General features: G+C 49.7%; 73 protein-coding genes and 1 tRNA gene (2 of these 74 only partly in view). 58 read left to right on the top strand and 16 right to left on the bottom strand.

Features of this window, described 5'->3' with window-relative positions; genetic code table 11:
• The 5 genes from D7M11_RS02085 to D7M11_RS02060 form a co-directional block, all read left to right on the top strand.
• Positions 1–85 carry the end of a hypothetical protein gene (locus D7M11_RS02085; RefSeq protein WP_120745477.1) on the top strand. The gene continues 200 nt to the left of window position 1, outside the view, so the window shows 85 of its 285 coding nt (coding positions 201–285); its start codon lies beyond the left edge, outside the window; its stop codon occupies positions 83–85.
• Between the two features lie 268 nt (positions 86–353).
• Positions 354–572, top strand: coding sequence for a hypothetical protein (locus tag D7M11_RS02075; protein ID WP_120745475.1), 219 nt, complete (start codon positions 354–356; stop codon positions 570–572).
• The gene (locus D7M11_RS02070) at positions 556–999 is read left to right on the top strand and encodes a hypothetical protein (protein WP_120745474.1); all 444 of its coding nucleotides are present in this window, start codon (positions 556–558) and stop codon (positions 997–999) included. Before D7M11_RS02075 ends, D7M11_RS02070 begins: the two co-directional genes overlap by 17 nt.
• Positions 996–1,247 (top strand): hypothetical protein, encoded by a 252-nt coding sequence (locus D7M11_RS02065; RefSeq protein WP_120745473.1) that lies wholly within the window; start codon positions 996–998, stop codon positions 1,245–1,247. The genes D7M11_RS02070 and D7M11_RS02065 overlap by 4 nt, the downstream gene beginning before the upstream one ends.
• Positions 1,244–1,588: a hypothetical protein gene (locus D7M11_RS02060; protein WP_120745472.1), complete on the top strand. Its 345-nt coding sequence runs from the start codon at positions 1,244–1,246 to the stop codon at positions 1,586–1,588. The genes D7M11_RS02065 and D7M11_RS02060 overlap by 4 nt, the downstream gene beginning before the upstream one ends.
• Positions 1,589–1,788: 200 nt before the next feature.
• Here D7M11_RS02060 and D7M11_RS02055 read toward each other — a convergent pair whose 3' ends face one another.
• Positions 1,789–2,007, bottom strand: coding sequence for a hypothetical protein (locus D7M11_RS02055; protein WP_120745471.1), 219 nt, complete (start codon positions 2,005–2,007; stop codon positions 1,789–1,791).
• A 330-nt stretch (positions 2,008–2,337) separates the two neighbouring features.
• Between D7M11_RS02055 and D7M11_RS02045 the strand changes: the two genes are divergently transcribed.
• The 6 genes from D7M11_RS02045 to D7M11_RS02020 all read left to right on the top strand — a co-directional run bounded on the left by D7M11_RS02045 (position 2,338) and on the right by D7M11_RS02020 (position 4,443).
• Positions 2,338–2,550, top strand: a complete 213-nt coding sequence (locus D7M11_RS02045) for a hypothetical protein (protein ID WP_120745469.1) — start codon at positions 2,338–2,340, stop codon at positions 2,548–2,550.
• 189 nt (positions 2,551–2,739) lie between these two features.
• Positions 2,740–3,117 (top strand): hypothetical protein, encoded by a 378-nt coding sequence (locus tag D7M11_RS02040; RefSeq protein WP_120745468.1) that lies wholly within the window; start codon positions 2,740–2,742, stop codon positions 3,115–3,117.
• Positions 3,110–3,337: a hypothetical protein gene (locus tag D7M11_RS02035; protein WP_120745467.1), complete on the top strand. Its 228-nt coding sequence runs from the start codon at positions 3,110–3,112 to the stop codon at positions 3,335–3,337. Before D7M11_RS02040 ends, D7M11_RS02035 begins: the two co-directional genes overlap by 8 nt.
• A 15-nt stretch (positions 3,338–3,352) precedes the next feature.
• Positions 3,353–3,694, top strand: coding sequence for a hypothetical protein (locus tag D7M11_RS02030; protein ID WP_120745466.1), 342 nt, complete (start codon positions 3,353–3,355; stop codon positions 3,692–3,694).
• A 170-nt stretch (positions 3,695–3,864) separates the two neighbouring features.
• Entirely contained in the window at positions 3,865–4,227 is a 363-nt protein-coding gene (locus D7M11_RS02025; protein WP_120745465.1) for a hypothetical protein, read from the top strand.
• Positions 4,228–4,239: 12 nt separating this feature from the next.
• The gene (locus D7M11_RS02020) at positions 4,240–4,443 is read left to right on the top strand and encodes a hypothetical protein (protein ID WP_120745464.1); all 204 of its coding nucleotides are present in this window, start codon (positions 4,240–4,242) and stop codon (positions 4,441–4,443) included.
• 668 nt (positions 4,444–5,111) lie between these two features.
• Here D7M11_RS02020 and D7M11_RS02015 read toward each other — a convergent pair.
• On the bottom strand, positions 5,112–5,306 hold the full coding sequence (locus tag D7M11_RS02015) for a hypothetical protein (RefSeq protein WP_120745463.1): 195 nt from the start codon (positions 5,304–5,306) through the stop codon (positions 5,112–5,114).
• Positions 5,307–5,333: 27 nt separating this feature from the next.
• Positions 5,334–5,786 carry a hypothetical protein gene (locus tag D7M11_RS02010; protein ID WP_120745462.1) on the bottom strand — a complete coding sequence of 151 codons (453 nt, stop codon included), beginning with the start codon at positions 5,784–5,786 and terminating at the stop codon, positions 5,334–5,336.
• Positions 5,787–5,840: 54 nt separating this feature from the next.
• Between D7M11_RS02010 and D7M11_RS02005 the strand changes: the two genes are divergently transcribed.
• The 26 genes from D7M11_RS02005 to D7M11_RS01885 all read left to right on the top strand — a co-directional run bounded on the left by D7M11_RS02005 (position 5,841) and on the right by D7M11_RS01885 (position 27,457).
• Entirely contained in the window at positions 5,841–6,281 is a 441-nt protein-coding gene (locus D7M11_RS02005; RefSeq protein WP_420817444.1) for an HNH endonuclease signature motif containing protein, read from the top strand.
• Complete coding sequence (locus D7M11_RS02000; RefSeq protein WP_120745460.1) at positions 6,271–6,837, top strand: hypothetical protein; 567 nt, start codon at positions 6,271–6,273, stop codon at positions 6,835–6,837. Before D7M11_RS02005 ends, D7M11_RS02000 begins: the two co-directional genes overlap by 11 nt.
• 108 nt (positions 6,838–6,945) lie before the next feature.
• Entirely contained in the window at positions 6,946–7,551 is a 606-nt protein-coding gene (locus tag D7M11_RS01995) for a terminase (protein WP_120745459.1), read from the top strand.
• Positions 7,535–9,295 carry a terminase large subunit gene (locus tag D7M11_RS01990; RefSeq protein WP_240040935.1) on the top strand — a complete coding sequence of 587 codons (1,761 nt, stop codon included), beginning with the start codon at positions 7,535–7,537 and terminating at the stop codon, positions 9,293–9,295. The genes D7M11_RS01995 and D7M11_RS01990 overlap by 17 nt, the downstream gene beginning before the upstream one ends.
• A gap of 101 nt (positions 9,296–9,396) precedes the next feature.
• On the top strand, positions 9,397–10,572 hold the full coding sequence (locus D7M11_RS01985; RefSeq protein WP_120745458.1) for a phage portal protein: 1,176 nt from the start codon (positions 9,397–9,399) through the stop codon (positions 10,570–10,572).
• Positions 10,553–11,293, top strand: coding sequence for a head maturation protease, ClpP-related (locus D7M11_RS01980; protein ID WP_120745457.1), 741 nt, complete (start codon positions 10,553–10,555; stop codon positions 11,291–11,293). Before D7M11_RS01985 ends, D7M11_RS01980 begins: the two co-directional genes overlap by 20 nt.
• Positions 11,294–11,295: 2 nt before the next feature.
• Positions 11,296–12,522: a phage major capsid protein gene (locus D7M11_RS01975; RefSeq protein WP_120745456.1), complete on the top strand. Its 1,227-nt coding sequence runs from the start codon at positions 11,296–11,298 to the stop codon at positions 12,520–12,522.
• Between the two features lie 75 nt (positions 12,523–12,597).
• Positions 12,598–13,029: a hypothetical protein gene (locus D7M11_RS01970; protein ID WP_120745455.1), complete on the top strand. Its 432-nt coding sequence runs from the start codon at positions 12,598–12,600 to the stop codon at positions 13,027–13,029.
• 19 nt (positions 13,030–13,048) lie between these two features.
• Positions 13,049–13,615, top strand: coding sequence for a head-tail connector protein (locus tag D7M11_RS01965; RefSeq protein WP_120745454.1), 567 nt, complete (start codon positions 13,049–13,051; stop codon positions 13,613–13,615).
• Positions 13,612–13,983 (top strand): phage head closure protein, encoded by a 372-nt coding sequence (locus D7M11_RS01960; protein WP_120745453.1) that lies wholly within the window; start codon positions 13,612–13,614, stop codon positions 13,981–13,983. Before D7M11_RS01965 ends, D7M11_RS01960 begins: the two co-directional genes overlap by 4 nt.
• Positions 13,983–14,429: an HK97-gp10 family putative phage morphogenesis protein gene (locus D7M11_RS01955; RefSeq protein WP_120745452.1), complete on the top strand. Its 447-nt coding sequence runs from the start codon at positions 13,983–13,985 to the stop codon at positions 14,427–14,429. Before D7M11_RS01960 ends, D7M11_RS01955 begins: the two co-directional genes overlap by 1 nt.
• A gap of 2 nt (positions 14,430–14,431) precedes the next feature.
• The gene (gene gp17, locus D7M11_RS01950) at positions 14,432–14,833 is read left to right on the top strand and encodes a tail completion protein gp17 (protein ID WP_120745451.1); all 402 of its coding nucleotides are present in this window, start codon (positions 14,432–14,434) and stop codon (positions 14,831–14,833) included.
• A 6-nt stretch (positions 14,834–14,839) separates the two neighbouring features.
• A complete protein-coding gene (locus D7M11_RS01945; RefSeq protein ID WP_120745450.1) occupies positions 14,840–15,556 on the top strand; it encodes a phage tail tube protein in 717 nt (238 codons plus the stop codon).
• A gap of 71 nt (positions 15,557–15,627) precedes the next feature.
• The gene (locus D7M11_RS01940; RefSeq protein WP_120745449.1) at positions 15,628–16,008 is read left to right on the top strand and encodes a hypothetical protein; all 381 of its coding nucleotides are present in this window, start codon (positions 15,628–15,630) and stop codon (positions 16,006–16,008) included.
• Between the two features lie 38 nt (positions 16,009–16,046).
• The gene (locus tag D7M11_RS36115; protein WP_147433380.1) at positions 16,047–16,289 is read left to right on the top strand and encodes a hypothetical protein; all 243 of its coding nucleotides are present in this window, start codon (positions 16,047–16,049) and stop codon (positions 16,287–16,289) included.
• A 15-nt stretch (positions 16,290–16,304) separates the two neighbouring features.
• Positions 16,305–18,956 (top strand): hypothetical protein, encoded by a 2,652-nt coding sequence (locus D7M11_RS01935; protein WP_120745448.1) that lies wholly within the window; start codon positions 16,305–16,307, stop codon positions 18,954–18,956.
• Between the two features lie 10 nt (positions 18,957–18,966).
• A complete protein-coding gene (locus D7M11_RS01930; protein WP_120745447.1) occupies positions 18,967–19,323 on the top strand; it encodes a DUF6711 family protein in 357 nt (118 codons plus the stop codon).
• A 4-nt stretch (positions 19,324–19,327) separates the two neighbouring features.
• On the top strand, positions 19,328–21,133 hold the full coding sequence (locus D7M11_RS01925) for a hypothetical protein (protein ID WP_120745446.1): 1,806 nt from the start codon (positions 19,328–19,330) through the stop codon (positions 21,131–21,133).
• Positions 21,134–21,173: 40 nt separating this feature from the next.
• Entirely contained in the window at positions 21,174–21,767 is a 594-nt protein-coding gene (locus D7M11_RS01920; RefSeq protein ID WP_158606385.1) for a stalk domain-containing protein, read from the top strand.
• A gap of 52 nt (positions 21,768–21,819) precedes the next feature.
• Positions 21,820–22,020, top strand: coding sequence for a hypothetical protein (locus D7M11_RS01915; RefSeq protein ID WP_120745444.1), 201 nt, complete (start codon positions 21,820–21,822; stop codon positions 22,018–22,020).
• Complete coding sequence (locus D7M11_RS01910) at positions 22,010–24,058, top strand: SGNH/GDSL hydrolase family protein (protein ID WP_120745443.1); 2,049 nt, start codon at positions 22,010–22,012, stop codon at positions 24,056–24,058. Before D7M11_RS01915 ends, D7M11_RS01910 begins: the two co-directional genes overlap by 11 nt.
• A gap of 16 nt (positions 24,059–24,074) precedes the next feature.
• Positions 24,075–24,356 carry a hypothetical protein gene (locus D7M11_RS01905; RefSeq protein WP_120745442.1) on the top strand — a complete coding sequence of 94 codons (282 nt, stop codon included), beginning with the start codon at positions 24,075–24,077 and terminating at the stop codon, positions 24,354–24,356.
• Positions 24,357–24,438: 82 nt separating this feature from the next.
• The gene (locus D7M11_RS01900; RefSeq protein ID WP_158606384.1) at positions 24,439–26,211 is read left to right on the top strand and encodes a right-handed parallel beta-helix repeat-containing protein; all 1,773 of its coding nucleotides are present in this window, start codon (positions 24,439–24,441) and stop codon (positions 26,209–26,211) included.
• A 49-nt stretch (positions 26,212–26,260) separates the two neighbouring features.
• Positions 26,261–26,497, top strand: a complete 237-nt coding sequence (locus D7M11_RS01895) for a hemolysin XhlA family protein (protein ID WP_120745440.1) — start codon at positions 26,261–26,263, stop codon at positions 26,495–26,497.
• A gap of 17 nt (positions 26,498–26,514) precedes the next feature.
• The gene (locus D7M11_RS01890) at positions 26,515–26,715 is read left to right on the top strand and encodes a hypothetical protein (protein WP_240040921.1); all 201 of its coding nucleotides are present in this window, start codon (positions 26,515–26,517) and stop codon (positions 26,713–26,715) included.
• Positions 26,699–27,457 (top strand): peptidoglycan recognition protein family protein, encoded by a 759-nt coding sequence (locus D7M11_RS01885; protein ID WP_158606383.1) that lies wholly within the window; start codon positions 26,699–26,701, stop codon positions 27,455–27,457. The genes D7M11_RS01890 and D7M11_RS01885 overlap by 17 nt, the downstream gene beginning before the upstream one ends.
• Positions 27,458–27,508: 51 nt before the next feature.
• On the opposite strand, the gene D7M11_RS01880 is transcribed toward D7M11_RS01885, so the two are convergent.
• Positions 27,509–27,718 (bottom strand): hypothetical protein, encoded by a 210-nt coding sequence (locus D7M11_RS01880; RefSeq protein WP_205127015.1) that lies wholly within the window; start codon positions 27,716–27,718, stop codon positions 27,509–27,511.
• A 191-nt stretch (positions 27,719–27,909) separates the two neighbouring features.
• On the opposite strand from D7M11_RS01880, the gene D7M11_RS01875 reads away from it, so the two are divergent.
• Together D7M11_RS01875 and D7M11_RS37995 are read left to right on the top strand one after the other, a co-directional pair.
• On the top strand, positions 27,910–28,527 hold the full coding sequence (locus D7M11_RS01875; RefSeq protein WP_120745436.1) for a zinc ribbon domain-containing protein: 618 nt from the start codon (positions 27,910–27,912) through the stop codon (positions 28,525–28,527).
• 211 nt (positions 28,528–28,738) lie between these two features.
• Entirely contained in the window at positions 28,739–28,996 is a 258-nt protein-coding gene (locus tag D7M11_RS37995; RefSeq protein WP_240040934.1) for a YolD-like family protein, read from the top strand.
• 262 nt (positions 28,997–29,258) lie between these two features.
• Here D7M11_RS37995 and D7M11_RS01865 read toward each other — a convergent pair whose 3' ends face one another.
• Both D7M11_RS01865 and D7M11_RS01860 read right to left on the bottom strand, forming a co-directional pair.
• On the bottom strand, positions 29,259–29,432 hold the full coding sequence (locus D7M11_RS01865) for a helix-turn-helix domain-containing protein (RefSeq protein ID WP_240040920.1): 174 nt from the start codon (positions 29,430–29,432) through the stop codon (positions 29,259–29,261).
• Positions 29,433–29,883: 451 nt separating this feature from the next.
• Positions 29,884–29,956: transfer RNA gene (locus D7M11_RS01860), tRNA-Val, on the bottom strand.
• A 364-nt stretch (positions 29,957–30,320) separates the two neighbouring features.
• On the opposite strand from D7M11_RS01860, the gene D7M11_RS01855 reads away from it, so the two are divergent.
• The 3 genes from D7M11_RS01855 to D7M11_RS01845 all read left to right on the top strand — a co-directional run bounded on the left by D7M11_RS01855 (position 30,321) and on the right by D7M11_RS01845 (position 33,364).
• Positions 30,321–30,614 (top strand): DUF1811 family protein, encoded by a 294-nt coding sequence (locus tag D7M11_RS01855; RefSeq protein ID WP_120745433.1) that lies wholly within the window; start codon positions 30,321–30,323, stop codon positions 30,612–30,614.
• Positions 30,615–30,760: 146 nt separating this feature from the next.
• On the top strand, positions 30,761–31,960 hold the full coding sequence (locus tag D7M11_RS01850) for an HD-GYP domain-containing protein (protein ID WP_120745432.1): 1,200 nt from the start codon (positions 30,761–30,763) through the stop codon (positions 31,958–31,960).
• A gap of 189 nt (positions 31,961–32,149) precedes the next feature.
• On the top strand, positions 32,150–33,364 hold the full coding sequence (locus D7M11_RS01845) for a hypothetical protein (RefSeq protein WP_120745431.1): 1,215 nt from the start codon (positions 32,150–32,152) through the stop codon (positions 33,362–33,364).
• On the opposite strand, the gene D7M11_RS01840 is transcribed toward D7M11_RS01845, so the two are convergent.
• Positions 33,357–33,659 carry a 4a-hydroxytetrahydrobiopterin dehydratase gene (locus tag D7M11_RS01840; protein WP_120745430.1) on the bottom strand — a complete coding sequence of 101 codons (303 nt, stop codon included), beginning with the start codon at positions 33,657–33,659 and terminating at the stop codon, positions 33,357–33,359. The genes D7M11_RS01845 and D7M11_RS01840 overlap by 8 nt on opposite strands.
• Positions 33,660–33,774: 115 nt before the next feature.
• Between D7M11_RS01840 and D7M11_RS01835 the strand changes: the two genes are divergently transcribed.
• Positions 33,775–34,074: a hypothetical protein gene (locus tag D7M11_RS01835; RefSeq protein ID WP_120745429.1), complete on the top strand. Its 300-nt coding sequence runs from the start codon at positions 33,775–33,777 to the stop codon at positions 34,072–34,074.
• A 50-nt stretch (positions 34,075–34,124) separates the two neighbouring features.
• Here D7M11_RS01835 and D7M11_RS01830 read toward each other — a convergent pair whose 3' ends face one another.
• Positions 34,125–34,505 (bottom strand): cupredoxin domain-containing protein, encoded by a 381-nt coding sequence (locus D7M11_RS01830; RefSeq protein ID WP_120745428.1) that lies wholly within the window; start codon positions 34,503–34,505, stop codon positions 34,125–34,127.
• A gap of 294 nt (positions 34,506–34,799) precedes the next feature.
• On the opposite strand from D7M11_RS01830, the gene D7M11_RS01825 reads away from it, so the two are divergent.
• The 7 genes from D7M11_RS01825 to D7M11_RS01795 all read left to right on the top strand — a co-directional run bounded on the left by D7M11_RS01825 (position 34,800) and on the right by D7M11_RS01795 (position 40,148).
• The gene (locus D7M11_RS01825) at positions 34,800–35,078 is read left to right on the top strand and encodes a hypothetical protein (RefSeq protein WP_120745427.1); all 279 of its coding nucleotides are present in this window, start codon (positions 34,800–34,802) and stop codon (positions 35,076–35,078) included.
• 110 nt (positions 35,079–35,188) lie between these two features.
• Positions 35,189–36,487, top strand: a complete 1,299-nt coding sequence (locus D7M11_RS01820; protein ID WP_158606382.1) for a S8 family peptidase — start codon at positions 35,189–35,191, stop codon at positions 36,485–36,487.
• 232 nt (positions 36,488–36,719) lie between these two features.
• A complete protein-coding gene (locus D7M11_RS01815) occupies positions 36,720–37,718 on the top strand; it encodes an ABC transporter ATP-binding protein (RefSeq protein WP_120745425.1) in 999 nt (332 codons plus the stop codon).
• Positions 37,715–38,518: an ABC transporter permease gene (locus D7M11_RS01810; protein ID WP_120745424.1), complete on the top strand. Its 804-nt coding sequence runs from the start codon at positions 37,715–37,717 to the stop codon at positions 38,516–38,518. The genes D7M11_RS01815 and D7M11_RS01810 overlap by 4 nt, the downstream gene beginning before the upstream one ends.
• A complete protein-coding gene (locus D7M11_RS01805) occupies positions 38,502–39,296 on the top strand; it encodes an ABC transporter permease (protein WP_120745423.1) in 795 nt (264 codons plus the stop codon). Before D7M11_RS01810 ends, D7M11_RS01805 begins: the two co-directional genes overlap by 17 nt.
• 81 nt (positions 39,297–39,377) lie before the next feature.
• On the top strand, positions 39,378–39,824 hold the full coding sequence (locus D7M11_RS01800; protein WP_120745422.1) for a GNAT family N-acetyltransferase: 447 nt from the start codon (positions 39,378–39,380) through the stop codon (positions 39,822–39,824).
• 78 nt (positions 39,825–39,902) lie between these two features.
• On the top strand, positions 39,903–40,148 hold the full coding sequence (locus D7M11_RS01795; protein ID WP_120745421.1) for a DUF3892 domain-containing protein: 246 nt from the start codon (positions 39,903–39,905) through the stop codon (positions 40,146–40,148).
• 66 nt (positions 40,149–40,214) lie between these two features.
• Here D7M11_RS01795 and D7M11_RS01790 read toward each other — a convergent pair whose 3' ends face one another.
• Positions 40,215–40,958, bottom strand: coding sequence for an MBL fold metallo-hydrolase (locus tag D7M11_RS01790; protein ID WP_120745420.1), 744 nt, complete (start codon positions 40,956–40,958; stop codon positions 40,215–40,217).
• A gap of 245 nt (positions 40,959–41,203) precedes the next feature.
• On the opposite strand from D7M11_RS01790, the gene D7M11_RS01785 reads away from it, so the two are divergent.
• Positions 41,204–41,392, top strand: coding sequence for a hypothetical protein (locus D7M11_RS01785; RefSeq protein ID WP_120745419.1), 189 nt, complete (start codon positions 41,204–41,206; stop codon positions 41,390–41,392).
• Positions 41,393–41,496: 104 nt separating this feature from the next.
• Here D7M11_RS01785 and D7M11_RS01780 read toward each other — a convergent pair whose 3' ends face one another.
• The gene (locus D7M11_RS01780) at positions 41,497–41,694 is read right to left on the bottom strand and encodes an aspartyl-phosphate phosphatase Spo0E family protein (protein ID WP_240040919.1); all 198 of its coding nucleotides are present in this window, start codon (positions 41,692–41,694) and stop codon (positions 41,497–41,499) included.
• 213 nt (positions 41,695–41,907) lie between these two features.
• Here D7M11_RS01780 and D7M11_RS01775 point away from each other — a divergent pair, with 213 nt between their 5' ends.
• Complete coding sequence (locus tag D7M11_RS01775; protein ID WP_120745417.1) at positions 41,908–42,522, top strand: stalk domain-containing protein; 615 nt, start codon at positions 41,908–41,910, stop codon at positions 42,520–42,522.
• Positions 42,523–42,608: 86 nt separating this feature from the next.
• A complete protein-coding gene (locus D7M11_RS01770; RefSeq protein ID WP_120745416.1) occupies positions 42,609–42,908 on the top strand; it encodes a DUF1292 domain-containing protein in 300 nt (99 codons plus the stop codon).
• A gap of 91 nt (positions 42,909–42,999) precedes the next feature.
• On the opposite strand, the gene D7M11_RS01765 is transcribed toward D7M11_RS01770, so the two are convergent.
• A complete protein-coding gene (locus D7M11_RS01765; RefSeq protein WP_120745415.1) occupies positions 43,000–43,419 on the bottom strand; it encodes a DUF1885 family protein in 420 nt (139 codons plus the stop codon).
• A 203-nt stretch (positions 43,420–43,622) separates the two neighbouring features.
• Here D7M11_RS01765 and D7M11_RS01760 point away from each other — a divergent pair, with 203 nt between their 5' ends.
• Positions 43,623–43,910: a DUF3055 domain-containing protein gene (locus D7M11_RS01760; protein ID WP_120745414.1), complete on the top strand. Its 288-nt coding sequence runs from the start codon at positions 43,623–43,625 to the stop codon at positions 43,908–43,910.
• 71 nt (positions 43,911–43,981) lie between these two features.
• Here D7M11_RS01760 and D7M11_RS01755 read toward each other — a convergent pair whose 3' ends face one another.
• Complete coding sequence (locus D7M11_RS01755) at positions 43,982–45,448, bottom strand: aminotransferase class I/II-fold pyridoxal phosphate-dependent enzyme (protein ID WP_120745413.1); 1,467 nt, start codon at positions 45,446–45,448, stop codon at positions 43,982–43,984.
• Positions 45,449–45,729: 281 nt separating this feature from the next.
• Here D7M11_RS01755 and D7M11_RS01750 point away from each other — a divergent pair, with 281 nt between their 5' ends.
• From D7M11_RS01750 to D7M11_RS01740, 3 genes are all read left to right on the top strand, one after another.
• Entirely contained in the window at positions 45,730–47,013 is a 1,284-nt protein-coding gene (locus tag D7M11_RS01750) for an MFS transporter (protein ID WP_240040918.1), read from the top strand.
• A 67-nt stretch (positions 47,014–47,080) separates the two neighbouring features.
• Positions 47,081–48,241 carry an MFS transporter gene (locus D7M11_RS01745; RefSeq protein ID WP_120745725.1) on the top strand — a complete coding sequence of 387 codons (1,161 nt, stop codon included), beginning with the start codon at positions 47,081–47,083 and terminating at the stop codon, positions 48,239–48,241.
• A gap of 133 nt (positions 48,242–48,374) precedes the next feature.
• On the top strand, positions 48,375–50,342 hold the full coding sequence (locus tag D7M11_RS01740) for a DUF2334 domain-containing protein (RefSeq protein ID WP_120745412.1): 1,968 nt from the start codon (positions 48,375–48,377) through the stop codon (positions 50,340–50,342).
• A gap of 110 nt (positions 50,343–50,452) precedes the next feature.
• On the opposite strand, the gene D7M11_RS01735 is transcribed toward D7M11_RS01740, so the two are convergent.
• Positions 50,453–51,397 (bottom strand): aldo/keto reductase, encoded by a 945-nt coding sequence (locus D7M11_RS01735; RefSeq protein ID WP_120745411.1) that lies wholly within the window; start codon positions 51,395–51,397, stop codon positions 50,453–50,455.
• Between the two features lie 26 nt (positions 51,398–51,423).
• Entirely contained in the window at positions 51,424–52,428 is a 1,005-nt protein-coding gene (locus D7M11_RS01730) for a Gfo/Idh/MocA family protein (RefSeq protein ID WP_120745410.1), read from the bottom strand.
• A gap of 122 nt (positions 52,429–52,550) precedes the next feature.
• On the opposite strand from D7M11_RS01730, the gene D7M11_RS01725 reads away from it, so the two are divergent.
• On the top strand, positions 52,551–53,396 hold the full coding sequence (locus tag D7M11_RS01725) for an AraC family transcriptional regulator (protein WP_120745409.1): 846 nt from the start codon (positions 52,551–52,553) through the stop codon (positions 53,394–53,396).
• A gap of 45 nt (positions 53,397–53,441) precedes the next feature.
• Here the strand turns inward: D7M11_RS01725 and D7M11_RS01720 are convergent, their stop codons facing one another.
• Positions 53,442–54,227 (bottom strand): aldo/keto reductase, encoded by a 786-nt coding sequence (locus tag D7M11_RS01720; RefSeq protein WP_120745724.1) that lies wholly within the window; start codon positions 54,225–54,227, stop codon positions 53,442–53,444.
• A 312-nt stretch (positions 54,228–54,539) separates the two neighbouring features.
• On the bottom strand, positions 54,540–54,656 hold the 3' portion of the coding sequence (locus D7M11_RS01715) for an S-layer homology domain-containing protein (RefSeq protein ID WP_120745408.1). 786 nt of this gene lie beyond the right edge of the window; the window shows 117 of its 903 coding nt (coding positions 787–903); its start codon lies beyond the right edge, outside the window — the gene reads right to left on this strand; the stop codon is at positions 54,540–54,542.

Raw genomic sequence — 54,656 nt, 5'->3', positions numbered from 1 at the left:
ATGCCAGTTGTGCAATGGTGCAGGAAAAATAATGGTTAACAGAGACTTTGCGGAGGCTCTACAAGGGGAGGATACCACCTCATGAAATACACTGAAATAACGAAGTGGGAACAGATAAATAGACTTAAAAAGGGAGATATTCTCTTGATTTGCTGGTCAAAAACGAGCCCGATTTTTCGTAATACCAAAAAACAGATTCACATGCACAAGTTCATCAAGATCACACCAGGACGAGAAGTAATATTGTCCGGGTCTTATAATCCGTATTTTGGAATCAAGCATTATCTGTTAGGAAACTCAGCAGCAACTAAAGTTGCCTTAGTGGAAACAGTTTGAGGGGAGGATACCCAACCATGATAGATTGGATCAAATACGACCCCTATAGCCGAGAAATCGAATCTCACGTTAATCACCTCGCCACGGATGGACAACAAGTATGGGTAGCTGCACACACCAAAAATCCACATCGCTCGGGATATAACTGGTATGACGGGCGCTACATGATTAATTCGGAAATTACCCATTGGGCGAAAATCAATTTGCCGGAGGATACAGATGGAACCAGTAAATGAACCATTCGGAAATACCGCAAATTTGGACAGTCAACAAATTGAGGATATCTGGCATAAGGCCGATTGTTCGCGCGGAGACGAGGCGCATCTGCGAAACGACATATTCGATGTCATCAATTCGCATAATGAGCTGCTTGAGGAATTGAATCGTATCCAATCCATACAGCAGGAAAGGGAACCTGTAAGATGGTTTGCAGGTCTGATGGAATCTCGATTGTTGGAAAATGACTACAAGGGCGGATGGGGCCCGGAGAATTGCTCCATGGACTTTTTATCTGAACAGATGGACAGGAAATGCAGACGATATGTCGGTTTAAATGGCAGCGGAGACACGCCGGAAGGATTCATCAATACGCTTGCTGACATCGCCAATTATGCCATGATGCTGGCTGATCGGATGCGCAGAGTAGGGGAGGAAAGGACATGACCGGAACCAACTTGACGGAAGAAAAGCTCATCTCTTGGTGTGAGCACGGGAAAATGCTGGTGTGCGAGATATGTGCGCTAAAAACGGAAGTAAAAACCCTTAAACAACAGGTAAACACGCTGACGAAAGCGCTGAAGAAAATCGCCACAATGGAATTAGTAGACGGATCGGCGACGGATGAAATGTTGATAGCTCGTAAAGCCCTACAGTCCATAAAGGAATCCCCGAGGGAGGAACAAGGGAAATGATTAAATTGACCGATAGCGTAGGGAAAGCATTGTACATTTCTCCAGAGAACTTAACGTCTGTAACCCAATCCGAATATAATACGCCTTCAGTTGATCCATATAAAGTTGGCGAAAAGGTTACGGTGACTGTAGTTGCAAGCGGAGATGATACGAATGTCGTCAAGGAATCTCCAGAGGAAGTAGTACGCAAGATCATGGATTACAAATGGTCGATGGAGCGATATAAGGCAAGCTGCCATCTTGCATTTGCTCATCGTGCAGAAACAGATAATCCATTTACGCCTCCACTTGATGAATGGTTGATCATGAAACGTCTCGCCGGATTGGAGCAGACCCCATGAAGGATAAGCCGATACACCTTTGCGATAATTGTCAGCACTCATTCGTGGATTCGGATTCGATCAACGGAATGGAATATTACCGGGAGCAAATTTGCCGGATACATAAATGTTCCGTTTCTTGCTGGACACCGGCTATGAGTATTTCGGATTGTGAGCAGTATAAGGCCCAATAGGAGATAAAGGAGAAGAGGATATACCCTCTAATCCATCAGATCACAAACCTGATTCATCCAGTATGCTGTTTCTTCTAGAGCTTCCCGCTCATCCATCCCGAGAAGATCAGTCAAAAATGAGTAAAAGCGATCGTAAATATCACCTGGTTTGTCGTTTTCCTCAGGGTGAGACTTACAGTAGTTCAAATATTGCTGGACTAACGGGCTATAAACATTTGTTTTCTTGTCATATCGGATAAAGTCCAAGAAAAAGCACCTCCTCAGGTTATAGTAAACGTATTTTTCATTTTGGTAAAGGAGAAGAGGATATATGCCCTACCGAATGTATGATACAAAAAACAATCTCATAATGAGCCTATCTTATAAGCCAAATCTTTTTGATCTAATTCGAAATGATGATACCGGCATGTTTTACAATGTGGTCGACATTAACACAGAAAGAAAATTTTGCATTGCTCGACGAAACTACGAGATGGAACAGATACAGGGGTAAAAGAGTAACAGCCCCCTTATCGGCCTGGGTGGTTCGGTCGGATCGATGACGGCGTTGCCGCAAAATACGAAGGAGGAACAACTATGAACGAACACGAAGTGATGCAAATAATGGGAAGACTTCCGGACAATATCATTCTACACAGCAGTGGCGGCATGAAGTCAAAGACATGGAAATGCTCCACTTGCAAAACGATTCATGAAAGTGAGCAAGAAGTACGCCCACCATCTCCATGTGGTTGTGGAAGTAGATTTTTTGAAAAGATTTTGCCAAAGGCCATCGTTGCGACCGAATAGACTCAGCGTAAGCGGTGGCCGGATCAATCCATTATGGAGGTATGTAAGGAATGGATAAATGTAGTTCATGCTTCTACGGCAGCTTTTTTGAAAACAAATGTCCTGTGAAGTCAATTAAGGATGTAGTAGTCGTTCAAGGGATTGGGATTACAGAGTGCTCGAAGCATAAATCCGAGGGGAGGTAACCCCATGAAACCCAATATAGCGGAGATAAAGAAGATGCTTGCGGCGGCAACGCCGGGACCGTGGGAATACTCGTATGAGTATGACGAAATTGGTCCAAGACATGACACACACGGCGATTTCGCAATATGCAAAAACATACAGTGGTACGACAATGGGATACTTATCTCAAGGGCTCCTGAAACAATAGAATCTCTGATCGGGGAAGTAGAGAGACAGACCGAAGAAAACGAGAACCTCGGCAACGAAAACATCAGATACACGAAAGCATTGGAATTTATAATCGCGGCTTATGAGGAAGAAGGAACGGATATCCAAGTCGCTCGGAAAATGGTGAAACTGGCTAGGGAGGCACTAAGGAAAGGGGAACAGACGAATGGGTGAATATTTCGAATGTGAGCTAAGGATCAATAACACTGATGAAACGCTGGTAACGAACGTTTGGTTACGCATCTTGCCGCGAATCGGCGAGCACATTTCTACCAAAAGCGACGGGAAAACGCATCGGCTGAAGGTAACAGACATTTGGCACTTTGCCGGGGATCGCAAAACGGGTCATCGGATCATCATTTATGTGAATTATGCGCCACTTTCTGGGCACTAAGGAGGGATACCCAAGATGCCTGAAGCTTCGTTCGGTGAAAACGGCATATGTGCTGTATGCCGGCGTAACCCGGTAACTCGCTGGTGTGACTTCATCATTGCATATAACAACGAATTCATATGGGTAAAAGGCAGTTACAAAGCATTCAAAGAGGCTAATTCTGGCGACAAATATGAAACATGTGATCTGCCGATGTGCGAAAAATGTGCGAACAAGGTATCAAGAGACCGGCACCTTTGCCCGCATCACATGAAGCTCCACAATCAACGAGAATTACCGGATGCGTACCAGAAAAAGCGGCAGCATGAAGAAAAGCGGAAGATCAACACGGAGATTTGGGAGCAGTCAAGGCGTTAGCGTCATCGATCGACCGAATAATCCCAGGCAAAGCCGGGGGCCGAATCAAGGAATCAAGGGGTAGGAGGGATACCGATGAAACGTAACAAGTTTCCGACCCAAATGCTTCCAATATCGACCGATTCTGCTGCATAATCTGTACTTGACAAACAACAGAGGATGGTGAGAGCATGTTTTTGATGGAGCTTTTTCCAAAGGCGACTGATGAGGAGATAGGCGAGACAAAAGACAGCCTCACTGAGTATCAAAGGTTTCGGGGTATCGTTCAGGAACTTGGGTCGCGTCCAAATCGCACGGAGAAGCAGGAAATTAAGTATGCCGAGGCTAAAGCCTTTATAGATGTCGTGGAACGGGCTATACGCCTTATACAGGACCAAGAGACACGTAAGATGATGGAAATGCTATATCTTCGTGGAGAACGACATAAGGTGGTTGTACTGCACTTTGGGAGCATAATGCATCCTGCGACTGTAGACCGTAAAATAAAGAAGGGCATACGGACAGTGGCAAATACGATCAAAGATATCGGTTAGGGGTGGAAATAAATGATCGACTGGAAGCGCGTTGACAAAAATAACTGGCCAGATGGAAAGTATTTGTTTATATTCGATGGAAGAGTATACGAAGGATGGGCGTTTGATGCTGTAGACGATGAAGGATATCCGATGTGGCAAGCAAACGAAGGTCCGGAATGTTATGATGTAAGATGGTACGCTGAAATAAATTTACCACACCCATTGGAACCATAAATAAATGCGTGTAAAGTGCGAGTAGTGTGCGTCAAATATGCAAGTTAAACAGGGGTACAGTTGGATCATAGAGCGAAATCGCTCGGGTGATGCCGATTGTACCCTTATCATATTCGGCTCTCGACCGTGCTGTGGGCTTGTGAGCCTTAGACGTGGATCGTCAAGGGTGCGGTGAGGGTACGGGGTTTGAATCCCCTTACTATTTTGTTCTTTGTTCAGAGTAGCGAGAACAGGCGCTCGTGACTCTGTAGAAAGAGCAAAACATCATGCAAGCTTCCACATATGGTTGAGAATGTATCGTAGGAGGCGAACGAATCGAAGGTATGATTGTGAGGGCTGCCAATTGGCGGCCTTTTTGCAATAGGGAAATGCTCCGATAAATGGCGAGGGTGGGGCCGGGAGTATGAAACGAGGTGTGCGAATGAAGAAGAAGCGATTGCCGGATAACTTCGCCGGTTGGATCAGTAAAAAGCATGGCATCATCTGGTCCGTCAGTCCATGGCGAAAAGACCAGCGTAGCGGAGTAATCCGGCGAGGCTGAAAGTAAAGGGTAAACAACCCCGCAACTGGCCGGTAATACCGTAATACAAAAAGGCGGTGAAACGCCCTTTGTAAAAGTACACCTTTTCCTTTGTGGGGGTTTCATTAACAAAAAGAAAAGAGCCGTATTAGCGAACTTTGAATTCGCATACGGCCTTCAAGAAGTACCCGTCATTAATGACAACTGATTCGTTATTATGCTTCTGGATCGATCCGCCATAATCAATAATACCTCCGTTCTGCCAAACGGAGATTTTCAGATTGAAATACATGGCGTTATCGAAATCCGCAGAGGTACGCAGCGCATATCCGCTTGAGTACATGGGATTCGATCCTCCTTACCCTCATGGCTAAATCTTAATGGTATCGACTTTAACGTTATAGAGTTTTGATGTATTGATCCTGTTATTGAGCGCATTGAACTTTGTCAGTCCATTATTGGCACCAAGTATTGTGTGTATCACCTCAGGGATTACAACAATAACCGGAATGCCTACACGATTAAATGCTCTCAATTGCGAAATTGCATGTGATTCGAGACAACTATCGAATGTTTCAACTTCAACAATTACTCTGCCATTCTGGCCTTGGATTGTGAGATCTGGGCGATGACCATTAAATAAAGGCGGCCTCCCCATAGACCATTTTATATGGTCGGCATAAACTATGAAACCTTGCCTTGCGAAATCGTCAGCAATCTTTTGAATAATGCGGTCGTGCTTACTTTGATTTAATTCATTTCGTTTGTAAGGCAAGCTGTTCAAAAAAACAGGTGTGTGTGGCTGTGGAGAATTAAATAACATTCTTCTAGCACCTCCTTTCTTTTCCATATAAACATATTGTACAAGCTACAAGATGTGCCATCAACCAATATTTTACGTCATTATACGACACAAGATATTGTGTCAAATCATAAATTTCGACAATGGGTGGTATCTGTGGCAATTAAAAAGTTTTGTAGAAAACAAGGCTGTAACGCGTTGGTCGAAAACGCATATTGCGAAGCGCATAAGCCTGAAGAACATCAGCGATATGACCAGTACAGGGAATCGGCAGCAAAACGCGGCTATGACAGTAAATGGCGTAAGGCACGCGTCGGCTGGTTACTGAAGCATCCCCTTTGTGTCGAGTGCGAGAAACAAGGTAATGTCCGAGAAGCAACGATAGTTGACCATATAAGGCCACATAAAGGAGACAAAGCACTGTTCTGGGATAAGACAAACTGGCAGTCGCTTTGTGCTACCTGTCATAGTCAGAAGACAGTTAGAGAGGATGGGGGGTTTGGTAATGGAAGATAAGGGAAGGAAGACGATCTGCGAATGCGTTGAATGTAAACATCGTCAAGCCGGATGGTCTGGAAGAGACGGTGCCTGCTGTGAGCTTTGCGGAGGTCACTCTATTCCTGTTGGATGGTGGGATGACATCAAGAGTGACAATACCACAAATCAAACGGGGATAAGCAACTTCACATTGAGGTATGAAGAAGCTCCGGCACTGGTGTTTGTCCAAAAGAATGTCAACGGTGGCATAGAAGTATATCAGGATGGCGTCAGACTCGAAGGTGTGTGCTCTATTGAAATCAAGTCTGAAATGAACAGTGCCACGACACATAAAGTAGAGTACATGACGGGCATGACTCGAAGCAAAAGGAACAATGGCTTTGCCACAGGCGGATTTGTTAGTTCCCTGGGAGTATTGCGTGTTGGTGATGGTGAAACGGAGGAGACTATAATTCCTCTTTCGGACCAAATGCAAGAGTTTTCGAACGAATATAACGACACAAGCGCGAGGATAGAAGAAGGTCGTAAACTAATGAAGGAGAAGAAGAGGACCCTCATTCCAAAAGTAGATTAAGGGGGAGGGGGGGTAAAATCCTCCGAAGGTGGGCCGTGTGAGACCGCGTTCCCTCTTTTTTCGCGTAAACTTTCGTTTTTTGAATTTTTCAGACATTGGAGGTGCCTTATGGGGGGCCGAAATGCAAAATCGATCGGCCTACACTTGGCCGAAGGCAATCCGAATCGACTGACGAAAGAAGAAATCCAAGCACGCAAAGATGCGGAAATTAAGCTCGGAAAAACTGAATTGGATAAACTCAAGCCACCGGCGTTTGTTAAAAATGATACGGTGGCTTTTGCATATTGGAAGCAACATCTGAAGGAGTACAAGGCAGCGGCCGCGCAAGGCATTGATATATTGACCAGTTCGGATGTTGGTACGCTGGCATTGTATTGTAAAACATACAGCGAGTATGAACGACTGCTTGTACAATACCAACGGATCGAGAGGATCGCGATTGATGAAAACCTACTCCATGAGTACATTGAACAAGCGGAGAAAGCAGACGAAATCAATTTAAAGGCGCTCCGGTATCTGTCCCAACTGGCAAGCGTTGAGGGCATCCTTAAGATAGAAACGGCCATCAATAAAAAGATGGACATGCTGCTCAAATTGCAGGACCGGTTATTCCTGAACCCATTGGCTAAAGTAAAGAACGTACCGAAGCCAAAGAAGGAAGATAAGCCGGTGAGCAAATTCGCCAAGTTTGGCGGTGGTGCTCGTGGAAGTTAATTATCCGATCAATGTTTTGGCTGAGGATGACCGAGTTACACGGTACGCGCTAGAGGTTGTTGAAGGGAAACTTCCTCGTCGGGTAGGTAAGTCGGAACGGCAAGCTTGTGAGAGGCACCTGCGGGACTTGGGGCGGCAAGGGACGGAAGAATTCCCTTATGTTTGGAGCCCGGAAAAAGCGCGGGAATTGATAGAGTTTTCCGAATCGCTAACGCTTGCCGAAGGAGAAGAACCACGGCCGCTTGTGTTATGGGGCTTCCAAGATTTCATTTTCGGTAGTTGGCATGGCTGGCGCACCTTAGACGGTTACCGTAGATTCCGAACCTCATATGTGCAAGTAGCCCGGCAAAATGGGAAGTCGCTCGGTAATGCCGTCCCTACGATGTATTACGGTAATTTCGATGGATACCAGTATCCGCAGGTTTACTGCACGGCGACAAAAGAGATGCAGGCCCGCATCGTACTGAAGGAATGCTTCAAGTTCATCAATGCTGATGAAGAACTTGCGGGAACCGAATACGAAGATGGGCTATTCACGATCAAAGACTACGCCAGCAAGATCCTTTGCAATTTGTCAAATGGCGAAATTCGGGCCCTAGGGCGCGATACTAAGTCCATTGATGGATTCCGGCCATATTTCGCTAGCGTGGACGAGTATCATCTCCATAAAGACAATCAGATGTACAAGCTTTTGGCGGATGGAACGAAGAAACTCAAGCAGTGCTTAATATCAGTAATCACCACAGCCGGATTTGATCTGAACTCGCCGTGCTATGAGCTATACAACTACTGCAAGATGATCCTTGACGGCACGCATGAAGACGAAACGCAATTCGTCTTTATCTGTGAATTGGACAAGGATGACGACATTTGGGATGAGTTGAACTGGCCGAAGGCGAATCCTCTATGGACCGACCAGACGCTAGAGAGCTTGCGGGCCGATGCAGTAAAAGCGAAGGCAATGCAAGGCGAGGAACTTCGCAACTTCCTTACGAAGTCGCTTAATCAATGGGTTCAGTTTGCGGACAATCAGTACATGAACATGGAGCACTGGAAAGCATGTGCCAGTGATACGACGATTGAGGACATGACTGGGAGTGAATGTTGGCTTGGTCTTGACTTATCTAAAGGCGGCGACCTTACAAGCGGCGCTCTGGAGTTTACCATCCAGGCTGGCAACCACCGAAAATATTATATTCACTCGCACAGCTTTATACCGGCTGCGAGGGTGGCCGAACATATCAAAACAGACAAAGCGCCATATGACATGTGGATTAAGGACAAATTGCTCACGGTTACCGAGACACTTGGGGGCGTCAAAACGGATTACAAGTACATCATCAGCTACTACCGCGATTTGATCGCTAAATATAACCTCAAGCTTCGAGGCATCGCTTATGACCCACATAATGCGGATGCCTTTTTGCATGACCTTGAAGAGTTTGGTGTGGATTGCGTCGAGATCGTCCAGAGCGCAAAGAGTCTGAACGACGCGACAGTCGATTTCCGGCTTGAAGTCGAAGCCGGGAACGTTATCTATGACCGGAAGAACAAACTGCTTACGTGGTCAATGGCGAACGCTAAGACAGCCTCAAATAGCTTTGGCGAGATCAAGCTCGAAAAAGATGCAGCCACAAAGAGGATTGACCCTATTGATGCGGTTGTAGACGTGCACAAGCTCGTTTTAGCAGCCGGAAAGCCCAAGGAATCAGTATATGAGAGGCGCGGCATAGCTGCCTTCTAAAGGGGGTGAGGAAAACGAAGCTGAGAATACCATTTACGAACCGGTCTATCGAAATTAAGTCATCCACACTTTCCAATCCGGAAAGATGGGTAGCGGATTGGTTGCGTGGCGGCAAGTCAACACTCTCAGGTGTGCATGTTAACGACGAAACGGCAATGCGTGTAACGGCTTACTGGGCGGCTGTGAAAATCATAGCGGAAACTATCGCCTCACTCCCCCTAAATGTCTATCAAGCAAAGGGTGACGAGCGGGTGAGGGCGCCAAATCATCCGTTATATGAGGTCCTGCATTTTCAAGCAAATCCAGAAATGCCAGCCTATACGTTTAGGGAAACATTCCAGGGTCATATATGCAACTGGGGCAATGGTTATTCCTTTATTGACCGTAATGGAGCTGGTCAAGTTTCTGCGCTATGGCCGCTGCTTCCAGACCGAACGCGCCCAGATCGGGATGAACAAGGAAACCTTATTTACTGGACGTTGCTGCCGAAAACGAACGAACCTCGGAGGCTAGATGCATTTGATGTCTTGCATATACCAGGATTCGGATTTGATGGCGTTGTTGGCTACAACCCGATAAAACTGGCCCAGGAAGCAATTGGGCTATCAATAGCTTCAGAGGAATTTGGAGCTGCTTTCTTCGGTAATGGCGCAACACCTAGTGGCGTCATCGAATATCCAGCTGCGCTATCTGATAAAGCGCTTGAAAATTACAAGAAGGAAGCTCGGTCGGCCTACCAAGGGTTGAGCAATGCTCACAAACTGATGATCCTTGAAGAAGGATTGAAGTACCACCAAGTTACTATTCCACCTGATGCAGCACAGTTTCTTGAAACTCGGAAATTCCAGATAGCGGAGATTGCTCGTATTTTTCGAGTGCCTTTGCACATGCTTCAAGAGCTTGATCGAGCCACAAACAATAATATCGAACATCAGTCGATCGAATTTGTTGTGCATACGATTAGGCCGTGGCTAGTGCGCTGGGAGCAATATTTACGAATGAAACTCTTATCGCAACGAGAGAGACGGCTTGGATTCTATGCGGAATTTAATGTCGAAGGTCTACTCCGTGGAGATACAAAGAGCCGGTTTGAGGCTTACGGTGTAGCGCTCGATAAAGGTTGGATGTCACCCAACGAAGTCCGAAGGAAAGAAAACGAGAATCCGTATCCAGGCGGAGATGCTTACCGGGTACCATTGAATACAGCCAAGGTAAATCCGGATGGCAGCACATCGACTGAGGAGGTGAAGCAGGGCAATGAGCAAACAACGGAATAGCTTTTGGCAAGTGGTTAAGGCAAAAGCAAACAAAGCGGAACTGCTCATCTATGGTGAGATCAGTTCCTTTTCTTTTTGGGGCGATGAAGTCACTCCTAAAGAAGTAAACGAAATGCTGAATGCCATAGGCGACAATGTTGCAGATATTTCGGTTCGCATCAACAGTCCGGGTGGGGATGTTTTCGCAGGAATGGCAATTCATTCCATGCTCAAACGACATCCGGCAAAAATCACGGCGTATGTCGATGGTTTGGCGGCATCGATAGCTAGTGTTATACCTCTTGCCGCGGACAAAATTGTCATGCCTAAAGGTTCGATGTACATGATACATCGTCCAATGGGATCGGCAAGGTTAATGCGTTCCGAAGGGCTGCGGCAACGTGCAGACCTGTTGGATAAGATCGAGACCGAGATGACCGACCTATATAGCGGGAAATCGGGCATGTCTGCTGAAGCGATCAAACCTTTGCTTGAGGCGGAAACATGGTATACGGCGGATGAGGCTAAGGCAGCAGGCTTCATTGACGAAATCGAGGGCGAATTGGAAATGGCTGCTTGTCTTCGGGATGATACAGCCATTATCAATGGTCTTGAAATGAACTGGAAGCAATTCCGAAATGCGCCTAGCCTGCCAAAGGTCGAAAGTCCTGCGGCAGTTGATTATACATTCAAGGCAGCGGCGCGGGAGCGTCAATTGCAACTAATATCTCGGGAGGTATAAGGATGAAGGCAAAAATTAACGAAATGCGGCAGGAGCGCGCCGGTATCTGGGAACAGGCTAAGGCGCTCAATGAAAAAGCACTCAACGAAAACCGGGACTTCACGGCCGAGGAGCAGGCGCAGTACGACAAAATGATGTCCGATATGGAGAGCAAGAAAAATCAAATTGACCGTATGGAGGCAGCCCTGAGGACCGATGAAGAAATGAGCGCTTCGGGTGGTTCTCAATTCCGTCAGCCTCCATCGACTGGGACGGAGCGCGTAAATGCACGGGCCACACCGGAATACCGGGCTGCATTCGAACGGTTCCTTGTAGATGGGATTTCGGCCCTTTCACCGGAAACCATTAAGGGAATGGCTTCTGATCCGGATTCGCAAGGCGGGTATCTGGTAACCCCGCAACAATTCGTCACGGAACTGCTCAAAGAAGTCGATAATATGGTCTTTATTCGCCAATTTGCTCGCGGATTCCAACTGAAAACTGCCAAATCCCTCGGTGTTCCAACGCTTGACGGCGACGTTGACGATGCCGATTGGACTACGGAACTCCGTACAGGCAATGAAACCGATATTACACTCGGAAAACGAGAGCTTCGGCCGCATCCGCTGGCTAAACGTGCGAAAGTGTCAAATACACTTCTCCGTCAAACGGCAGGCGGCGCGGAAGCGCTTGTGCGTGAGCGACTTTCCTACAAATTCGGCGTAACGTTGGAAAAGGCGTACATGTATGGGGATGGTAATTCTAAACCGCTTGGCCTCTTTGTTCCTTCCAATGACGGCATTCCAACATCTCGGGACGTAGTTGGAGCTAACACGGCGACAGCAATCAAAGCGGATACGCTTATTGATGCGCTCTACGGATTAAAACAGAACTACCAAGGAAATGCTCGCTGGGGTTTCCATCGTGATGTGTTGAAGGAAATCCGCAAACTCAAGGACGCCAACGGCCAATATCTGTGGGCTCCCGGAATTGCAGGTGGACAGCCCGACACGATCCTGTCGAAGCCATTTTTCCAGTCGGAGTATGCACCGAACGATATTTCGGCCGGGAAATACATTGGCATCATCGGCGACTTCCGCTATTACTGGTATGTTGATGCTCTTGATTTTGCGATCCAACGCCTTGTAGAACTGTATGCTGAAACAAACCAAACCGGATTTATTGGTCGTTATGAAGGCGACGGACAGCCGGTATTGGGCGAAGCATTTGTTCGAATCAAGATGGGATAAATATAAAGGTTTAAGCAGAGCCGCTGCCCGCACGGCTTTTTTTGTGGGCAAATTCTTATTCAGGGGTGATTATGGGTGAACTTGAGCAATGGAATCAAGATCACGAAATGCGCAGCAAGTGCTGCCGATGGAACAACGGCCATAAATGGCGCGGTGTTGGATATGACCGGTTTTGAGGGTGTTTTATTCATCACTGCAATCGGTACTGCTAATGCCGGAAACATTTTGAAAGCACAAATTGGCGCGGCTGCTGATGGCAGCGATGCTGCGGACTTGGCTGGCACGAAAGTAGTCGCTACGGCGAACGGTCAAACGGTGTGGTTGGACGTATACCGCGCCGATCCAAACCAGAAATACATTCGACCGGTTGTCGTGCGCGGAGCATCTACGGTCGTCGGCGAAATCTACGCATTGCAGTATGAAAGCCGCAAACAAGTTGTGAACAACAATGTCGCCAATACGATAATCGGTAAACTCGTTGTCAGCCCGTATGAAGGCACGGCTTAATTCGGAAGGGTGAAGCAGTATGGCCGGCTTGAAAGTCATTACGCCTCCTCCGGTCGAGCCGGTCACGCTGGGGGAGGTAAAAACACAATTACGAATCGATGCAGACGATACGGATTACGATGACATCTTATCGCCATTGATCGTAGCGGCGCGAGAATGGTGTGAGGGCTACCAGAACCGGGCGTACATTACGCAAACGTTGGAACTGGCGCTGGATGAATGGCCATGTAAGGGTGTAATCAATCTTCCGCGTCCAGAATTGCAATCCGTGACATCCCTTACTTATTTCAATGCAGACGGCGCCTCAGCCGTTTGGCCGAATGAGAACTACGTCGTGGACGATTACTCGTTCGTCGCCCGTTTGGTAAAAGCAAAGGGCGTACCCTGGCCTTCGGAGTGCCTTACTGCGGCTAATGGGATAAGGGTCCGTTATGTGGCTGGTTATGGCGATAGTGGGGATGATGTTCCGCAAAAGATCAAGCAGGCGATCATGCTACTTACAATCCATTGGTATGAAAACGGGATGTGCGACCCTCCTCCTGCGGTCAAGTCCTTACTCCAACTGGATCGGGTGATGTTGGCATGAGCTGCTACAACTGCGGAGACAAAAAGGACAACCTGACTGAAAGACTTAATAAGATGATTTCAATCCTACGACCACGCGTACCAGATGATCCGGCACCAGATGTGGACGAATACGGACAACCTATCGACAATCCAGTTATAGTTGTGCCGAAGTTATGGGCGGGAATCGAGCCGTTACAAGGCCGGGAATTGTACGCAGCAATGCGAGAAAACGCTGAAGTCACGACGCGTATTCCGATTCGCTGGCGTACTGGTGTGGATCGCACCATGTTCGTCAGATACAAGGAAATGGAGTTCGAAATCCTTTACATCATCCATCCGAAGTTCGATAAAAAGGAGCTTCATTTGATGTGTAAGGAGCGTCAATGATGGCTAAAAAATCCGGTATTGATGGTTTTGCTGATCTTGAGCGTACATTCAAGCAACTCGGGAAGGTTCCACAGACAGCGGCGACAAAATCGGCGAGGGCTGGCGCTTCAATTGCACAAAAATCTGCAAAAGCAAATGCGCCGGTCGATGAAGGGAATTTGAAACAAGGAATCATCATGAAACGCGAAAGACGGACAAAACAAGGCAAGGCCGTCTTCGACGTTATGATGGACCCGGCAAAGAATGATATATTCGTCAAAATCTCGAAGAGCGGTAAACGATCGTACTATCCAGCTTCGCAGGAGTACGGATTTTTGACCGTTGACGGGGGTTATGTGCCGGGGTATAGGTTCCTACGAAATTCGGTTACGGAAAATGCCGAAGCAATTCGAAAGAAGATTGTTGAAACAGCCGGAAAAGAAGTCGATAAGGCAATGAGGGGATGAACATGGATTTCGAAGCAGCCTTGACAATGGAACTTAAAACAATCGCAGCATTTGGGAGTCGTGTATATCCGCTCACAGCGCCTGAAGCGACGGCTAAAAACGGTGTGCCATACTTAATCTATAGGTCGTCTGATGGGCTGCGAACAAAAACGCTGGATGGGTACCAAAGCGGGAAAGCCGTAGAAGGTGAAATCAACGTTATTGCGGCTCGGTATGCTGACATGAAATCCCTGACATCTAAAGTCATTGACTTACTTGTTGGTATGGAGCAGCGAGCAATCGGCAATGACGGTCCATTCATTCAGGAGCTGACCTATAGACAACCGATTGAACTCTATGAAGAACAGCCGGACCTCTATAGGTGTCTGATAGATTTTGAAGTTTATTTCGATCAAGGAGGATGACGCGAAGTGACCAAAGCGGCAAAAAGGTCAGTTGGTACAAAAATCAAAATCGGCTTAAACGCGATTGGCGATCTGTCGTCGATTGGATCTCCGTCGATTACACAGGAAGAAATCGACGTGACTACGTTGGACAGCGAAGGCGGGTACCGCGAATTCATTGGCGGGTTTAAAGATGCCGGGGAAGTTGCACTTTCCGGCTTTTTCGTTCCGGGCGACTTGGGGCAAGCGGCGGTATACGCCGCATTGGAATCGGGGGATGTACAGGATTTTGAAATCATCTACCCAGCAGCTCTTGGGGCGACATGGACGTTCCCAGGAATCGTAACGGCGTATAACGTTACGACCGACCTTGAAGAGGCAATCGGGTTTGAAGCTACAATTCGGGTTGCAGGTAAGCCTACCCTGAACCTTTCCCCAAGTGCAGGCTTGTCTGCCCTGTCCCTTACAGGCACCGGGGGTACACTCTCCCCTTCCTTTACCACAGGAGGATATAGCTACACCTATGGCGGCGTAACGGCTGCGAGTGTGACAGTTACAGCGACAGCAGCGAATCATTCTCTTAAGCTTTATGTCGACGGAGCCTTCAGGCAAAATCTTACCTCGGGTACAGCGTCTACGGCTCTTCCGTTGACGACAACGGCTGCCAAAAAGCTGACGATCATCGCCCAGGAAGAAGGAAAGTCCTCAGTAGTGTACGAAGTTGTTGTCGTCAAAACAAGCTGATAATCTCATTTCCTAAAAGGCTCGGGGCATACGCTTCGAGCCTATTTCCCATGCGAAAGGAATAAAACGACATGAACAATGATGTAGTTATTCTCCAATTGGATCGACTGCGCCAAATTAAGTTCACTAATACTGCAATGAAGACGCTTGTCAAATTAACCGGTAAACCCATTGATGAAATCGGAAGCGAGTTAATCCCGGATAACTTTGAGATTATGGAACAGGCATTTTTTTGTGGCCTATTATTCGATGCTAAAGAGAATGGCGAGACACTTACCATGGAAAAAGCGGTAGATTTGTTCGACACAGCCCCCGTATATTTCGATGTCTTAAAGGCGATCTTTGAGGCTTGGAATATCGCTTGCGGTGGAAGTTCGAAAGAGGGAAACCAACAGCCGGCCAAACAGCCGGCGAAAAAAGAAAGTTCGACTGGGAAGAAAGTCTCCGAGTAGCCCTTCGCTGCGGAATTTCAATTCGTGAGTACGGTGACATGACTCCACGCGAACTAACTCTTCATGTCGAGGCATACAACGAACGGAGACAAATTGAACGTGAAGATATCATAAGACAAGCATATTATACGGCGGCATGGCAGAGGGGTAAAAAGATGCCGAAATTGGAAAAGGTGCTTGAAAGCATCCGGCCAAAGCAGGAGCAACGTCCGCAAACCCCTGAAGAAATGCTTGCCGTAGCAATGCGCTTGCATTCAGAGAATGGCGGGGAAATCGTATGAAAGGAGGTATGACCTGTGGGTGTAGTTAAGAACTTAATGATCCGTATTGGTGCCGACTTTTCCGATGCGAAGAAGGGAATGCAGGGGGCTACTGCCGAACTCGAAAAGTTCAAGCGCTCGACAACTCGCACGACGGCTGCAATAAGCGGTAAAAGCGGGATTGGCGGCATCACTTCGGAGTTCAAAAGCTTCAGCTCATCCCTTGCATCTTCTTTTTCCCGCATTCGCGGCGCTAAGGGGCTCGGCGGTGTAGTATCTGAGCTAAAGGGCCTTGGATCGTCAATGCGTGGCGCATCTGTTGGTATCAAAGGTCTAAGTGGGGAAGCGCTAGGGGCTGCAAGATCATTTGGAGTTGCCGGGGTAGCCGTAGGAGCATTTACTGCTGTAGTTGGTGTAGCTACTGTCGGACTTTATAAAGCATCACAAACAGCAGTCAAATTCGAAGCCGACATTGGACGTTTGAACAAGCAGCTGCAAGGCGGCTCGCGTGATTTTATGCAATGGGCTAGGGGTATGGGCCTAGCAAAATCAACTGCGGCAGAATTGGGCGCAACATACTCTGTGCTGCTCTCCAGCTTTATCAAGGACAACACACAACTTAATGCGAGCACAAAGGATTTGGTCCAGGCTACTCGCGTTGTTGCTTCAAATACCAGCCGAAGCATCGAAGATGTACTTGAACGGATGCGCTCTGGTTTGCTCGGTAACACGGAAGCGATTGAAGACCTCGGCGTTTTCGTTAATGTCTCTATGATTGAGAGTACGAAAGCGTTCAAAAAGTTCGCAAACGGAAAAAGCTGGGACCAACTTGATTTTCGATTGCAGCAGCAAATCCGACTTGCAGCCATTCTTGAGCAAAGCTACGAGCGGTATGGAAGTACCCTCCAAAATAACGTAATGACCAAACAGGGGGCACTGACAGAACAGCTTAAAGACATTAAGCTCAATCTATCTCAAGCATTTTTACCTATTTGGGATGCCGTACTGCCTGCGCTGACTAAGTTGGCTACTGCTGTAGCTGGCATAACTGAAGATATTGCTAGGTTTATGTTTGCACTTCGCAAAATGGATTACGACGCAGCCACGAAAGGCTCAGATAAACAGACGGATGCGGTTAAGGATCAAGGAAATGCCTACGATGACCTCGGCAAGTCTGCAAAAAAGGCTCGTGGAGAGTTAGCTGCATTTGACCAACTCAACTTACTCGGAAAACCTGATGGAGGATCAGGCGGGGGAACTGGGGGCTCTGGTGGTTTGCCCGGTGGCAGCAATCCATCCAGCGGAAATCCTGGTGACGAGTTTAAATTCCCACAAATACCTCCATTCCTGAACAAGAAATACCGAATTGAATTTGATCCACCCCAACCTCCAGATGCTGGTGCCGGTGGCGTGGCAATTGCAGTCGACAATACAGTAAACGGCCTTGTCGCTGACACAAATAAAAAATTTTCTGGTATGTGGGATGGTCTTAAGGCACGGACGTTGCTTGGCGTGGGGGAACAACTCGCTGCATGGAACAACTTATCTGGTAGCCTCGCGGGTATGGTAGTGCCGAGCATGACGGCCGCAATCGTGCTTAATTGGAACGCGATGTGGGAAGGACTTAAAGGCGGAGCGGCAACAAACATACCTGTAATTGTAGCGGATTGGCAACGGATGTTATCCGATATGTTGAAAGATTTGGCATCGCATCGAATTAGCATCACCGCGGAATGGGGCCTTATCGGAGATGCTGTCCAATCAATAAAGAACCCACTCGCACTAATGAATGAAGCTTGGCATGGCGCCCTTGATTACATGCAAAGTCAGCTTAACGCTTATCAACCGTATATCAGTTGGGGCATCTATCTAATCTCTCAGTCACTATCGGATTTGCAGGTTAACATTGCAACAACGGCAAGTATTTGGGACCTCGCATGGTCGGATATGCTTGAATCATTGAAGTTGCGAGCACAGCCTATCCTGAGCTTAGTCGACGTTATTTCATCAGCATGGTCCACTATGACTGCAAAGCTTATGCAGCCCATCACGATGCCTAATATCAAGTTTCCCAAAATCGAGATGCCTAACCTTGACCTACCAAGTATTGATTTGTCACCAGCGTTTGGGGCTGTAAAAGATGCACTGACACCAAATAGCACATCAGAAAAGCCAGGAAGAAACTTACCTGGAATTGGGTATCTTTTGCAAGGATTAGATGCTATGAGCGGCGCAGTAGAAGATTCGGGGATAGGTGCATTATTGCGTGCCGTAGCCGTTCCTGGAGCCTCGTTTGGTGGTGTTGGTGCGGCTGCTGGCGGGGCGGCTGCAAAGGGCGGGGTATGGTTTGAAAAATTACGTGAGATGTTCCAAGGATTAGGCGCATCTGTACCGGCCTTTGCGACTGGAGCAGTTGTATACGGTCCTACGCTTGCGATGGTCGGTGATAATCATGGAGCTGCGACCGATCCTGAAATCATTGCTCCGTTGTCTGATTTGGAGAATATCATGGGCAATGGACAAGGAAACAACAGGGACGTTGTATCTGCCCTTCAACGAGTCGAACAAGCTGTGCGGGAATTGAAATACGTACAAGCCGTAATAAGCCAGCGTGAGGCAGGCGGAGCGGCAATCAGGGAAATACAAGACCACATACGGCGAACCGGACAAGCGCCGTTTAATGTGTAGGAGGGGCATTATGCTGCTGCAAATAAACGGCGTTGACATCGCCAAACCGAATGAATTTACTGTAACGACAATGGATCTAGATGATGCTGAATCCACGACGCGAACGGCAGACGGGACGCTCAATCGGGACCGTATTACGGTCAAGAGGCAAATCGAACTTGGATGGCCCACGCTACCGATGGCAACCATATCAACCCTATTACAAGCGATGGACGCACCATTTTTCCAGGTGTATTACCCCGATCCGATGGTCGGTGATTATGTGACAAAGACCATGTACGTAGGCAATCGACCGGCTCCAATGGCAATTGAAAAAAATGGAGTCATCTTCTGGGGCGGTCTCCGAGTAACCTTGACAGAGAGGTGATAGCGTGTATCCCGTATCACCGTTTTATGCTTATCTTTTAAAACGATATTCACGCGAGTTTGTTGTAAAAGCCAACATCGCAGGTATCGAGTACGACAATACTGTTATTGTTGATTTTGCAATAGATAACAGTTTAACTATGTCGAATGGCTTTGAAATCGGGACAGCCATTCCATCGAAATTAACGATAACACTCCGAACCCAAGACACGATTCCACCAAATGCAAAGGTGACCCCATATCTGGGACTTTCTTCTGAAACTCTGACATGGCTAGAGACTATCTATCCGTGGCAAGACATGGGATACCCTTGGTCTGGTGGGTTATCGGAGTGGCTGCCACTTGGAGAATTCTACGTCGATAAACGTGAGCAGGACAATAATGTATGGACATTCACCTGTTTCGATAAACTGGTTTTTTCAGACGTTGCTTATATATCATCATTGACTTATCCAACGACCTTACAAGCTGTATGGAATGAAATATGTACAAGTTTGTCATTTGCGTATGACGAAAGCGTGGTCATTGATCCAAGTTATACCGTCGAAGTGGGCCCGACAGGATATACAAAACATCAAATGCTGGCTTATATAGCCGGTGTCAACGGCGCATCTGTCTATGTATCGAAAGATGGAACAATCAAGTTCAAACGGTTCACTGTGGATGAGGAGCCTACTTTCGAATTCACAACGGGCGACTATATTCGAGTCAAACAAACGAACCCGGTCAAAACATATACTCGCGTCGTCGTTACCTATAATCCTGATGACGGATTAACCTATGAAGCAGGATCGGGTGACGAAAATCATACCCTCTACACAGTCAATCCGTTTGCTACGCAGGAAATTACAAACAATTTATTAGCTCAGTTTAATGGATTTACTTACCTGCCAATCAATATGGACGCTAGGGGATTTCCTCAGCTTGACCAAGGGGATGTCATTCAGTTCGCGCATAATGAAAGTAGCACATGGCTTGAAACGTTCACTGCTTGGGAGAATACGGAATCTCTTTGGAATGGGGAGGTATTCTATAAGACCATCATCCTGCATCAATCCTTCAGCTTTCGCGGAGGACTGCGGATGCGGATCGAAGCGCCGTCCATATCAGAACAGCAGAGTGAATTTGCAGTTGATGGGTCTCTGACAGCGCAGGTGAATAACTTAAATAAAGTTGCGGTTCGTGAGAACAGAAACTATTTCGGTGTTACAATTACCCGGACTGAAGGTATTATCGTTGAACGGGATGACCACGCGTCCAAGGTTGTTCTGAACAGTGACGAAATGACATTCTATCGTGGCACGGAAAAAGCAATATACTTCGATACTATCAATGGCGTCTATAAATTTAATGGAACACTAGAAGCTGCTGACGGGAATTTTAGTGGCACGATAACAGCAAGTACTATCATTGGCGGGGTTATTACAGGGGCTTTAATACAGACAGCAGAAGAAGGGATATATCCCAGAATGCAGTTTAGTTTATCGAACATCAAAGCCGAACAGAGCGCTACTAATTATGCTCTGTTTCAGCCTGATGCTTTCGGCAGTTCTCCAGGGTTTGAGTTTCATAACTCCTCATCCGAAGGATTTATCTACTTATTGGGATCGGCATTTGCATTGTACACGCCTTTAGGCTCAGCAGATATCCAGATTAGTTCTGGTAAAGACCTCTTCCTAAATGCCAGTAATACAATTCGTCTTAATGGAAACAATCTCTCGATAAATGGTTCATCTGGATTTACTGGCGCTTTTTTAGCAGGTTCTCAAGTTGTATCTGTATCAAAAGGTATTATTACATCCGTTATTTAATATGGTATAATTTGTTTCAAAAATGATGGGTGTGATAATTATGAAAAAAGTATTCATTGGTTTTCTGGTGGGAATAATTTCGGCTACGGCACTATCTGTTTATGCTGATGATGGTCTAGAAAAGATAGAGGCGTATTTGAGACCGTCACTCCCAATTACATTGGATGGCAAAAAGGTTACTCTTGAGAATCCTCCAGTAATGTATGATGGGTCCACGTATTTGCGCTTACGAGATATTGCCGCCTTGACTGGTCTGGAAGTGAATTGGAATGACACGACACAAACTGTTGAATTAGGTAAGAAAGGTGATTCCCAAATGGAAACAACATTGAATCCAAGTGAAGAATCGCAAAAAAGAGCTTTAAGGCTGTATGACTTGAGAAAGGAATCAGAAAAACTCACTGAACAAATATCATCTTTATACAAGTTGATCGAACCATATGAAGTCTTGATGGGTTCTCCGAAATTGAAGGAAAAGGACGATTTCTACGATAAAACAAAAAAAGAAAGAGATGTGTTGATAAAGAGAAGGGAAGAAATACAAGAAGAAGTTAATATTATATTAAAAGAATCGCAAGCTGAAGCAGATCAAGAAATGGAGCGTCTCCGTTCAGAATTAAATAAAGGCAATTAACAAAGAAGACACCTATACAGGTGTCTTTTTTATCTTTTACTGGAGGTGTGAAATGGCACATATCATTCCAAAGATCGTGGCGGAACTCGATCCTGCAAAGCCGGTTCCAGAAATATGCAGCATCATTAGCGCATTAACCCCATACCACCCAGGACAAGAAGAAGCAATCCTTGTTGGCATTCAAGAAGCGCTCGATAAGCGATTGCAAGCTATACGAAACACCAAGAAGGGAGCGGATAAAGTTGGCGAATAGATATGCGAATCTCGTTGGTTCCAAAAAGATAAGTGAGGACTTTGGAAATATCAATATTGGATTTGATCGAGTGCAACAAGATGTAGATCAGATCAAACAAGACGTAACAGGTTTGGATTTTCGAGTCGACAATATAGTGGGGCAAACGGGAGAAAGTAATACAGAAATTGTAGATGCAAGAATGCCATCGTCTGGATCGGCATACTCGACATTAAAAGATAGACTCGATAACGAACATAGCGATCTTACTGTGAGGGTAAACGACAATGCTAATAATGTAGTGAGCGACCTAGCCAAGCGATTACAAGCCGGTCAAGTTACAAAGATTAGGCTAATCGGCCATAGTATCGTTGCAGGTTTGGGTGCGATGGGGTCTTATGTGCCGCCCTCAAATCCGATCATATTCAATGACGGAGCCGGAACGATATACCGCGAATCGGACTATACGAGCCGGTGCTGGGCGAACTTCTTCCGCGAGTACATCGGCAGCAACTTCCCGTCCGTCAGCTTTACCAATGCTGGCATATCCGGCCAAACAGTCGCGTGGGGGCTTGCAAACGCTCAATACTGGATGAGCAATAACGAGGACGTTGTGTTTGTCATGCTATCCTCAAACGATCGTATGTCGTCTAGTCTGGCGCAGTACAAGTCCAACATGGAGCAGTTTTTGGCCTACGTCAACGCACGTTGCAAGACGATGATCGTACTGACAGAAAACCCTCCAACCGACGATTATGCCGAGGACGGAACGCTGCTTCGGAACTTCTCGACGGATGCAATTGACCGCGTACTCACGCAAATTTGCAACGAAAAAGGATATGCTCATGTATCCTTTTACCGCGAAATGGTCCAATATATGGCCGAAACGGATGATAAGCATTTAACCGAGTGGTATCGTAACGCCCATCCGAATGACGCAGGGTATTACCTCATGTGGAATATCTTGCAAACCAAGCTCGGGCTCGGAGATCGGTTCTACAAAATGCGGAAGCTCGCGAAGCGTAAGGTATATAACGCGATCATCGATGGGAACTTTCAAATTGCCCAAGCAAAGCCAATCATAGGCATGGAAGCGGTAAATCCGGCGTTCAATTCATATCCAGTATTCGATATGTGGAAGCTAACCGGTTTTGTCGGAAGTGGCGATTCGCTACCAACAATCAAGCACTCTCAGCGCCGGATAACAGACGCAGGTTCGGCCATCAATGCTATACCTGGGGCAAGGCGTACGTATTTTATCGAATGGGACGGACCGGGGTCCACGGCGAACAGTCAATACAACATCGTGCAGCGCATTGAAAACGGCGTTTCTCGATTAGCCGCACACTCTACACACCTCAATATGTCGTTTGGGTCGCGTTCGTCGGTGGTTGGTAAAAAGATTCAGATGACAATCGTTTATAACTATGGTACCGGAGGAAGTCCATCACCAACAGACTTTTTAACCGGTCAAGAATTTACGATAACGAGCACTTTCCAAGAGTACCCTGTATCGATCCCAAACATCGACATCAGGGGTAAAACGTTCGGAACCAACAATGATGACTATATAGAAGTTCAATGGAAATTGGCCGGAGGCTTCCAAAACTTTGTTGCCGCTGGTAACTTCGAGTTGGCATCCGCACGGTTCAACCCATTCGGCCCGACGCCTCCTTTGATTGATGAATCGTTCGATGATGCACTCCGGTCCTGCCAGCGATACTACGAGAAGAGTTTCCCGTACTTTACAGCAGTTGGACAAAACGTTGGGAATCCCGGATCGCTGACGTACATCAAAAACATTGCTGGTCAATATAACAGCGGTGTATACGTCCAATACAAAGTGAAAAAACGGCATGCATCAGCAGTTGTAACATTCTATAATCCAAACGCGACAAATGGGGCGTGGAGAAATACGAGCACAAGTACGGATTCAGGCGAAGCGTATGCTGCCTATGCGGGGGATAATGGATTTTTAGCGGTCAATCCAGGATTATCTTCAGAGACAGGTGCCGCAGATGTCTGTATCGTACATTGGACAGCGGATTGCAGATTGTAGGAGGTGGTTAAAGACAATGAACATTAGACTCATATCGAATGGTTTTCCGACTTTGCCTAATACCAAAAATTTTGTTTATAAAGTACAGACATGGGAAGAGAGAACATTCAAACGAGGTACAAAGTTAAAAAGTGACTGCGGAAACCTTGCAATTAGCCACGGAGTAAACCTTGTAAACACCATCGATGGCAAACAAGTAGTCGTAGATTGCATTACGTCAGTTATCGTAAATGAAGACGGGGTAACATTAATTGGAACATGTGAGGATGTCATCCTAGAGGCTGTATCAACACGATAAATGTTGATTTGGTGGTACGCTATAATACAGACAGTGTAAGCTCTGAGCCGATCAGGGCCTATTTTATTTAGGGGTGATGGGCGTGAGTAATTACAACGTCAAAAACTACACCGAACAAGGTGGAGAAAGAACGGTAATCGGCGGCGAATTGGACTTTGTCGGAGATGGAAAACTGCTACAGAATGGTGTTCCGGTTAGTTTCGGTGGGGTCGGTGGCGACACAGGATCAATTATAAATGTCAGAAGCTACGGCGCAAAAGGTGACGGGGTTACTGACGATACGGCAGCAATTCAAGCATCGATGAATGCGCTGGTATTAGGAGGGTCACTATTCTTCGAAAGAGGACAAACCTACCTTATATCCCGTGAATTGCGTCCAAAAGCGAATACTATTATCCAGGGCAATGGTGCAACGTTAAAGCGTATTAACGAGATCCGGACGACTACAACAACTGCGATACCTACCACAACAGGCGTGGCCTATACGTTTACTGTAGCGAGCATCGCTGGTTTTCGGGTCGGCCAATGTATCATGCTAATCAATGGTACCACGTACTCCAAAGATAATCTGGAGATAAAGTCGATTACCGGAAATAACATCACGGTTTACAACTCCCGTAGCGGAGAAAGCTTTCCAATCGGTACTGTTGTTCAGACGGCGTGTAAACTCATGGTGCTGACAAATGATTGTGTTGTCGAAAACTTGAAGATTGACGGAAATAAATCTAATCAGACGGTAGCATTATGGGACCATCATCAAGAAGTAGTAACAGCAGCTCGTTGTATCATTCGAGATTGTTACATCACAAATGTTCCTTCTGAAGCGATCATGGCGCAAGGATCGGATACGGTCATCGTCGGAAATTATATTGACGGCTGTGGAGGCAACGGCATCCATTACAGCGGCGCAACATATGCAGTATGCCGCGACAACCAAGTAATTAATACAAATCTTGCAGGCGGCGTGGTCGGACATGATGACGGTGCGATAATCCTGTCAAACTTGTGCGGCGATTTGGTCATCGACGGCAACTATATGTCGAATTGCAAGTCCGGTATCGGGTCGGTCGATTACGACGGAAACAGCGATTTAACGATCACGAATAACATCATCCGAAACGCTACCGTACAGGCCATGGATATTGAACGGGTAGCCCCGGACGGAGCGCCAAAAAACTTGATTATAACCGGTAATCGGGTATATAGTTCGGTCTACTTCGGCATCAATAACCGCTCGGCCGGGCTAACATTTGCGATTAAAAACGTTGTGGTCGGGAACAATTACTTTTTCGATACTCGAGTGCGTGTAATTAACTCCGACCATATCGTATTTTCCGGCAACGTCGTGGAGTACACGGCGAGCAACTGGGCCGTCGAGTTGACAGGATCGTCAAATATCGTCGTCAAGGGCAACCTGATTCAAGGCGGCACGTACGGCGTCTACTTGCAAGGTACAGACAGCAAAAGCATCACAATTGCCGAAAACAACATCGACGGCCAGAGCACAGGTGGCGTATTCGTCAATGATATTCCATTGGACACGATCACAATATCCGGTAATGCGATTACAAACGCAGGGACGGCACTAGCGGCATACGCGGCGATCACAGCAAAAGCTAAGTTGTTTATTACAGGCAATAACATCACGCTTTCGCAAGGCGCTTTCGGTATTGTAACGGCGAGCGACACCGTGATTACAAATAACAAGATCATAACGCCATCCGGAGCACCGAGCATTAGCGTAAGCGCAGGACAATCCAATACAGTTATGCAAGGTAACTTTTTTAACCGGGCAATCGCTAAACCGGGCGGCGACACAAACCCAGATGTAAATAATGTGGTAATTACAGCCTAGCCCCGATCGGGGTATTTTTATTGCCCAAAGGGGCGGATAGGGGTTAGTCATGGGAGAAGGGCAGGCTGTAGAACAAGAAATCCTTCAACGGCTTACGAGAGTTGAAACGAAACTCGATATGATGGCGAGCGCTCGCGACACAGCAAACGAGGCGTTACAGAGCACGCGGTCCGCCCATAAAAGGCTCGACAAAATCGAGGACAACCAAATGTGGCTTTGGCGGACAGTAATCGCGGCCCTGCTGGTTGGGGCCATTAATTTATTATGGAAGGGAATTGGTGCCTAATGGACTGGAAACGTAAATTGGGATCGCGTAAGTTTTGGGCGCTGACGGCCGGTGTGGCTACCAGCGTTCTTGTTTTGGCAGGAGCTGGCGAGGACACCGCAGTTAAAATTACTGGCGTCATAACTACGGTGGGCGCGGTCGTTGTGTACATTCTAGCCGAGGCGCATGTCGATGCTGCAAACAAAGGGAGCGAGGACGAGGATGACCCTGTGGCGTGAAGAACTGATCCCTATCAACGAATACAGCAGGCCGGGGACTCCTCTCCGGCTTGTTCGTAATATTGTCGTGCATTATACCGGCAATCCAGGAGCGACGGCCGCTAACCACGTCACGTATTTCGGCAAGTCGATGATTGATCAAAACATAAAGATCATGGCCGAAGCAAACAGGCTGCCAAGTCCGCAGAAAGAAGAACAACTTAAACTTGTCAGGTATGCATCCGCGCATCTATTTGTCGATCCGGGTGACGCCGTGTTAATCATCCCGCTTGATGAGATGGCCTACCATGCGTCCCAGGCTAACCCGTACAGCATCGGCATAGAGCTTTGTATTGAGAAAGATGGATCGTTCCATCCAGAGACTGTCCGGCGGGCTGTGGCTATCGTCGCGGAGCTGTGCAAGCGATACGGGCTCAACCCGCTGCGGGATGTGATCCGGCATTATGATGTAACCGGTAAAATTTGCCCTAAGCCGTATGTGGACGATCCGGCCGCGTGGGAGGCGTTTCGGCAAGCGGTTGATAGGGCGATGAGAGGGGAGGAGGACGAGGATATGAACGAACTGAAACTTACAACCGAAGGATGGGGAGCGCTCGCACAGTCGCTTCAGAAGGCATACGATAAAGGTTTGCTTGGCGATTACGTTTATGTGAAGAAGGCGTATTCGGGAACGCTGACACGGTCAGAGCTGGACGTCGCGAACAACTTGATTATCGTGAACGGCGCCGTGAAGACGAAGTAAAATGGAATCCCCCGTCTGGCCGTAGTGGCTGGATGGGGGATTTTTTTGCGGTTATTCTTCCTCAATAAAGGGAACTCCCAAATTTTCGGCAAGTTGCCTTGAAGCTTTTTCCGAGTGCAGCGGATACAGAATTCCTTTGTTGCTGGTGTGAAGGACAGCCATACTCGTTGGATCTCCAGGGATACTTTCAGATACCAATGTAATTTCCTCAGGAGATATCCAAACAAGATTTTGAAATTTATCTTCCAATGGTATCTTCATCGTGTTTGACATTTAGGCTCGCTCCCTATTCGATTTGGGATTGATACTTCACGGATATATTAGCATAATGTGCTATTAAGTCCAAACGGGCTAGCGGGGATGTTTTTGCGTTTTCGGAACTTTTGCGCCACTCATACGTAATACGTGCTAAAATGTGTAGGAACTATTTACCACGTATGGGGGGCTGCAGTTTGTTCAACAAAACCCAACGAAACTTTAAAAATGAAATGGAAAAGTTGCGAAAAGAAGCTGAATCAAAGGATATCTATATATGTCCATCGTGTAAAGCAAAGAATTCTGAGAGCCAGAAATATTGCATTAGCTGCGGTACATGGTTGTTAAGTTCTGCGTTCCCCGCTCAGAAAGTAATGAAGGAGAAAAAACGATCATCAAAATTCATCATTCCAATTATTGTTGTTGTGTTGGTCCTAATTGGGTCATCTCAGTACAGTAACTCCGCAAAATTCAACGAAATGTCTATCGAAGATCAGTATAAAGTTTCTCAACTTGTAGTGGAGCGCCCTATATTTAAAGGCCCTTCGGCGACTGCGGATTTTACTGCGTTAACGGATACGAATACGCCTTTGGAGGTAGCTGCTGTGTTTTACGATGGCAGTGGAAATCGACTAGGGAAGGCAACGTCGTTAATAGGATCGCAGTTAGTTAAAGGCCAGACAACGACATTAAGTTTTCAATTTGAAGGCGCTACTCCAAAACTCAGCAACCTGGCTAATGTACGGATTGAAGTAACCTCATTAACCCCATTGATGTTACTCGAGCGAGCAGCAAATAGAGCCATACCGAAATGACGACGGAAATCAAGTCCTGTCTAGTCTTCCAATGACTACAGGATTTTTTTATTTGCATTTCATAGCCTGTTCGCATAAAATGGGAACAAATGTTCCTGTCGAGGTGACTAATATGGCGAAGAAACTTGAGGGTAATGGTATCTTCGAATCATCACGTATGATGCTCCCGGAACACGTCAAAGCCTATGTACGATATAAGCATGAAACGGAGATGACACAGATCATGGCGAAACATAAGCAAAAACGGCCAACACGAGACGAGTTTGAATTGGAAGCACTGGGAGAACAACTGACAGAAGCAAAGAACGAAGACCGTGAAATTTCCCTGACCGTTTGGGGAGAGACTGATCCAGTTATCGGCAGAATTATAGTGATGGATGCGCGAACCAGACTTGTTCATGTTGAATGGTACGGTACGGTTACTAAGGTTCCATTCCTCGACATCATGAAAGTTAGTTCGGTGATGTAGTTTCCATTCATATAGCCCCTGCCAACATTCTCACTGGTGGGGGCTTTGAAGGAGTTGGAATGTATGTGACAATGTACAATTTTATTCCATAAAATACCGCTATCAAAAAAGGAATATTTATCCTACAATGTGAGCAAGGAATTGATAAATTTAACATTCGAAATTTTTGAGAAGGAGGATCGGCGTTAGAAAGCACATTATAAACGAGAGCAATTTGCTCCCAAAAAGCGAAGGAGGTGCGGATATTCCGCTACCTACTCCTCTATGATTCGATCCATTCGTACAAATCTTCCATACTACAACTGAGAATCTTTGCGGCAGTATATAAATCCTCAGGAAGCATGACACGTTCATTTCGGCAGAAATGGGATATGACACGTTTGGAACGTCCGGATCGTCGAGCATACTCAGCTTGTTTAATGCCAGCTCGATCCAATAAATCTTGGAGTAGGCACCTCCCTCGGGAGACTGCCAACTATTTTTCTCCTTCCACAGTCTGGTTAAAACAAATTATAACATGAAGGGCTGATGGTATAATACATGGGGCATTGTTATTATAAAGCAAAAGATGACCTACCTGAATGTAGAATTCAGAAAGGAGATATCATAATAATTGATGCAGATTCAATCCCAAGCATTGGGGATGTAGTTTTGATTGAAACAACATCAGTTGGTGAGGCCGCCTTGATGGTCTACGATGGTAGTGAAGATCAAGTGGTACAAGCTCGAGTAAGCGGGGTGCGAATACTCTTTTAGATGGCTTTGTATGTTAGCTACCAACAGTCACTGTTATACCGTTGGCAAAATGTTGGCAAGCCAATAAATGAACAACCATACTGATCGTTATAAAAAGGAAAAAACCCTTGATTATCAAGGGTTTTTCTGTATGATCTGTAGTGGGCTCGAACCACTGACCCCTACCCTGTCAAGATAGTGCTCTCCCAGCTGAGCTAACAGATCATGTCATCATTTCTACTTTTGTTTTTTGTGCTTCATCAGCGACAAGTAATATAATATCAGCTTCAATTGGACATGTCAACGATTTTATAAATATTTTTTTAAGAACAGAAAAAGCGCGGCCCTAGTAAGCCGATCGGAAACGGCTTGAAGGATTATGAACGGCTTTGTCGAAATATGAAGATAAACATACCATTAGGGGGAGTCTGTTTTCGGGATAAGTCCGGTATATAGGGCTCGTACAGGACGGTTCGCATTACTTTCTCATACTTTTTTCACGTTGTAGGGAATCGACAAGTTGTGATAATGTAAAATTGAGTCCGAAATTGGTTGAAACTACCCATTCGAATAGGAGCGGAGGAGGGAAATGAAACGTTTCGGAGAAATGTCGGCAGACGAGCTTCACGCCGAAATTCGAAAGCTGGAGGAACAGAAACGAAGAGCGGAATTTCCAAGCCAAGTGGAGATGCTTGAGCAAAAAATATGGATGGCCAAATCGTATGGATTGTCCGGCATGGCGTTCCAGCCGGGAACGTATGCGGTTGTCGGGCGCTCGGAGCCGTTTGTGCTGGACTATGTGAACGGAGTAATGGCATGGGGGCGAATGGGAGAGGAGAAAGAGGCCAGTTTTCCTATAGCAATGCTCGTACATACATCTTAGAATCGAAGTTCAAAAAAAATTTACAAGAAACGTGACGGAGTAGCAGGAATATTGTGGAAACTGTCGAAATGAATAGGTAGATCGCCATTCAGTACCTGTTGTCCGCAACGTTTCGGCTCCTTTCGCGCTGATAGAGGGGTAACCGAATGCATAAAGGATTACTCGATACTACGGTTATGAACCAGGAACAGCGGGCGATCAGATTGTTTTTGTTGCTGTTTTATGGTATCGGTTTCTCTTTCGACGCTTTTTATTTTTACGTATACCCGAAGTTTATTAGCCATTCTCGGGAAATTGGCGTGCCGTCCGGCGGACTAGGGGTTGGCATTTACATCGTCCAGCTCGCGTTGCTGGTCGTGGCGGTCTACTTGAGTCGGCAGCAGAAGCCGTCTTACATCAAGTACGTTTATTTGTACACCTATGTATTCGTTTCGGTCGTGAACGATCTCGTTGTTTACTTAAGCTCCGACATAGTTTATGATTCCAGCAATGTGGCGGAAGTGTTATTCGTCCTGTTCTCGCCAATCTTCCTGAACAAAAAATACTTCTGGACCGTGATTGGCCTTATCACGGCCAAATATGTGATCCTGCTGCTGGCGCTTCGTCAGCCCGGGCTTATATTGCCGTTAGCGCTATATCCGATCTTGTCTGCCATGTCGTACATTATGCTGAACCGGTTTTACGGATACGTTGGTGCGATCCGCGATTCCTACAGCGGGCAGATTGAAAGCATCGTGAAGGGGATTGTAGCTACGCTGGAGCTAAAGGACCCGTACACGCGGGGACATAGCGAACGGGTCGCCCATTTTTCGCTTTTGCTGGCGAAGCGGCTGAACCAATATACCGAAGAAGAGATGAAAGCTTATTACTACGCCTGCTTGCTGCACGATATAGGTAAGGTGAACATTCCCGATCATATATTGACCAAGCCCTCCACGCTATCGCAGCAGGAGTATGAGATCATCCAGACGCATCCCGTCGTCGGTGTCAATGCGATCAAGCATATAGACGGGCTGCAGGACAGCATATCGGTTGTGCTCCATCATCACGAACGGTGGGACGGTCGGGGATATCCGAGCGGTTTGAAGGGAGAACAGATCCCGTATCTGGCGCGGATAACCGCGGTGGCCGACGCCTTCGACGCGATGACCTCGAAGCGGTCGTATCGGGATGCCTTAACGGTTGACGAAGCGTACAAGCGAATCGTAGAGGGCCGCGGCACCCAGTTCGATCCGCAGGTTGTGCAACTGTTTATAGAGGTTTACCCGGAGTTCGTTCAATACGTGAAGGAAGAGCAGAAACGGTTGAACGACTATTCACAGTCTGATTCGCTAGTGAACGGGTAGCAGTTTACCACGCAAAGGGGGTGACCTAATTGAAAATCAGAAAGCTTGCAAAAGTGAAAACGACTTGCTGGTGGTGCGGAATTTGGTGGTAATAGTCAGGGATGCGGCCGTCAAGGCTGCATCCTTTTTCGTTAGCGGGACAGCATTCGCTTTACATTTTATGGATACGGCGAAAGGACGTGCGGATGCATGAAGGTGACGCCGCAAAGCATCGTGAAGCCGGTCGAGCTTACGGTTCGTCCGGATCGCCAAGGATTTATTGTGGAGGATGCGGCAACGCGGGACTATTACGAAATGTCCGGGCTTTGCGTCGAGGCGCTGGACCGGATGAAGGAAGGAATGCCGCTAGGGGCGATCGAAACGGAATTAAAGGCGAAGTATCCCGAGGAGGACGTGGATCTGCTCGATTTTGCAAAGCAACTGCTCGAGCTTCGCCTCATCGCCGAACTGGACGGTACGACGGTAGAAACGGCGGCGAACGAAACGAAACGTGAGGCGCGGGTACCCCGTACATCGGGCGGCTTCGGATGGATCCCTCCCCGAGCTGCCGCGGCGCTGTTTCACCCGGCTCTGAGGTTCGTCTACATACTGGCTATGCTCACAAATGTACTGCTGCTTGTCCTGAGGCCCGAGCTGTTTCCGCGGTACCGGGATGTTTTCCTGTTCGATTCGATGGTGATGAACAGTGTGGTATGGCTTGCGTTGTCTTTCGTGCTGTTAATGCTGCATGAGCTTGGACATATTGTAGCGGTCCGTTCGTTCGGTTTGCCTGCAAGGCTCGGTATCGGGCACCGGTTCGTCTTTGTTGTATTTGAGACGGAGATGAATGGTATCTGGAGTCTGGCGCCGAAGCAGCGAAACCGCGCTTTTTTGGCGGGCATGGGGGTGGATCAGCTGCTGCTGCTGCTCTGTCTAGTCGTGCAGACGACGCTTCCCGGCGATTCGGGGCTTATACCGATGGTGGCGGCTGTAGCCGTGCTGGACTTGTTTCTGAAGCTGGCTTTCCAATGCTGTTTTTTCATGAAAACGGATTTGTATTATGTGGCGGAAAACTGGACAGGCTGTTACAATTTGATGGAACGGAGTCGGGCGTGGCTTGGCCGCAAACGAGTCGGGCGAGGTGGCGGGCGGGCGGACGAGCCGCTAGCGGTGCGCGTATATGCATTCTTTTATGCAGCCGGTTATGTACTGAACATCGTCTTGATTTTGTTTTTTTTCGCGCCGCAGCTGGTCGTTTCGCTTATGACGGTATTGCCTTGGCTGGCGGTGCCGAGTGAAACCGCGCGGTTCTGGGATGCGGTCGTCTTCGCTCTTGAAATCATAGGGCTCGGATCGCTGTTGGTATACGCCTGGAGGAAAAGCCGGGCCGAAAGTGCTGCGGATCGGGGACGGAACTTCAGTTAGTTCCGCACATCGTCTGGAACAACCGGTCGCAGCGGTCGATCAGTTCGAAATCAAGGGCGGTAATGCCGCCTTCGCTCCAGGTAGTCACACTGATCGTAACGACCTTATATTCGATGGCGATCATCGGATGATGGTTCAGCGCTTCAGCCGTCATCGCCGTTTGCTGCACGAATTCGATGCCTTTCATGAACTGCTGGAATCTGTACTTTTTCACGAGCCATTTCGAATCTTTGCGAGTCCAGCCTTGCCGAACGTGCAGCAGCTCCTGAATTTGCTCATCCGTCAATTTCGTCATCGGGGGCACCTCGTTTTTTTGTCGTTAAATAACGTTCGACTTTGACACCGGACGGTCTCTTCGCGATACTTAGTTTATTATACACCATATCCATTCGAATGGGGGGGAACGTTTCATGTACAAGTTCGACGCAGGACGCATGTTCGAAGGCCGGCTGCAGCCGTATTCGCCGGTCGTGGAACGGCGGGATCCGTTTATCGACATATATATGAAATTAACGATAGCCGGCGTGGAGCTGCCGGACGATCTGAACGAGCCGGGAGCGCTTGTCATATGCCGGAACAATGGAGAGCCGATCGATTATGTCGTGCTGGACGAAGGTTGCGACTGCGAATACCGGTTTACCGAACTGGAGAAAGATCAGCTCAGAACGTATATTGCCGCCGAACGGCTCCATTCCAAAGCCAAGGGATAAAACACGAAAAAAGAGAGGGCTACAAGCCCTCTCTTTGCTGTTCCTGACTATTATTCAACGATCAATTTCGCTTTCATGTTTACGTGACCGGCGCCGCAAGGTACGGAGCAGACGATCTCGAACGTGCCCGCCTCGTTGAACGTAACTTCCTTGGACATATCTTTGCCGCCGAGCGTAATGCCAAGCTTGGCGATATCGATGCCGTGAGTGCCTTCTTTATTTTTCAAGACGACTTGCAGCGTTTCCCCTTTTTTCACTTTATACTCAGGTTGATCAAACTGAAAGTTGCTTGCAGTAATTTTCAGTTGAGGTTTTCCGCCTTCTGCGGCTGCTTCGTCTTCGCTTTTCTCCGGTTTTGCGCTTACAAGCAAAAACACAAGGCCAAGTGCGCAAGCTCCGAAGAACAAAACGGACATAATCCATTTGTACATCTGTGGTCCTCCTCGTTCGAAATGTCACTTCAACGATTATACGATATTTTGGATTTCAAATCCATTCGCCCATTTGACGTCTTTTTGACAAAACGTTGAACAAATCCGTACAAAATCAGTGTTGCCCATTGCATCCCTGGTCAAACAAGCGAGGTTTGGCGAAGGAGCGGGTAGTTCCCCCGCTACCTGCTTAGGCAAACATCCAATTTGCCGGGGCTGGGTGTTTACCCGTGTTCCGGATGGGTGTCTTCCCATAGACTGTTTGTAGATTGAAGGTTAGAGGGAGGTGTAATAATGGATTACTCGAATAAACCGGTTAATTCCATGGCACCAATGATGCATATGCCGATGTCGATGGCTGCCCCGAATATGGTTTCTCCGGCCATGACGGCGCCGGTAAACGTCCACGCACCGATGGAAAATATCGCCCCGGCTTTCGTTCCGCCGATGGCTATGCCTTATCACCACCATCATCATCACGCTCACTGCTGCAAACCGGTTGACAACTCTGCAGGCATAATACTGGTTTTGTTTATCCTGCTTGTTATTATTAGCCGCAGCTTTAAATTCTGATGCCAGGCGGGATGCCGCATCGGAAAACACCGAGCCGGAGCTAGATGCTCCGGCTTTCTGTTTCGAGGCTTCCAACGTATCGCCTAAACCCAGGTGGTGAAGAACAAGGAATGGCTCATCGATCCGCCGTAAACGAGAAACGCTCCCCTAACCGGCTGAAAATGAGCGCACATCTGCGGCGCGCCGCCTCCAAGGCCGGGAGGGAGCGAGGAGCAAAGCCGGGACGTACATGGTTTCGCGTTGTAATCGAGCTGAAGCGAAAGCCGACCAAAGCGAGGATTCGTGCGATGAGACGCGGCGCGTGTTCGTGTGACGAACATTTCCGCATCCTTCGCCGGATGCCCCATGTCAAGGCGCTGTCGGCACGGCTGTCGCTAGCCGGGCTGCGCAAGCTATGCGGCCATAAGGATGTCGTGAAGGTCCATCTCGACCGTAAGCTGCGGATCAGTCTGAATGTGGCGACCCCGTCCATCGGAGCAGCACGGCTGCAGAGCCGGGGAATTACCGGCAAAGGCGTGACGATTGCGATTATCGATACGGGAGCGTATCCACATCCCGACCTGACGAAGCCGAGGAACCGGATCGTCGCTTTCAAGGACATAATCGGCAAAAGGAAGAAGCCCTACGACGACAACGGTCACGGCACTCATGTTGCCGGAGACGCGGCGGGAAACGGGTACAGTTCGAAAGGCAAGTTCAAAGGCCCGGCCAGCAGGGCCAGGCTCGTGATCGTTAAAGCGTTTGATGCGAGAGGGGATGCCGACAGTTCGGATGTAGTGGCCGCCGTAGACTGGATTCTACGCAACCGGAAAAAGTATAACATTCGTCTCGTGAATATGTCGTTTGGCACAGGCGGCGTGTCGAGATGCGCCGACGATCCGGTATGCCGAGCCGCAGAACGCGCCTGGAAAGCGGGTCTCGTCGTTGTCGCGGCAGCCGGGAATGCAGGGCCAGGGGCGAGAACGATCGAATCGCCGGGCATCAGTCCGCTGCTCATTACGGTAGGGGCGGTGAACGACCGCGGAACCGTCAAGCAAAGCGGGGATACGATCGCATCCTTCTCGGGACGAGGCCCGGTTGCAGGCAATCGGGTCAAACCTGATCTTGTCGCCCCGGGTGTCCGCATCATTTCGCTGCGTGCGCCGGGCTCTTTCCTTGACCGGACCGACCCGTCGGCTCGCGTCGGCAAAAACTATTTCAGGCTGACGGGCACGAGTATGGCTACTCCGATCGTAACCGGCGGCGCGGCACAACTGCTGCAATGTAACCCCCGTCTGGCTCCAGGACGGGTCAAGCGGCTTTTGCTCGCTAATGCATTCCGTCTCCAAGCGGGAGCGAACGCGCAGGGCAGCGGCGAACTGAATATGCGCTTCCTTTTGGCAAAAAAACGGTTGTCAACCGCCAAATAGGCGTGGTAATATGTAACAATATTACTGGAAGGGCTTCTAGGGATCCGTAAGCCGCGACAATAACGCCGCGCTGACGAACCGAGCGAAGCCGAACGCGAAGGCTGTATGCTATACGCGTTACACCGTAGGGATAAAAGACCTGTGGCAAGTTCCGGCTCATGACGAGCGGAATGCCGCAGGTCTTTGTTACTTTACCGGGATAAAGTGAAGTGGCGGGAGGGGAGAGGGCGCAGTGAAGGCGATACGTGTAAAAGGACTCACCAAACGATTTAGCCAGAAAAGGAAAAAGGAAGGGTTTGCCGGCAGCGTGCGTGCGCTGTTCCGTCCGGAATTTACGGAAAAAACGGCGGTTCGCGGGATCGATCTCGAAGTGGAGGCAGGGGAGTTTTTAGCTTTTCTCGGCCCGAACGGCGCCGGCAAGTCGACGACGATCAAAATGCTCACCGGCATTTTGCATCCGTCGGAAGGAGAGGCCGAGGTGCTGGGGTTTTGCCCGTGGAAGGAGCGTAAAAAGCTCGCCTACCGGATCGGCTCGGTGTTCGGCCAGAAGTCGCAGCTCTGGTACCATCTGCCCCCGTCGGACACGTTCGAGCTGATGAGGCGGATCTACGAGCTGGATGAGGCCGACTACCGCAAAAGGAGAGGCGAACTGATCGAGCGATTCGAGCTGGGGCCGTACATCGACGTCCCCGTCCGCAAGCTGTCCCTTGGAGAGCGAATGCGATGCGAGATTGCGGCGGCGCTGCTGCATCGCCCCGGTATTGTATTTCTCGACGAGCCGACGATCGGTCTCGATGTCGTCGTGAAGATGAAAATCCGGGAGCTGCTGCGGGAAATGAATGAGGAGGAGAACATCACGGTGTTTCTCACTTCCCACGATGCCGGAGATATCGAGCAGTTGTGCCGCCGGGCGATCGTGATCAACCACGGGCAGATTATGCTGGACTCGAGTATGGCCGATATGAAGCGGCTTCACTTGACGCGCAAAACGATCGCGCTGCAACTGAAGGAGAGACCGGAGCCGATACACTATCCCGGCGTCGAGCAGCTTGAGGCGGGCGACAACCGGTTGAAGCTGTCGGTTGATACGTCACAAACTTCGATCGAGCAGGTGCTCGCTTTTATCGTATCGCGTTACCGGCTTGACGATGTGACGATCGAGGACCCTCCGATGGAGAAAATTATTACGCATATTTACGATCGCCACAGCGGAGGGAGGGACGGGGGATGACCGCTATCCGGAAGCTTGCGAAATATACGGCGTTTGCCGGGGTGACGGTTCGCAACCAGCTTGCCTACGCGTTAGACTTTTTCATCCGCTCGCTGTTTCTGCTGCTCATCCTGTTCATCTTCTTCCAGCTCTGGTCGGTTACGTATGCGAGTGTGGGGGAGCAGCAGATCGCCGGATATACGTTTCAGCAAATGATCTGGTATTTGGCTGTCGCCGAATCGATCGTCCTGGCCGCACCCAGGCTGAATGCGAAGGTCGAGGCCGAGGTGAAGAACGGCGACATCGCTTATCAGCTTATACGTCCCGCCAGCTATTTGCTCTTGCATTACGGCAGTTATATGGGGGAAGCGGCCATTCGGGTCGTCATCAACCTGCTGCTCGGCTCGGCGATGGCGATAGGCTGGTTCGGCTGGAGCACGCCCGGGATTAACGTTCCGCTGTGCCTGCTCGTTATGATCGGTTCCTTTACAGTCCATTTTCTGCTTGCAATGCTCATTGCGTTGTGCGCCTTCTGGGTCGAAGAGACGCGAGGGCTCGATTTCGTATACAACAAGCTGCTGTTCACGATCGGCGGCATGCTGCTGCCGTTGGAGATGTTCCCGGAATCGCTTCGGGCCGTCAGCCAGTGGCTGCCGTTCCAAGCCGTCGCTTATTTTGCAGCGAAGACGGCGGTAGCGCCGGACTGGGCCGAGACGCTTCGCATGGTCGCCATCCAGTGGAGCTGGGTTATGGTGCTGGCGGTGGCCGTAACGTTAGTTTATAGGAAAGGAGTGCGGAGGCTGAATGTCAACGGCGGTTAAGCTGCTGCGATTTGTACTGACTTGCTGGAAACTGAATTTGGCCGGGGCGATGGAGTACCGGATGAGCTTTTTGCTGACGGCGGGCATGATGATCGTAAATAATGTTGTATGGATTTTTTATTGGGGCGTTTATTTTACGAAGTTTCCGATCGTGAACGGTTGGGAGCTTGTCGACGTGATGATGATGTGGGCGATCGGCGCCGGAGGTTTCGGACTATCCGCCGTTTTGTTCGGCAACAGCTATGCGATGGCGGGATTGATCGCAAACGGCCAGCTGGATTCGTATTTGGTCCAGCCGAAGCCGGTGCTGCTGCATGTGCTGATCAGCCGCATGTCGGTATCGGCAATCGGGGACGTTATTTTCGGTTTGCTGCTGTATGGCATTTTCGGTGATTTTTCTTTGACGGGGTTTTTGAAATTCGCATTCGGGCTAGCGCTCGCTACCGTCATTTTTGTTTTCTTTAATGTCATCGCGCAGACGCTGGCGTTTTACATCGGCAATGCGGAAGGAATCGGGATGCAGGTGTTTAACGGTTTCCTCACATTCGCTACATACCCGACCGATATTTTTAAAGGGACGGCCCGGCTTGTGCTGTTTACGGTCATCCCCGCCGGGTTTATCAGTTATTTGCCGATCGGGCTGCTGCGCGAGGTGAAATGGACGTTTTTGGCCGGGGCGACCGGGATGGCGGCGCTGCTGACGGCCGTGGGCATTTGGCTGTTTTACCGCGGACTGCGCAGGTATTCCTCCGGCAATATGATGTCGATCCGTTCCTGAATGTGCGCGAAGCGAGGCTTAAGGCTATAATAAAGAATACAGCCTGCCGAGAATTTTTTGCCCGAAGGAGACTACATCAGCATGGAACTAATAAAGGTAAACGGCCAAGATCAGCTCGACAAATGTCTTCGCCTGCGTAAAGAAGTATTCGTAGCTGAACAGAACGTGCCGGAAGAGCTGGAGATTGATGAATATGACATACCTGGCGGGGAATGCGCGCATCTGCTGCTTACAGATGAAGGAATCCCGGTTGCAACGGCCCGGGTTAAACATTACGATGCGGAAACGGCCAAAATCCAGCGTGTCGCGGTAGCGCGTGAGCGAAGAGGGCAAGGCTTGGGGAAACGGATTATGGAAGGGGCGGAGCGGCTCGCGGACCGTCTTGGTTATCGGTACGCCATCCTGGACGCGCAGGTGCAGGCGGAGCCGTTTTACGGTCGTTTGGGTTACGTGACGATCTCGGATGAGCCATTCGACGATGCCGGCATTCAACATGTGCGTATGCGCAAGCAGCTGAGTGGCAACTGAGCCGACATATTCCGCTCCGTACTGGGAATAGTAACGAGGTACAGCGATTTCTATCCAATTGAAAAGGAGCTGCATCGTATGAGTTACGAACCCGGAACGGAAAGAGAGTCCTTCGTGGCTGTGCAAAAAAACGGAGACGGAGACATTACCGCCTTCAAAACATCGACCGGACGCGAACTGAACTACGAACAAGCGCTGGCGGAAGTGAAATCGGGAACGATTCAAGGCGTTAACGCGTTCAAAGGCCGAGACGGAGAAACGTATATTCGTGGGGATGCGGACGGCGATCCCAGCAACAATCTCGACCAATTGCCGATCTTTTAGATGGATGCATGGAAAAACCGGGCCTAGGCCCGGTTTTTTGTGCTGATTCCCATTCTACTCGCTCGCTTATATCGGAAATTCATAGGTTTCGTGTTGATGCAGGAAGGTCATGAGGCCGGTATGGCCGATATATTGCTCCATATGGTCGCCATAATGCATCAGCCGAACTTTGCGCTGTACGTCCTCCGGCAGTGTCAGCAGCTCCGCCAGCGTGGCATGAAACAGCCCCTGGCCCTCCAATTGACATTCGTGCAATATATAGTCGCAGCCCCGCTCCAGAGCGGACCCGATCAGATTCGGATCGAATACCGTATCCCCGCTGTAAAACAGCTTGTCGTTCAGAATAATCGCATAACTCGGCATATCCGGAAAATGCCGGGTCGGCCATATTTCGAGCCGCAGGCCGGGAGCGACCTCTTGAGGCTTGCGGGCCGTGAGCGGAATAATATGAAAGAAGTCGTCCAGCTTTTGCGTACCGCCTGCCCCGAACTCCAGGCCGCCGCGCAGCGAATAGTCCCACAGCGGCTGCACGAGGTGTTCTTCTATGAACAAAGTGGGCTTCTTCTTATAATCGAACCTCAGACGCAGCATCAGCTCCTCGAGTCCGCCGATATGGTCTGCATGAAGATGGGTCACCACGACGCCGTCGATCCGGTCAAGCGGCATGTTCATCTGATACATCGACAGGGGACCGGTGATGCCGAAGTCGATCAGCAGCGTATAATCGCCGCTTGTGACAAGCGCGTTATTATTGAAATATTTTTTGGCAAATGCCGACCCGGTGCCGATCATTCGGATCTTGATGCTCAACACAAGCTTCCCCCTTCTGTCCAAATCCCGCAATATAGTTTACTGTATCATTTTTCCACCGGATTTGAAAGAATAGGTCCTGTTTTTTCGACAAATTTTCGCGCTATTGTTGCACGAATCCGCAAAGTTTTCACCGCATAGGGACAAGTGCGGAGTCTTCGCAATCCGCACCCGCATAGGATACAGAGGAGCTTAAGCTCCGGTGAACAAGTGCATTCGGTGTAGAAGCGCGGGAGGTAGAGAGAATGGCAGGCAAAAAAATCAAAAAATTGTCGTCGGGCAAGCCGCAGGCGCACTATAAGCTCGTCACGTCCGACGTGTGCACCGTCTGCAAGAAGCAATGTGCGCGCGGTATCAAGTATATGGCGTTGATGGAAAGGCCAGGCGCGGTCGGAGAGGGCGTCCCCTGCGTGCTTACCCGTTATACGAAATGAGGATCGGGGCGGTCAAGAGAGGTTCCAAGGCAAGCTGCGCGTCTTAATCGGTATAAGCCGGTCGGCGCCAGCGCGGGAAATCGGTCTTGATCGCCTTCCGTACTTTACCGGTTGCGCCGCATCATGTTCACGATTAATTTGTCGAGCTGCTGACTGATTTCGATGACGCGGGGATGACGAAAATTGTACCTGTATTTTTTGGCGGTCCGTTCGAGAAGTCGCTTCATTTGATCAATTTCCGCTGGCAATCCGAAATTTTGGTTCATGCTGTTGTTCGCTTCCTCATTCTCGTTATTTTCCATTCAAGTTTACATGATTCTGGAGATCTTTGTAACTACTATTCAGCGGGCAAAATAAGATTTTTTCTGTTGGAAGGAAACGGATGGAATAAATGGGTAAATATTGTATACGTAGTGGACCAAAAAAGCAAATTTTTCTTGCGATCTTCCGCGCAACTTTTCCATCGTTTCTCGGTATAACTGTTCATAATGAAAAGATTGATGGAGGTTTTCGCAATGAAGGTAAAGCGGCTTGCTCTACTTACAACAACATTGGTTATGCTTGGTGCGGGAATTGTCTATGCAGGCTCGCCATGGGGAGACTATCAAGGCTTTACGAAAGTGAAAGTGCAAATCAATAATGAAGGGGTGTCCACTTCGGATGTCCCGGCGTTTATGATAGACGGCCGCGTCGTGCTTCCGCTGCGTGAAATGACCGATTCACTCGGTACGATCGTCAGATGGGACGATGAGTCGAAAACGGCTTATTTATACAAGCCGAATGTACATATGTTCGTAGCGAAAGATATCGCCAAGGACGATTCCCCGAAGACGCCGTTCGGCAAAGTAAGCAAGGGAAACAAGCTTGATTTCGTCGTTGCCGCTCAAGTCGACAGTTTGACGACGCCGATTCAGTCGTTCCGTATCGATCTCGTATCGCCGGCCGGCAGCGTTATTCGCTCGACCAACGCGGTTGTGCTTCAGGAAAGCAAGGACAGCTTCTGGTACAGCTGGCCGCTTGAGAATGTCACGTTCGACTCGCTCGGCAAATACAAGGTGCAGTTCAAAATCAAGCTGGATGACGCTCACGACTACTCCGTCGTATCGGAAAAGACGATTATATCGGAATAAACCGAGATGACCTTCATTGACCGGTATAGGTGAAAATGGTACGATAGGAACGGTTTTTAATTCAATCGATGAAATGAGGGTCTTGCATGAGCGAGCATCAGCATGGCGACAATTGCGGTTGTGGCGACGAGCACGAGGAAGACGTGTTTATCCTGACCGACGAAGACGGCAACGAGCACGAAATGGTGATCGTATATACGTTCGAAACACAAGGCAAAGCATACGCCGTACTGCTTGATCGGAAAGAACCGGAATCGGACAGCATCATTTTCCGGATCGACGAAGAGGGCGAAGAATCGTTCCTGGTCAACATCGAGGACGATGCCGAGTGGGAGCATGTAACGGCGGTTTATGAGCAGATTGTTGCAAGCGAAGCTCAAGCGTAAATGTACGGCAGCCTCCTTTCCGAAGCGGAATAGGAGGCTGTTTTTTTGCTGTGCCGAATGCGAGGCTCTTTCGTACCTGGCTGCGATGAGCTTATTTGCGAGGATTGAAGTACATCGTTCTTCCGTTAAACAAGCGCAATTCCGCCTTCAGATGTTTGGCCAAATATTTGCACAGCTCGTTGCCCTTCGACTTGTCGCCATGAGTCGCATCGTCAGGCAGCGTAATCTGAATGTACGACTGCTCCTTGTCCTCCGACTGCTTGCTGCCGACTCCGAACAAAATATATTTATAGAGCGGGTTTGTTCCTTTTAAATAAAACCACTTTCCTTGTCCCTCGGGCTTCGTTTCCACCGAATACGGAAATGCGGAAGCGGCATAATCCCATCCGAGCTGCCGGCCCGTCAGGGCGGTTTGCTCCCTGTATCGTCCCAAATGCTCCTTCAATTCGTCAAGCGTCAGGGTGGACGCGGCTGATCCGTCCACAAGATAAATGTAAGCGCTTTGCGCCATCGTTACACCATCCTTGTTGTTCCGTTTTTCCCATGAACATCATAGCATTTCGTCTATATTTTTACAACATCGGCGAGGCTTCTGATAGACGACGAACAGAAAAGAGGAGTGGAATATTTCGGTTGCCGACTCTATGAATTCGTGCTATACTAGCAAAATAATACAAATATTCAGAATAATCAATCTAATAGGAGCGTGATCGCATGTTTGATCGATTGTATGACACGTCGGAGCAAGCGAACGTCCAATTTGTCGGTTTTGCAACCGAGCGGACACGCTACGATTTCGGCATCGTGTACACGACGGCTTTTTTCGGCAAACCGATGGTGATCTGCATGCAGACGAACCGCTCCTGTCTGCTCGATTATGACGATCTCGATCATCTGGCTCATTTGCAGCGTGCGTTCCAGCTTCGGGAGGAAGAAGCGGAGGAAGTGTCCGTATTTTTGAAGCAGCTCATCCCGTACATGCAGTTTGTAGATCAATATTAAGGGCCTTCGCATACAAAAAGGAGATGGTTCCGCTCTAAGCGGTCATCTCCTTTTTTTGCTGGGTGGAAAGCTTAAAAAATAGGCTTCGTCTCCACAATGACTTTCACGTTTTCGATCGTACGGTCTTCGGGACCTTTGACCGGCAAGCCGACCTCGAGATGCTCGACGATGTAGTCGATATTTTCTTGCGAGATGACTTCGCCCGGCAGCAAGATCGGAATGCCCGGCGGATAGACGTAGATGAACTCGGCCATGATGCGGCCAGCCGATTCCTTGAAAGGAACAAGCTCCGTATCGCCGTAGAAGGCGTCCCTGGGCGTAAGCGACAGCTGGGGAATTTCTGGTATTTTGATCACCAGTTCATTCGCCTCGTTGCCGGTATGCTCGGATGCGAGCACGGCTAGCGCCTCGAGCAAAATGTCCACGTTTTCCTGCGTGTCGGCCGGCGTAACCAGGCACAAAATGTTGTACATGTCGCTTAGCTCGATCTCGATGTTGTACCGGTCCCGCAACCAGTTCTCCACATCGTATCCGGTTATGCCGAGATGACGAATGTGCACGGTAACTTTGGTTGGGTCGTAAGCGAAGGTCGCTTCCGTACCGAGAATATCTTCTCCGAAGCAGTACAAGCCCGGTATTTCGTTAATTTTGCTGCGCGCGTATTGGGCCAGCCGAATCGAATGTTCGGCCATTTGCTTCCCGTGAAGCGCCAGCTTTCTGCGTGACGTATCCAGCGAGGCAAGCAGCAGGTACGAGGTGGATGTCGTCGTCAGCATACTGATGATCGTTTGGATGCGCCGCTGGTTGACGCGCGGACCTTGCACGTTCAAGATCGAGCTTTGCGTCATCGACCCACCCAGCTTGTGCACGCTGGTAGCCGCCATATCCGCTCCCGCTTTCATCGCGGAAATCGGCAGCTCGTCGTGGAAATGAATGAGCGCGCCGTGCGCCTCGTCGACGAGAACCGGTATGTCGTAGCTGTGCACCAGCTCTACGATCTCTTTCAGATCGGCGCAGACGCCATAATACGTCGGATTGATGACGAGGACTGCTTTCGCATCCGGGTGCCTGCCGAGCGCTTTCCGGACCGAGCTGGTCGTTACGCCGTGATCGATGCCCAAATTCGTATCCCTGACGGGCGAAAGGAAAATCGGTTTCGCGCCGGAAAAAATAATCGCGGACAAAATCGACTTATGCACATTGCGCGGCACGATAATTTTGTCGCCTTCGCCGACGACGGACATAATCATCGTCATGATCGCTCCGCTAGTGCCTTGCACGGAAAATACCGTATAATCGGCGCCGAACGCATCGGCGGCAAGTTTCTGAGCTTCGAGGATGACGCCGGTCGGCTGGTGCAAATCGTCAAGCGGCGCAATATTGATCAAATCGATCGAGAGCGCGTTGTCTCCGATAAACGAGCGGAATTCGGGATCGGAGCCGGCTCCTTTCTTATGTCCTGGGATATGGAACTGAATCGGGCGTTTGGCCGCATGCTCGGTTAATGCGGTAAAAAGTGGTGTACGGTTGTGATCCATGCGGACATCCCCTTCCTTCCGGGCCATTTTCGAATGGTAATCTTAAACAAGCTTGAGTATATCAAATTGACGGGTACATGCAAGTTAAAATTATATGTCTTTTTAACAATTGCATGATCACATGCAAGTTAAAATTATATGTCATTTAACAATTGCATGCGCAAGGTTAAAATATTTTCAAAGAGAGGAGAAAACCCGGGATTTTCGGGAACACTAACGAGTGGTGGTAGAATACGGGAACCATTAGGTGCATTTTCAAGCTACGGATAGAGGGTGGACGCGTGAATCGGCTGGTGTCGTTCTGGAAGCAACAAAAGGGGCTGTTTACTCCCTTTGTCCTCATGCTGCTGGTTATTATGTTCATTGTTGAATTCGTCAAAGGGGCTATTCTCGTTTCGATCTTGCCGATTTATATGAAGTCGGCGCTCGGCATCTCGACTTTTATTATCGGCTGGACGATGGCGTTTCAATATATCGGGGATAACGTATTCCGTTCCCCGGTCGGCTGGCTGATCGACAAAATCGGATACCGTCCGGTCATGCTGACCGGGGTGCTGCTCACGTTTGTTTCGGTTTTGATTATGGTTACATTTTCCCATTCGGCGTGGTTAATTGTCGCCTGTACGCTACTTGGTATCGGCACATCGCCGTTATGGCCGTGCGTGATTACGGGGGCTACGGAATCGGTTGGGGAAAACGGCAGCGGCACGATGATGTCGGTCATCTATACGGCCTGGTTGTCCGGAGTCGGGCTAGGGCCGGTGGTCATCAATTTTTTTGTCGGCGAAACGTATACGCTCGCCTTTCGTCTGCTTTTGTTGCTTACCGTCCTGTGCGTGATCGTAACGTGTTTTTTGCCGGCGGGGGATAAGCGGGGTGCAGCGAGCGTCAAGACGATGTGGGCGGAATGGAAAGGCAAACGCAGCAAAAGTCGCCAGGCCGGAAGCGTGTGGAGCCGCCAGTTGGACAAAATCCGCCGCTATTTGGATGAAGCGAGAAGCTCGCTGCATGTCAGTTGGGCGTTTTATCCCGCTTTGTTCGCGCAAACGTTTGCCCTCGGCCTGCTGACACCCGTGCTTACCTTGTATGCACGAACCGTGCTCCATCTGTCGCCGACGCAGTACAGCATGTTTCTCGTTGCTGGCGGGGCGATTACGGTGCTGTTTCTCGTGCCGGTAGGCAAGCTCGTGGACCGTTGGGGGACCAAATGGTTCATAAACGCAGGCCTGCTGCTAAGCGCGTTCAGTTTGCTGACATTCCCTTTTATCACGCAAGTATCGGTTATCCTCGTGCTTGTCACTTTGATGGGAATCGGCTACGCGCTGCTTATTCCGTCATGGAATGCGATGATCGCTTCCGTGATTCCGAGCGAAAAGCGGGGAGCGATCTGGGGATTTTTTCTGACTATCGAAGGCTGCGGCAACGTGTTCGGCCCGATCATATCGGGAAAGCTGTGGGATGCGATCGGCCATCGCGCACCTTTTATCGCGAGCGGGGTCGTGCTGATCGTGTTGTTCGTTCTACAATTGTTCATAGCTGTAAGGCGTCAAATTGTGGTAAAATAGCTTGAAGTTATGGCTTGTCGATTGACGCGCCATTTTCCTATTTACATAGAAGTCGGAGGCTTGCATGGTGAAGAAGCAACTTTCAGCGATTATGCTGATCCTTATGACGATTTTTATCGGGTTTGGCATCATCATTCCGGTATTGCCGGAAATTGTCGGTCCTTTTCATCTGAATATGATGCTCATGCTGTATTCGGCCGTTTCGTTTCTCATGTCGCCGTTCTGGGGCTCCCTGTCCGACCGGATCGGGCGCAGGCCGGTTCTGCTGATGGGTTTGTGCGGATTTGCGATCAGCTTCCTGATGCTCGGTCTTGCCGGCGATCAGCTCTGGCTGCTCTATGCATCGCGGATATTGGGCGGGTTGTTCTCCGGAGCTGCTACATCATGCGCGGTCGCTTATGTGGCTGATATTACGACAGAAGAAAACCGGACGAAAGGGATGGGGCTTGTCGGCATGTCGATCGGTCTCGGCTTTATTTTCGGCCCGGCCGTCGGCGGGCTGCTGACCGGATTCGGCATGTCCGTGCCGTTTTTTGTGGCATCGGCACTTTCGTTCGTCACGTTTGCGCTCGCTGCCGCCCGTCTGACCGAATCGCTGCCGCCTTCGAAGCGAGGCGGGGAGCGGAAGCGGGTTTCCCGCTGGACGGCGTTTTCGGGTGCGCTCAAATATTTGTACATGCTATCGTTTTTTGTGACGTTTACGCTCGCAGGGATGGAAGGCACGCTGCAATATTTCGAAGCGATCAAGTTTGGCGCCGGACCGATGGATATCGGCATCATGTTCCTGGTGAGCGGGATCGTCGGAGCGGCCATTCAAGGCGGTGTCGTCAGACGGATGGTCAAGCCGGGCGACGAGCCGAAGGTGATTGCGATCGGGCTGCTGTTATCCGGGACCGGATTTTTCCTTATTTTGCTGTCGTCCAGTCTGCTTACGGCCACTTTGTTTTTGACCGTGTTCTCGGCTGGCAACTCGCTCATCAGGCCGTGCGTGCTGTCGCTCATTACCCAGAAAACGAAGATGGGCCAAGGCGTCGCCACCGGCTTGAACTCGTCAATGGACAGCCTGGGACGTATTGCCGGACCGCTGATGGGGATGGGCGCTTTTCATCTGCATATGAATTTGCCGTTCGCGATCGGCGGAACGCTCTGCTTCGCGGCGATCTCGCTGCTTCTGGCGTTTAAAGCGATCGACCGTCAAGCGACCCGGGCGGGAAGTGCGGCCGGTTAAGCCGATTTTCAAGGTGATAGGGAAGCTCTCCTGGCATGAAACGGGAGAGCTTTTTTTGTTGATGATTTTTGTAAGCGTTTTAGATATAATACTACCATAGTTAGGTCTGCAAGCATCAGGAGGGACTCGCAATTTGAAACGTTTTTGGTCATTGCTGCGATTTCGCGCGCGTATCGTTTGGGCCGTATTAGCCGCTTTTCTTATTTCCGGCGCGATTTATTTCGTCCCTGCCGAGGGTAACGACAATATGCCGAAGCATATTTTGCTTCGGCTCGAAGACGTCGGGCCAGGCGGTCAATACGGCAGCGTAGAGCAGCTCGGCAAGCTGCGGGCCGTTATGCGAATGCTCCAGGAGCGGGATGTTCGCTACCAGATCGCGGTGATTCCCCGCTGGATCAACGTAGCCAAGGACGGCACCCGGTACGACGTCTCGATTGACCAGCTCGATAACGATTATATAAGTTTGTTCGACGGGCTGCTGCATGGCGCGGTCCGGTCCGGAGCGGTGCTCGGCATGCATGGATATACGCATCAGGTTGGCGATACGTTCCGCGAGGACGGCCATCAGGAATCCGGGATCGGCAACGAATTTTATGTGCCGGATGTCAAAGAAACGCTCACGCCGCAGTTCGCCTCGTTACGAGTCGAGCAGGGGGCGGAGACGTTTCGCCGGGCCGGCTTGTTCCCGTACTTCTGGGAAGCGCCGCATTATCATACGCTTCCGGCACAGGATGCGGTATTCCGCAGCTACTTCGGGCTGAACTTTCAAGCCGACGTGCAGCTCAACCGGAATGCGCTGTACCCGCAATACTCTCTGGCACGCAATGAAGGCTTCGGCTCTGCTTCGCTCGGCTCCATCTATGTGCCGACTCCGCTTTCGTACATTCCGTATAACCGCGATGTTGACATCATTACGAATCAGCTTGGCAAATCCGACAAGCTGCCAGCCTTATTTTTTCACCCGTTTCTTGAATTCAAGCATCTGATTGCCGTTACGGATGAGCTGGGAGAGCCCGTCATCGAAGACGGACTGCCGGTATACCGTTATCCTTCCGAGGAAAAAAGCCCGCTGCAAAAGCTGCTGCCCCGGCTCGCCGCCAAAGGGTACCGGTTCATGTCGCTTACCGACTATATCCCGTTTGTACCGGCGCATAGCGTCAAGGTCGGGACCGGCAAAGAACGATCTGTCGAGCTCGGAGATGTAACCGGCAAAGGGCAAACGGACATTGTGATGTGGGACAAAATGAGTAGCGAAATCGTCGTCACCGAAGGACAGTTTCGCGGGCTCCGCAACGAGGCGCAGCTACCGCCGAAAGTATGGTGCAAGCTCAAATTCGGCAAGGGTGACGTATGGACGCTGTTTGACGGCGACTTCGACGGCAAGGCAGACTTATGGATTATGAGAGCGAACGGAACGATGGAGATGTACCGGTCTAACGGCAGCGAATTCGTCCTATCTCGCTCATGGAATACGAACAAGCGCGGATGGGCGAATATGCTGGCGCTGAGAAAAGCCGATAAAGAGTGGATTATAGCCGGAGAATCGTCGGAAGGCAGCGAGCTGGAAAGCTTTGTGCTGAGACGGGGAGAACTCGTCCCGATGGCGTCAAGGCCATGGGACCGCAACTCGCCGGTGCCGCTTACGGTCGGCGACCTGGACGGCGATGGGAATGATTCTCTGTACATCCCGTTTCCTCATTCCTCAAAATGGATCGAACTAGTCCCCGATACGGCTTCGCTAAGCTGGAAGCGCAATGTGCTTCGGCTTACTATCCCTACCGGGGAAGACGGAGTTGTTTACATTGGCGACTTCAACGGGGACGGGAAGCAGGACGTTTGTTTCTGGAATGCGGAGGAGAAGAAGCTTGCCGTGTACCAGCAAACCGGCGCGCTGCAGTTCGAGCTGTTGTCCCGGATGGGGCCGTGGGGTCACGCGGATGGCCGTTTGCTCGTGAGAGACTTGAATGGCGACGGCAAAATGGACATTGCCGAGCTCAGCGGCAAGGAGGCGTACGTGGATATGGCGATGTCGTATCAGTCCAAGCGGCCCGCAGCCGCGGTGCTGCATGAAGAAAAGCTTCTAATCGAAGCAACTCGATGAAGTGCTCGTTAGATAAAAAAGCGCCTAGAGGAACGAAGCGCTTCCCGAATGTTTCGCGCATTGGGAGGGGCTTCGTTTTTTCTCGGCGCTTGTTTGTTGCTGGAGGTTGTTTAGATCGCTTTCAAAGCTGCGGACAAATCCAGCCAGCTGAGTTGTTCCTCGGTTAAACGGATGCGTGTTGCGTCATGGCAGGAATTCAGCTCGGCAACGTTTTTCGGGCCGATCAAAGCGCAAGTCGGGAATGGCTGGTTAAGCACATAAGCCAGCGCGATCTGAATCGTTGATACGCCCATCTCTTTGCCAAGCGACTCGGCACGGCGGTACCGTTCCCAGTTGTCGTCGCTGTAAAAGACGCGAACGAGATCGGCATTGTCGCGTACTTCCGGTGTGAACAGGCCGGTGAAAAATCCGCGCGCCTGCGACGACCATGAGAGCAGCGGGAGCTGTTTCTCCTTGTGCCACGCGCAAGCGTCGCTATCTGCGGATACGCAGCCTGCCCAGAACGGCTCGTTCGGCTTGGCGAGGCTGAGGTTCGGGCTGCTGAACGTAAAGCCGACGAGGCCGTGGGCGGCGGCGTAATCGTTCGCCTCCTGAATGCGGCCGTGCGTCCAGTTCGACACGCCGATCGCATGAATGCGGCCAGCCTCGATATGCTCGTTCAGCGCCTCTATGATCGGTCCTACCGGTACGTTAGGATCGTCTCGATGCAGCGCGTACAGGTCGACGTAGTCGGTCCGCAGCCGCTGCAAACTGATAGCCAGCTCCTCGTCGATCGCCTGCTTGTTCACTCGGGGGCCTTGCGCATTATGGTGCGCGCCTTTCGTAAGCACGAGCACCTCTTTGCGGTTTTTCCGCGATTCCATCCACAGACCGATCGTTTCCTCGCTCTTGCCGCCCCCGTATATGTACGCGGAATCGACGGCATTGCCGCCCAGCGCCATGTAGGCGTCCAAAATGTCCCCGACCGTGTCCAGCAGCTCGGGTTTGTAGTAGTCCGTGCCCATCATCAATTGGGCGCACGGCTTTTTCAAGCCGGCAATATTGATATAGTCCATGTTCGGCTCTCCCTTTTCTTCCGATTTTATGAAATAACGATGCGAGAACGCGTGCGCGCCGATTCGAGACAAGCATCCAGAACGCGCATGCCCAGAGTGGGATCGTCTTCGCCGAACAAGGATGGCGCGCCGTCCAGAACGGTAGCGGCGAAATCGTCCGCTTGCAGCGAATACTGATTGAGCGGATCGATTGTTTCTTCCCGGCGATTGCCCTTGACCGTTACATAAAAGACGGACGGTGCATTCGGAGCGCTTACGAAGGCGGAAGGAAGCTCGATTCTGCCTTCGGTGCCGAGCACCTCGAGCGTATTGCGGCCGGCGGCCCACATGGCGCAGTCGAACGTAAGCGCTACGCCGCCGCCGAATTCGAGCAGCCCCGACGCCATCATGTCGACGCCGCCATGCTCAGGAGAGAAAAACGCATGGACGGTGGCCGCTTCCGGCTCCGCGTCCAGCAGCAAACGTGCGGCGCTGATCGGGTAAACGCCGATATCGTACAGGGCGCCGCCTCCCATCGCCTGATTGTTGCGGAAATTCGTCGTATTCGCCGAATTATTAAACGTAAACGTTCCGTGAATACCACGGATCGTGCCGATTTCGCCGGAGGCGATTATTTCCTTGATGCGTTTGTAACGCGGATGGTGGCGGTACATGAACGCTTCGGCCAGCTTGACGCCGTGTTTCGCGCAAGCCTCGACCATTTCGGCGGCCTCGGCCGCATCCATCGAGAACGGCTTCTCGCACAAAACGTGCTTGCCGGCCTCGGCCGCGCGAATCGTCCATTCCTTATGCATGTTATTCGGCAGCGGAATGTAGACGGCGTCGATATCGCCGTCGGCAAGCAGCGCCTCGTAGCTGCCGTACGCTTTCGGAATGCCGAGCTTCTCGGCCGTTTCCTTTGCTTTCGTCTCGTCGCGGCTTGCGATAGCGGTTACTTCGCCGCGTTCCGATTGGGCGATGCCAGGGATAACGGAGCGGACGGCGATACCGGCGCAGCCGATAATTCCCCACCGCAGTTTGGACTTAGTCATTGGTTTATTCAGCCCCTTGTTAGCAGTTTATTGTCATTATAAATGATAAATAGTAGAATAAATATAATAATATATTGATCGAGATAACACGATTTTGTTATTTTGGCTAAGGGAGTAGGGCCATGAGCCACAACATTATGCTGCTGCCTACGTTTTTGCAGAGACGGTACTTCATCTTTCCCGTATCGGTAGGCAGATTCAGTGACGATCCGAATCACCGGATTTATCGCAGCCAAGGGGCTATTAACGAATTCAACATTCATTTCGTCGTCGCCGGCAAAGGGTATGTGGAGAGTGGCGGCAGCATCCATACGCTGCAGGCGGGCGACGCGTTTTTGTTTTTTCCGCTGGAGGAGCAGCGATACTACACGTCGGAGGACGATCCATGGGATGTACGGTGGGTTCATTTTTACGGAGACAGGCTGAAGGAATTTATGATCGAGCACGGCTTTCACCGCTCTACGATCTGGTCGCTTGGTCAGCTGAGACAAATAACGGAGGCGCACGGGGCATTGTACGAGGAAGCGCTCCAGCATAAAATACTGCACGAAACGAAGCTTTCCGCGCTCACGTATTCGTTCCTCGTCGAGTTTATGGGGCAGGCCATTCCGTTATCCGATGTGAGGAGCGGGGCAGGGGGAACGCGCATTCCCGAGCTGCTGCCGCTCATGCAGGAGAAGGCGCGGGAGCCGTTCGATCTGGCTTATTGGGCGGAGCAGACGGGCGTCAGCTCCTTTTACTTTTGCAAGCTGTTTCGCAAGGTGACCCGGATGACGCCGCTTGCTTTTGTGACGCTGTGCCGGATCCAGTTCGGCAAGCAGCGGCTGCTGGAACAGCCGGACGTACCGGTCAAACAAATCGCGGCTGAGGCAGGTTATTCGAGCGCGAGCTACTTCAACAAAAAGTTTATCGAGCACGAAGGAATGACGCCGAGCGAATTTCGCGAGCTGTATGTGAAGAAAGAATAGGAAATGAAAACAGCCCGATCTCAAAAAAGAGACCGGGCAAAAGAGTTAGAAATTGAAGTTGTCGGGATCGGGTCCGACGCGGCGGTCTTCGTTTAGCCCGTCGATCCGCTGCATATCTTCAGCAGACAGTTCGAAGTCGAAAATCTGCGCATTTTCCTGAATACGCGAAGGCGTGACCGACTTGGGAATCGTCACGACGCCATGCTGCAAATCCCAGCGAAGGATGATTTGCGCCGCCGTTTTGCCGTATTTGCCGGCCAGTTCGGTAATCAGCTCATGGCTAAGCAGCTCCTTGCCCTGCATGAGCGGACTCCAGGCTTCCATCTGGATGCCCTGCTCCTTGCAAAACTTGAGCAAAGGAAGCTGGGCCAGCCGGGGATGGTATTCGACCTGATCGACCATCGGCTTGATCTCCGCTTTCGGCAGCAAATCCTCCAAGTGATGCACATGGAAGTTGCTGACGCCGATCGCCCGTACGCGGCCGTCCTTGTACAGCTTCTCAAGCGCCCGCCATGTATCTTTGTATTTGCCTTTAACCGGCCAATGTATCAAATATAGATCCACATAGTCCATGCCCAGCTTGTTAAGGCTCTGGTCGTAAGCGGCCAGAGTCGAATCGTAGCCTTGATCGGCGTTCCACACTTTGGTCGTGACGAACAACCGGTCGCGGGGGACGCCGCTTTCGCGAATAGCCCGGCCGACGCCTTCCTCGTTGCCGTATACGGCAGCCGTATCGATACTGCGGTAGCCGATCTCCAGAGCGGAGCGAACCGACTTTACCACTTCTTCGCCTTCGGTTACTTTCCATACGCCAAGCCCGAGCCAAGGCATCTGCACACCGTTTGCCAGTGCCCTCGAGGATGTAAGTTCCAGTGTCACAACGTTTACCTCCGTTTATTGGACTTTGGAGCTTAGCGGAATCATTTATCTGCTTGCTGACGACCGGAGCATGAGTGAACGCACTTGTCAGCTAGGGCAGCAGCTTCCATAATAAGCTCCTTATTTGGTTTGGTACAGTAACTTCTCCACCTTACACTAATGAACAGGCCCATGCAAATGAGGGAAGGTACCTCATGAAGTAGGGCTGCAGCAGACAGAAAAAGGACGACCGGCTGCGCCTGTGTAACGGCTTCGGCTGCGTTGCTAGGGCAAGCGGCTAAGAACGGCCGCGGCTTCCGCCCGGCTCATCGGCTGATCGGGACGAAACGTTCCGTCCTCGTACCCGTCGAACAGGCGGGCTTGTACGGAAGCTCGTATAGC

Source organism: Paenibacillus ginsengarvi, from assembly GCF_003626695.1.
GTDB classification, from domain to species: Bacteria; Bacillota; Bacilli; order Paenibacillales; family NBRC-103111; genus Paenibacillus_AB; species Paenibacillus_AB ginsengarvi.
The sequence above is the reverse complement of the archived record's forward strand: the minus strand, read 5'-3'. Positions and strand labels throughout refer to the sequence as shown.

Coding starts and splice junctions, on each gene's coding strand:
- D7M11_RS36115 (WP_147433380.1), top strand. CDS start 16,047: ATGACTCCACGCGAACTAACTCTTCATGTCGAGGCATACAACGAACGG.
- D7M11_RS02000 (WP_120745460.1), top strand. CDS start 6,271: ATGGAAGATAAGGGAAGGAAGACGATCTGCGAATGCGTTGAATGTAAA.
- D7M11_RS02030 (WP_120745466.1), top strand. CDS start 3,353: ATGCCTGAAGCTTCGTTCGGTGAAAACGGCATATGTGCTGTATGCCGG.
- D7M11_RS01775 (WP_120745417.1), top strand. CDS start 41,908: ATGAAGGTAAAGCGGCTTGCTCTACTTACAACAACATTGGTTATGCTT.
- D7M11_RS01835 (WP_120745429.1), top strand. CDS start 33,775: ATGTACAAGTTCGACGCAGGACGCATGTTCGAAGGCCGGCTGCAGCCG.
- D7M11_RS02060 (WP_120745472.1), top strand. CDS start 1,244: ATGATTAAATTGACCGATAGCGTAGGGAAAGCATTGTACATTTCTCCA.
- D7M11_RS01995 (WP_120745459.1), top strand. CDS start 6,946: ATGGGGGGCCGAAATGCAAAATCGATCGGCCTACACTTGGCCGAAGGC.
- D7M11_RS37995 (WP_240040934.1), top strand. CDS start 28,739: ATGACACAGATCATGGCGAAACATAAGCAAAAACGGCCAACACGAGAC.
- D7M11_RS01725 (WP_120745409.1), top strand. CDS start 52,551: ATGAGCCACAACATTATGCTGCTGCCTACGTTTTTGCAGAGACGGTAC.
- D7M11_RS01915 (WP_120745444.1), top strand. CDS start 21,820: ATGGCACATATCATTCCAAAGATCGTGGCGGAACTCGATCCTGCAAAG.
- D7M11_RS01885 (WP_158606383.1), top strand. CDS start 26,699: ATGACCCTGTGGCGTGAAGAACTGATCCCTATCAACGAATACAGCAGG.
- D7M11_RS02035 (WP_120745467.1), top strand. CDS start 3,110: ATGGGTGAATATTTCGAATGTGAGCTAAGGATCAATAACACTGATGAA.
- D7M11_RS01830 (WP_120745428.1), bottom strand. CDS start 34,505: ATGTACAAATGGATTATGTCCGTTTTGTTCTTCGGAGCTTGCGCACTT.
- D7M11_RS01785 (WP_120745419.1), top strand. CDS start 41,204: ATGGCAGGCAAAAAAATCAAAAAATTGTCGTCGGGCAAGCCGCAGGCG.
- D7M11_RS02025 (WP_120745465.1), top strand. CDS start 3,865: ATGTTTTTGATGGAGCTTTTTCCAAAGGCGACTGATGAGGAGATAGGC.
- D7M11_RS01720 (WP_120745724.1), bottom strand. CDS start 54,227: ATGCCTTGGCTCGGGCTTGGCGTATGGAAAGTAACCGAAGGCGAAGAA.
- D7M11_RS01730 (WP_120745410.1), bottom strand. CDS start 52,428: ATGACTAAGTCCAAACTGCGGTGGGGAATTATCGGCTGCGCCGGTATC.
- D7M11_RS02040 (WP_120745468.1), top strand. CDS start 2,740: ATGAAACCCAATATAGCGGAGATAAAGAAGATGCTTGCGGCGGCAACG.
- D7M11_RS02070 (WP_120745474.1), top strand. CDS start 556: ATGGAACCAGTAAATGAACCATTCGGAAATACCGCAAATTTGGACAGT.
- D7M11_RS01770 (WP_120745416.1), top strand. CDS start 42,609: ATGAGCGAGCATCAGCATGGCGACAATTGCGGTTGTGGCGACGAGCAC.
- D7M11_RS01975 (WP_120745456.1), top strand. CDS start 11,296: ATGAAGGCAAAAATTAACGAAATGCGGCAGGAGCGCGCCGGTATCTGG.
- D7M11_RS01895 (WP_120745440.1), top strand. CDS start 26,261: ATGGGAGAAGGGCAGGCTGTAGAACAAGAAATCCTTCAACGGCTTACG.
- D7M11_RS01825 (WP_120745427.1), top strand. CDS start 34,800: ATGGATTACTCGAATAAACCGGTTAATTCCATGGCACCAATGATGCAT.
- D7M11_RS01855 (WP_120745433.1), top strand. CDS start 30,321: ATGAAACGTTTCGGAGAAATGTCGGCAGACGAGCTTCACGCCGAAATT.
- D7M11_RS01850 (WP_120745432.1), top strand. CDS start 30,761: ATGCATAAAGGATTACTCGATACTACGGTTATGAACCAGGAACAGCGG.
- D7M11_RS01795 (WP_120745421.1), top strand. CDS start 39,903: ATGAGTTACGAACCCGGAACGGAAAGAGAGTCCTTCGTGGCTGTGCAA.
- gp17 (WP_120745451.1), top strand. CDS start 14,432: ATGGATTTCGAAGCAGCCTTGACAATGGAACTTAAAACAATCGCAGCA.
- D7M11_RS02045 (WP_120745469.1), top strand. CDS start 2,338: ATGAACGAACACGAAGTGATGCAAATAATGGGAAGACTTCCGGACAAT.
- D7M11_RS02015 (WP_120745463.1), bottom strand. CDS start 5,306: ATGTACTCAAGCGGATATGCGCTGCGTACCTCTGCGGATTTCGATAAC.
- D7M11_RS01840 (WP_120745430.1), bottom strand. CDS start 33,659: ATGACGAAATTGACGGATGAGCAAATTCAGGAGCTGCTGCACGTTCGG.
- D7M11_RS01820 (WP_158606382.1), top strand. CDS start 35,189: ATGGCTCATCGATCCGCCGTAAACGAGAAACGCTCCCCTAACCGGCTG.
- D7M11_RS02075 (WP_120745475.1), top strand. CDS start 354: ATGATAGATTGGATCAAATACGACCCCTATAGCCGAGAAATCGAATCT.
- D7M11_RS01845 (WP_120745431.1), top strand. CDS start 32,150: ATGAAGGTGACGCCGCAAAGCATCGTGAAGCCGGTCGAGCTTACGGTT.
- D7M11_RS02065 (WP_120745473.1), top strand. CDS start 996: ATGACCGGAACCAACTTGACGGAAGAAAAGCTCATCTCTTGGTGTGAG.
- D7M11_RS02020 (WP_120745464.1), top strand. CDS start 4,240: ATGATCGACTGGAAGCGCGTTGACAAAAATAACTGGCCAGATGGAAAG.
- D7M11_RS01955 (WP_120745452.1), top strand. CDS start 13,983: ATGGCTAAAAAATCCGGTATTGATGGTTTTGCTGATCTTGAGCGTACA.
- D7M11_RS01905 (WP_120745442.1), top strand. CDS start 24,075: ATGAACATTAGACTCATATCGAATGGTTTTCCGACTTTGCCTAATACC.
- D7M11_RS01810 (WP_120745424.1), top strand. CDS start 37,715: ATGACCGCTATCCGGAAGCTTGCGAAATATACGGCGTTTGCCGGGGTG.
- D7M11_RS01930 (WP_120745447.1), top strand. CDS start 18,967: ATGCTGCTGCAAATAAACGGCGTTGACATCGCCAAACCGAATGAATTT.
- D7M11_RS01880 (WP_205127015.1), bottom strand. CDS start 27,718: ATGAAGATACCATTGGAAGATAAATTTCAAAATCTTGTTTGGATATCT.
- D7M11_RS01800 (WP_120745422.1), top strand. CDS start 39,378: ATGGAACTAATAAAGGTAAACGGCCAAGATCAGCTCGACAAATGTCTT.
- D7M11_RS01940 (WP_120745449.1), top strand. CDS start 15,628: ATGAACAATGATGTAGTTATTCTCCAATTGGATCGACTGCGCCAAATT.
- D7M11_RS01755 (WP_120745413.1), bottom strand. CDS start 45,448: ATGGATCACAACCGTACACCACTTTTTACCGCATTAACCGAGCATGCG.
- D7M11_RS01765 (WP_120745415.1), bottom strand. CDS start 43,419: ATGGCGCAAAGCGCTTACATTTATCTTGTGGACGGATCAGCCGCGTCC.
- D7M11_RS01805 (WP_120745423.1), top strand. CDS start 38,502: ATGTCAACGGCGGTTAAGCTGCTGCGATTTGTACTGACTTGCTGGAAA.
- D7M11_RS01735 (WP_120745411.1), bottom strand. CDS start 51,397: ATGGACTATATCAATATTGCCGGCTTGAAAAAGCCGTGCGCCCAATTG.
- D7M11_RS01965 (WP_120745454.1), top strand. CDS start 13,049: ATGGCCGGCTTGAAAGTCATTACGCCTCCTCCGGTCGAGCCGGTCACG.
- D7M11_RS01920 (WP_158606385.1), top strand. CDS start 21,174: ATGAAAAAAGTATTCATTGGTTTTCTGGTGGGAATAATTTCGGCTACG.
- D7M11_RS01980 (WP_120745457.1), top strand. CDS start 10,553: ATGAGCAAACAACGGAATAGCTTTTGGCAAGTGGTTAAGGCAAAAGCA.
- D7M11_RS01780 (WP_240040919.1), bottom strand. CDS start 41,694: ATGGAAAATAACGAGAATGAGGAAGCGAACAACAGCATGAACCAAAAT.
- D7M11_RS01960 (WP_120745453.1), top strand. CDS start 13,612: ATGAGCTGCTACAACTGCGGAGACAAAAAGGACAACCTGACTGAAAGA.
- D7M11_RS01760 (WP_120745414.1), top strand. CDS start 43,623: ATGTTTGATCGATTGTATGACACGTCGGAGCAAGCGAACGTCCAATTT.
- D7M11_RS02010 (WP_120745462.1), bottom strand. CDS start 5,786: ATGTTATTTAATTCTCCACAGCCACACACACCTGTTTTTTTGAACAGC.